This is a genomic window from Tatumella sp. JGM130 (genome assembly GCF_018257525.1).
Taxonomy (GTDB): Bacteria; Pseudomonadota; Gammaproteobacteria; order Enterobacterales; family Enterobacteriaceae; genus Tatumella; species Tatumella punctata.
On the sequence record NZ_JAERJS010000021.1, the window covers coordinates 1 to 57,671 of the forward strand.

The window sequence follows — 57,671 nt, forward strand, 5'->3', positions numbered from 1 at the left end:
GTTAGTGTTTTGGCGAATACAAAACTAACCACTTTTACCGCCGTTTTCTATTAATTCACGCTAAGGTGCGATGAACCAAAATAAAGGCACCCGGTCGGGTGCCTGCTGACGAGGGAGCAGAGACTAATGTTTTAACGGATGGAGGGGCCGGTCTTCGGCTGACTCTATTTTGGCAATACCGGCTTCCAGAATCGATATAAACTGCCGCGCCACATCAGTGGTCAGCCAGTAGGTCGGTCCTATATCCGCTTCTTCTTCTTTCTGTTGCATCGACGATAATGAATGCAGGCGGATCATCATTGCATCATAGACATCAACGGTGCTGATATCCCAGCCGACCAGTGAATGGGTCTGAATGACATCTTTCTCTCTATCCATAAAACCCCCTGATTACTCGTGAAACGACGTGTATATTGAGGTTTAGCTCCAGCCTGTGTAAAAAATTGCAAGGCAATATAATTATAACATGTATCCTGAAAACTGGCAGAAACGCAATAAAATATTGCGGGGGATGGCAGAAAAACAGCCCGTTCAAACCGGGCTGTGTCCCCTGACAGGGCTCTCGCGGCAAGAGTACAGGGTTGACCTGCACCATATTGTTTCCGGGCCGGGTCGCAGGCGATTACTACAGGCTACGGGTCAGTAAAGCCGAATAAAAAAACCGGATGGCGACACCCGGTGGCGTATCAACGCTTAACCACCGTTTCACTGCCACCTTGTGTGGCAGTGAAACATGACTGACTGTCCACAGTAAGGGGGCTGCAGGCAGATATTACTGTATATGTATACAGTAATATCTCTGCTAAGGCAACGGCTGATCAGGGCGCTACCGTCCAGTTCAGTGTCTGGCCGGCGAGGAAGGGAACAATAACATCATCTCCGGCAGCTATCGTTTCAGGAACCGTCCATGGCTGGCGTAGCAGGGTCACTGTATCTTCGTTGACCGGTAACCCATAAAACTGCGGCCCGTTGACGGAGCAGAAAGCTTCGAGATGTTGCAGTGCATCCAGTTCTTCAAATACGGTAGCGTAGGCCGACAGTGCACTCGGGGCATTAAAGACTCCCGCACATCCGCAACTGCTTTCTTTACGGTGGCGCAGGTGTGGTGCCGTATCAGTGCCGAGGAAAAAGCGCGGATGACCACTGGCAACCACCTGACGCAACGCTTCCTGATGAATATTACGTTTCAGGATCGGCAGACAGTACAGGTGCGGGCGAATGCCGCCACTCAGCATATGGTTACGGTTAAACATCAGATGTTGCGGAGTAATCGTTGCTGCCAGGTGTTGATCACCGGCACTGACATAGTCAGCCGCATCTTTGGTGGTAATGTGTTCCAGCACCACCCGCAGGGCCGGGAACTGGCTGCGCAGCGGGATTAATACCTGTTCAATAAAACGTGCTTCACGGTCGAAAATATCCACATGTGAGTCGGTCACTTCGCCGTGGATTAACAGCGGCATCCCCAGCGACTGCATACGATCCAGCACGGAGGCAATATGTCCGATACTGGTGACCCCGTGGCTGGAGTTGGTGGTGGCATGTGCCGGATACAGCTTGGCAGCAGTGAATACTTTATTGCGAAAACCGGTTTCGATTTCGTCCGGATCCAGCGAGTCGGTCAGGTAGCAGGTCATCAGTGGCTGAAAACTATGCCCGGCAGGGCGGGCCGCCATGATACGGTCACGGTAAGCAATGGCTGCGCTGACGGTGGTTACCGGCGGGACAAGGTTTGGCATGACTATTGCGCGGCCATACACCTCGCTGGTATATGGCAGGACGGTGTTCAGCATTTCATCGTCACGTAAATGGATATGCCAGTCATCGGGACGGCGTAAAGTGATCTTATCTGGGTGAACAGTCATGCATCAGGCTCCGGCGTAAAAGAGTAAACGTTTGCGGGGGTTTTTACCGGGGACTAAGGATAAAGCCCCCGCGGCCGGATTGCACTTGTTTTTTGCGCTGATTTTTGGCAGTCAGTCGCCGGTTAGCGGGTCAGGGAAATCACCAGTTCGCCGGGTTTCACTTCCAGACCTTTGGCCAGTTTTTTTGCCAGCCCTTCGGCAGTACTGCGGTCCGCACTTAGCACATAGGCCGGATGATTCTTAAAATACTCCTGCAATGACTGGTTCAGAACCGGCATCAGGGCAGTGACAACAGAACGGAGCTTATCCGGGCTGACCTGTGAGTCGGTGATTTGCAGATCCTGCAGGTAGATAGCTGACTGTTGTGGATCAAAGACCGGCTGTGCTTTCATTTTCAGGCTCACCCGGGCGTCCTGCTGACCAAACAGTGATTGTAACTGTATATCGGCAGTGCCGGAGAGCGTCATTTTATTCGGTTCTTCCCTGCCGATAGCTGATTGTAAGTCAGTCAGGACAATATGCGCGCTGGCCAGCCCGTTAACCCCGATATCTTTCTGATAGTTATCGTGTTTTTTCAGCGCGTTGTTCACCTGTTGCTCGCTGATGGTGTATTGTGTCAGGTGGTCACAGCCTGTGAGCAGCAGGGCAGTGAATAAAAGTGACAGGCAGATAAACAATTTACGCATATATTCCTCAACTTACCGGTAAGATCCTTGCGGGCCGGGGAGTATTCTGCCTGAGTTACTGCCGGGTGTCATCCCGTGTCCCTGTCTCCTTCTCTGCCAGTTACTTCCGGCAACAGTGGCTGAAAATTACCCGTGTGCGACAGCGATTTCGCGACAGTCAGCAGAAAATAAGTGTGTTTTTAATGGGATAAATAAGCCGCTGGTATTAACATAATCAGCAGTCCGTCCGGAGCAAACCGGACACGGAACAATCTGTTCATTAGTCAGGGAGTCTTTATGTTTGGATACCGTACAGCATCTTCCCGCGTGAGTCTGACGACTGACCGGATGGTGGTCCGGCTGGTGAATGATCGCGATGCATGGCGAATGGCAGACTATTATGCCGGTAACCGTGCCTACTTAATGCCGTGGGAACCTATCCGTGATCAAAGCTATTTCCAGGCGTCCGGCTGGCAGGCCCGGTTATCGGTGATGACAGAGCAGCAGCGTCAGGGGGCGGCCTATTACTTTATTCTGCTGGATCCCTCGGAACAGGAAGTAATGGGCGTGGCCAATTTCAGTAATGTGGTACGTGGCTGTTTTTATGCCTGCTATCTCGGTTATTCGCTGGGGGAAAAATGGCAGGGGCAAGGGCTGATGCAGGAAGCGTTACAGGCGGCCATTCGTTATATGCAGCGGCAACATAAGATCCACCGGATAATGGCCAATTATATGCCGCGGAATCAGCGCAGCGGAAATCTGCTGGCACGGCTGGGTTTTGAGAAAGAAGGGTATGCACGGCAATATCTGCTGATTAATGGTGTCTGGGAAGATCATGTTCTGACGGCACTGACTCGTGAGGATGGCAGTGCTGATAAGTATTGCTGAATTACGCCTTGTAACAAACACTGCTGGTGATTTTTACCAGCGCCGATAGACTATGCCCGCCTACAGAAACTGTGTGCCAATGGCCGGGGAGCAGATCACCGTTCCGGGCTATAAATGTCGAAATTGCAGGATGTCTGAACACTTATGAATTTGCTTAAATCACTGGCTGCGGTCAGTTCAATGACCTTGTTTTCCCGCGTGCTGGGTTTTGCCCGCGATGCCATTGTGGCGCGGGTATTTGGTGCCGGGATGGCGACCGATGCTTTTTTTGTGGCGTTTAAACTTCCCAATCTGTTGCGCCGTATATTTGCCGAAGGTGCATTTTCACAGGCCTTTGTGCCTATTCTGGCCGAGTATAAAAATACTCAGGGTGAAGAGGCCTCACGTATTTTTGTGTCGTATGTCGCGGGTTTACTGACACTGGTGCTGGCGGTAGTGACAATCCTGGGGATGCTGGCAGCCCCGTGGGTCATTTATATTACGGCCCCCGGTTTTGCTGATACGGCGGATAAATTTGCGTTAACCACCGCGTTACTGCGGGTAACCTTTCCATATATCTTACTGATCTCTCTGGCATCGCTGATTGGTGCGGTACTCAATACCTGGAACCGTTTTTCGGTACCGGCCTTTGCCCCGACCTTGCTGAATGTCAGCATGATCGGCTTTGCGCTGTTTGCTGCCCCCTGGTTTCACCCTCATGTGATGGCACTGGCCTGGGCGGTTGTAGTCGGCGGGGTACTGCAACTGGGTTATCAGCTGCCCCATTTACGTAAGATAGGTATGCTGGTATTACCGCGCATCAATCTGCACGATGCCGGGGTATGGCGGGTATTACGTCAGATGGGGCCGGCGATCCTCGGAGTCTCCGTCAGCCAGATCTCTCTGATTATCAATACTATTTTTGCTTCATTTCTGGTATCCGGCTCCGTGTCCTGGATGTATTACGCTGACCGGCTGATGGAGTTTCCTTCGGGAGTGCTGGGGGTTGCCCTGGGGACGATTCTGTTACCGTCACTGTCCCGCAGTTTTGCCAGCGGTAATCACCAGGAATATTCCAACCTGATGGACTGGGGGCTGCGCCTGTGCCTGTTGCTGGCGATCCCCAGTTCAGTGGCAATAGGTATCCTTGCCGGGCCATTGACTTCAGCTCTGTTCCAGTATGGTAAGTTTACGGCATTTGATGCCCTGATGACTCAGCATGCGCTGGTTGCTTATGCGGTCGGGCTGGTAGGACTGATCGTGGTGAAGGTGCTGGCTCCGGGCTTCTATTCCCGGCAGGATATTAAAACACCGGTAAAAATTGCTATTTTCACCCTGTTATCGACTCAGGTGATGAATCTGGCATTTATTGGTCCCCTGAAACATGCCGGTTTATCCTTATCCATCGGGCTGGCGGCCTGTCTGAATGCCGGACTGTTATTCTGGCAATTACGCAAAAAGAAAATTTTTCATCCACAGCCGGGCTGGGCCGGTTTTCTTTCCCGACTGATTTTATCGGTGGTTATTATGGGGGCAGTCCTCTATACCCTGCTGCAATACATGCCATCGTGGGGGGAAGGCGAAATGGTGTGGCGGATCCTGCGGCTGACCGGAGTCTGTGCCGTCGGCGGGCTGGTGTACTTTGGCAGCCTCGCGATAATGGGATTCCGTGTCAAAGACTTCGCCCGGCGCAGTGTGACCTGATCAGCGGGCCACGGCCGGACTCTCAGGAAAGCAGTGATCACTGACAGGGTAACTTTTATCGGAAGTTACCCTGTCTCCGGCAGAGCCGGCATCTGCGTTTATATATCACTCAGCATAGCCATCCGGTCCGTAAAAGGGCCGCTGACTCAGGGGAGACAAGACGGATAAAGCCTGTTGTGTCCAGCGAAGTTGTTGTTGCAGCAGCAAGCCCGTATGCTGGTTGGCCTGCTGTAGCACACAAAGTTGCCGGCAAACCGCCTGCCACAAGTCGGCTAACGGTCCGCAGTCCGTATAGGGGGCCTGTAAACTGTGCTGCTGACCGGCCTCCGCCAGCCGTAAATCGAGATAACTTAAAGTATTCAGGGCTGCCTGCTTATCTTCTGTCAGGCTCTGCAGCCGGTAACTGTCAGGATGTGCTGCCATCAGTTCCTGTTGCTCTGTTTCCATCATCAGTTGCAGTGACGATAAAACCTGCTGCATGTTCTGCACGATTATCAATAACGCTTGCTGCGGATTAGTCTGCGTCATCATGCTCCACCCTCAGGCTGTCAGCGATCCCGTTAGCAATTATCCGGCTATCAGTGTGGTAATGTCCGTCGGCAATTGCCTGCCGGAGGTCATTAACCTTTGACTGACGGATATCCCCCTGACTGGTGTTATGCAGTAATTGTGGTACCCGGCTCAGGTTTACCCTGGCAGCGGGGGCCGCAGTACCGGACAGTGACAGTTTGTCCTGAAGACGTATGCCGGCTGATGGCTGTTGTTCTGCCTGAGGGATAAGCCCGCTGACCCGTGTTTTGTCGATGCTCATAAACGTGACTCCGCTGCTGGATTATTCTGTTCGCCTGACAACTCAGGCAGGATATCCGGATTATCGGCATTTGCCCCTGAAACCTTATGGCCTGCTTTGTGTTAGTTGATTTTTACGGATAACAGCCCGTGACTATCAACAGTTGCGATAATGATCTGACCATTCAGCGTTCTGACTCTGACTTCATTGCCTGCGGTTGCGTTGTTCAGTGCTGTACCGGCAGTGCCGACACTGAATCCGTTGCCATACAGGCTCACCTGTACCTGATCACCGCTTGTTACCTGCCAGGGCTGACGTAACTGTGTCCGGATAATCACTTTCCCGGGTTGCAGAGTTTGTAAGGCAATGGCAGGTAATGTCTGCGACGGTACCAGCAGCGACCGTGCTGGCAGGGTATCCAGCCTTCCGTAGCAGCGGGATAACAGTTGTTGCGTGACCAGACCCCCACGGGGAATTTGTTGTGCTGCAACATAATAATTGCCGGTAATCTGTAATTCAGTTTGCAGAAAATTCTTTCGCGGGCCACAGCGGGCTGCCACGGTCATTTTCCCCCAGCGGCGGCTGTTACCGGGTAAACTGAATACCGGCCGGGAACAGACCGGCCAGCCCTGGCGGGGGGTAATAATGACCGCCTGCATCTGCCCGGCATATTGCGGTTCCCGTTGCCGGAAAAACTGCGTCAGCTGCTGTTGCAGGGGACTTGCCAGGCTGAACAGTGGGGTAATAAGCAGTAATAAAAACAGCATTTTTTTAGACATATTATTTCTAATTGTTTGTAATTTCAGTTAATTTTACATCTCCCCGGTGATTCTCAAACGCTAAACTGGTGACATTTTTTTCGGCTATTCTGTCGATTTCCCGCCACTGCATTCCCGTATTCTGCATGTCATACCTTCCTGACCGGAGACACTTATGTCCGACAGACTGGATACGGAACTTGGTTTTGCCCGCCAGGTGCTCAGCCTGCGTCAGCAGCGACAAACAATACTGGCCGCAAACATTGCTAATGCAGATACCCCGGGTTATCAGGCACGGGATATCGATTTTTCTGCACAGCTGAAAAAAGCAGTTTCCCGCGGGCAGCAAGGCGACCAGCCACTGGCCCTCACCCTGACCTCCGGGCGGCACATTGCTGCACAGGGCCATCCGCCCGCCGACTCCCGGCTGTTGTATCGGGTGCCCGATCAGCCAGCGGCTGACGGCAACACGGTAGATATGGATCGGGAACGGGTTCAGTTTGCGGATAACAGTGTCAAATATCAGACCGATCTGACGATGCTGTCAGGCCGGATTAAACAAATGATCAGCGTATTACAGGGATAAGCGGATTGTATGAGCCTGTTCAGTATTTTTGATATTTCCGGGTCGGCACTGAGTGCCCAGTCCCAGCGGCTGAATGTCAGTGCCAGTAACCTGGCCAATGCGGATAGCCGCACAGGGCCTGACGGACAGCCATACCGTGCCAAACAGGTGATCTTCCGCACCGATGGCGGCTACCCGTCCGGTATCGGCGGGGTACATGTGGCCGGGGTGATGAATGATCCTTCACCATTCAGGCTGGTGTATGCGCCGGGTGATCCGCTGGCCGATCAGCAAGGCTATATCCGTATGCCGAACGTCGATGTGGTGGCAGAAACGGTGAACACTATTTCTGCATCGCGCAGCTATCAGGCCAATATCGAAGTGATGAATACGGTCAAAAGCCTGATGATGAAAACACTGACCCTCGGTCAGTAACCGGAGAGAGTGTTATGAGCATAACTGCAACAGTCGGAGATATGCGCAGCAGACCCCCTTTACTGCGTGACAGTAACAGCAGCACAGATAACGGTAACAGCGCGGCTGATCTGCAAAATCAGTTTATGACGTTACTGATTGCCCAGCTGAAAAATCAGGATCCGACCAACCCGATGGATAACAGTCAGCTGACCTCCCAGCTGGCACAAATCAATACCCTCAGTGGTATAGAGCAACTTAACAGCACTCTGGGGGCGATTTCAGGACAGATCAACACCAGCCAGTCGATGGAAAATACGTTACTGATCGGTCATGGCGTGATGCTGCCAGGCAGTGCGGTACTGGCAGGTAAAGATACCTCTTCCGGAGACGGCAGTATCACAACCACACCGTTTGGCGTCGATGCGCCAGCCAGTGTCAGCGATGCAGTCGCCACCATTACTGACAGCAGTGGTAATGCTATCGCCACTCTGGACCTTGGCAGTATGGATCCCGGAGTACATACCTTCCAGTGGGATGGTAATCGTGACGATGGCAGTCCGGCAGAAGAAGGGAAGTATCAGGTCACCATCAGTGCCAGTAACGATAATGCGCCGGTGGATGTGACCAGCCTTAATTATGCCCGTGTTTACGGGGTTACCCCGGCAGGAAACGGTAATGCAGCGGTATTGAATCTGGGGGCCTATGGCACCGCGACCCTCGATCAGATACGGCAGATCCTTTAACTCAGTCAGGAGTCATTATGTCATTTTCACAGGCTGTCAGCGGTCTCAATGCCGCGTCGGCAAATCTGGATGTTATTGGTAATAATATTGCTAATTCTGCGACATCCGGTTTTAAATCGTCTGCCACGGCATTTGCCGATATGTTCGCAGCGTCACAGGTCGGGCTGGGGACTAAAGTGGCAAAAGTCATTCAGGACTTTGGTGACGGCGCGACGACCTCTACCGGCCGGGCCCTGGATGTCGCTCTGAGCGGTAACGGTTTTTTTCGCCTTACGGATCAGAACGGTAATGTTTATTATTCGCGTAACGGCCAGTTCGCGCTGGACGCCAATCGTAATCTGGTCAATACCGCCGGGCTGAATGTCAGCGGGTACCCGGCCAGTGGTATTCCGGCGGTGATCCAGACCGGTGCGAATCCTGGTCCGCTGTCGATCCCTGATACCCAGATGCAGGCCAATGCCACCAGTAAAGCAGCACTGGTGGCTAATCTTAACTCGACGGATGCTGTACCGACTGTAACGCCGTTCGATCCGACCAACGTCGACAGTTTTAATGCCAAAAGTACCGTCACAGTTTTTGACTCGCAGGGGAATCAGCATCAGCTGGATCTTTATTTTGTTAAAGACGCGGATAACCAGTGGACAGTGAATCCTCTCGATTCCTCGACCGGTCAGGCATCGGCATCTTTCGCTATGTCATTCGATGAAAATGGTATGCTGACCAGCAACCCTCAGCAAACCCTGGTGATCCAGGGCAGTAACGGGGCGGCGGCTAACCAGTCGATCACCCTGAATATGCAGAACAGTATGCAACAGAATACGGGGGCCAGTACGTTCGGCAGTCCGGTACAGGACGGGTTCGCCCCCGGTGATCTGACCGGCTATAAGGTGAATGATGATGGCACCATTACCGGGACCTATTCTAACCAGAAAACACAGTTACTCGGGCAAATTGTCTTGTCCGGATTTGCTAATCCGGAAGGCTTGCAGCCGGACGGTGATAATGTCTGGTCAGAGACCAGTGCTTCCGGTCAGCCGATGATTGGTGTGCCGGGGACCGGTAACCTCGTGTCAATGACCGCCGGAGCCCTTGAAGCCTCAAACGTCGATATGAGTAAAGAACTGGTAAATATGATTGTTGCGCAACGTAACTATCAGTCTAACGCTCAGACGATCAAAACCCAGGATCAGATCCTGAACACCCTGGTGAACCTGCGATAGCCGGAGGACTGCATTATGGATCATGCCATTTATACGGCGATGGGCGGGGCCAGCCAGACACTGGCCATGCAGGCGGTCACCACGGCGAACCTGGCCAATGTTTCCACCCCCGGTTTCAGGGCCCAGCTCAGTGCTTTTCGTGCCGTTCCGGTGAACGGGCCGTCATTGCCGACCCGCATCCTGGTGACCGCGTCTACCCCGGGGGCAGATATGTCTGCCGGGAAGCTGGATTATACGGAACGTCCGCTGGATGTCGCCACAGAGCCGGATGCCTGGCTGGCCATCCGTATGGCCGATGGCAGTGAGGCCTATACCCGCAACGGCAATATGCAACTGGATCCTCAGGGAATGCTCACTATCGCCGGGCATCCGGTGATGGGGGAGGACGGACCGATCGCCCTGCCGCAAAATGCAAAACTGACGATTGCCGCCGATGGATCTATTACCGCCTTAAATCCCGGTGATCAACCCAATGCGACGGTTCAGGTTGCCAGACTGAAGCTGGTTTCCGGCGGGCCGGCCACCCTGGTACGTTCTGATGACGGTTTTTTCCGGCCTTCGCGACAGGTGCAGCAGCAGTCAGGGCCGGTATTAGCGGAGGATCCGAATCTGCGGGTCATGCCCGGGGTACTGGAAGGCAGTAATGTGAATCCGGCAGAAGCGATGGTGTCGCTGATCGGTCAGGCAAGGCAGTTCGAAATGCAGATGAAAGAGATTAGCAGCGTTGATCAGAATGAACAGAAAGCGAATCAGCTACTGTCATTAAACAGTTAAGGGAAACGACAGCATGATACGTTCTTTATGGATTGCAAAAACCGGGCTGGATGCACAGCAGACCAATATGGATGTTATTTCCAATAACCTGGCCAATGTCAGTACTAACGGCTTCAAACGCTCCCGTGCTGTTTTTGAGGATCTTCTCTATCAAACGTTACGTCAGCCGGGAACCCAGTCTTCTGAACAGGATACTTTACCCTCAGGCCTGCAAATCGGTACCGGGGTCCGGCCGGTAACCACCGAGCGTCTGCATTCACAGGGAAACTTGTCCAAAACGGATAATGCCAAGGATATTGCGATCAACGGGCAAGGCTATTTTCAGGTACTGCTGCCCGACGGGAGTTCGGCTTATACCCGTGATGGTTCCTTTCAGGTCGATCAGAACGGACAACTGGTCAACAATGCCGGTTTCCAGGTGCAGCCGGGGATTACGATCCCGGCCAATGCCCTGAGTATTACTATCTCCCGTGACGGAGTGGTGAGTGTTACCCAGCCGGGCCAGACGCAGGCGACACAGGTGGGGCAGCTGACGCTGAATACCTTTGTAAATGATGCCGGTCTGGAGAGTAAAGGCGAAAACCTGTATCAGGAAACCCAGGCATCAGGCGCTCCCACAGAAAGTACCCCCGGGCAGAACGGGGCGGGGTTGTTGTATCAGGGCTATGTGGAAACCTCAAACGTCAATGTCGCTGAAGAACTGGTATCGATGATCCAGACACAGCGAGCCTACGAAATTAACAGTAAAGCTATCAGTACTTCTGACCAGATGTTACAGCGTCTGACTCAGCTGTAAATGTATCCGGCAGACCGGCGGATCGTTCCGGTCAGAATTGCGTCTGAAAAGGTAGTGACATGGTAGTGAAGTCTGTTCTGTACCCCGCGGGGCTGGCCGCGCTGTTGCTGCTAATGGCTGGCTGTGCGCTGATCCCTCAGACCCCGCTGGTGAAAGGGAGTACCAGTGCTGAACCACCGGATACGGGGAGTCCGCTGGCCGATGGTTCAATTTTTCAGGGGGTTGCTCCCCTCAGCTACGGCTACCAGCCATTATTTGAAGACCGGCGGCCACGCAATATTGGCGATACCCTGACCATTGTGTTGCAGGAAAACGTCAGTGCCAGCAAAAGTTCGTCCAGCAATGCCAGCCGTAAAGCGAGCAGTAACTTTGGTCTGGCGACCACTCCGCGTTTTCTTAACGGATTACTGGGCGGCGATAAAACCAGCTTTGATGGCAGCGGTGGCAATGATTTTAACGGTAAAGGCGGAGCCAGCGCGAATAACACCTTTACGGGCACCATCACTGTGACGGTGGATAAGGTGCTGACCAATGGCAACCTTAAAGTGGTGGGTGAAAAACAAATTGCGATTAATCAGGGGACCGAATTTATCCGTTTCTCCGGAGTGGTTAATCCCCGCACAATCAATGCCAGTAACTCCGTTATCTCCACCTCGGTGGCTGATGCCCGTATTGAGTATGTCGGAAACGGTTATATCAACGAAACACAGCAAATGGGCTGGTTACAACGGTTCTTTCTGAATATTTCCCCTATGTAAGAGGCAAGACAAATGTCAGTCATATTTCGCTGGATCAGCGGCGGGTTAATTCTGGTCGCGCTTTGCCTGCCCGCCAGTGCGGAAAGGATACGTGACCTGACCTCAGTGCAGGGTGTGCGGGCGAACCAGCTGATTGGTTACGGGCTGGCCGTCGGACTGGATGGCACAGGGGACCAGACCACGCAGACGCCGTTTACCACCCAGACCATGAGCAATATGTTGTCACAGCTGGGGATCACTGTGCCCGGCGGAACCAATATTCAGCTAAAAAATGTCGCGGCGGTAATGGTGACCGCGACCCTGCCGCCTTTTGCCCGCCAGGGGAAAACCATTGATGTGGTGGTTTCGTCAATGGGGAATGCCAAAAGCCTGCGGGGCGGAACCTTATTACTGACCCCGCTGAAAGGCGCTGACAATCAGGTGTATGCCCTGGCCCAGGGGAATATTCTGGTCGGCGGCGCGGGGGCCCAGGCCGGGGGCAGCAGTGTACAGGTCAATCAGCTGAACGGCGGGCGCATCAGTGGCGGGGGGATTGTCGAACGTGAGTTACCGGATGATTTTGGTACCCGCAATCAGCTGGTATTGCAGCTTAATCAGCAGGACTTTACCACCGCTCAGCGTATTGCCGATGCGATTAACCGCTTTACGGGTTACCCGGCCGCCGCACCTCAGGACAGCAGCTCGGTCCGGATAAAAGTTTCCCCGTCCCAGACATCACAGGTACAGCTGCTGGCGGCGATCCAGAATCTGGATGTGACCGTGCCTGTCGAAGATGCGCGGGTAATTATTAATTCGCGTACCGGTTCGGTAGTGATGAACCGTGAAGTTGAACTGAGTACCTGTGCAGTGGCTCAGGGGAGTTTGTCGGTCACTATTAATCAACAGCAACAGGTCAGTCAGCCAAATACGCCACTGACTGGCGGACAAACGGTGGTTACTAACCAGACACAGATTGATATGCGGCAACAGGGGGGGGCACTACAGCATGTACAGGCCAGTGCCAGCCTGAACAGTGTGATCCACGCACTGAACACCCTCGGGGCGAGGCCCACCGAACTGATGTCGATACTGCAGGCGATGCAGTCTGCCGGTTGTTTACGGGCACGGCTGGAGATTATCTGATGCGGGTCAGGGATCCTCTGAACGAACTGGCCTATGACAGCAATGCGCTGGATAAGCTAAAACGTGCCGCCGCCGCCCACCCCCGCCAGCAGGCGATGGCGGTTGCCCGCCAGGTGGAAAGTCTGTTTATGCAACTGATGCTGAAAAGCATGCGTGAGGCTTTACCAAAAGATCCGTTATTTGGCAGTGAACAGAGCCGGTTATTTACGTCTTTATACGATCAGCAAATCGCCCAAATGGCGGGAAACCGTGGTCTGGGCATGGCTGAACTTATCGCACAACAAATACAGCCAGCACCTGCGGTGGATCAGCGGGCGGGAACAGTCCCTATGCCTCTGGGGAGCGAACGGGTGGCTGCGCTGCTCCGGGGGACGGCACTCCGGCAGCAGGCAGGTCAGGCACTTGCCGTATTGCCTGCACCTTCGGCATCGATGGGGGCGTTTTTACAACGCTTATCACAGCCTGCCAGTCAGGTGAGCCTGCGCAGCGGTATACCACATCATCTGATTCTTGCCCAGGCGGCTCTGGAAACCGGCTGGGGACGGCGAGAGATACTGCGCAGTAACGGGCTGCCGAGTTTTAATCTGTTCGGTATTAAAGCGGGGGCTGACTGGGGCGGTGAAACGACGCCGGTGGTGACCACCGAATACCAGCAGGGACGTGCCGAAAGGCGCACTGATAACTTCAGGGTATATCACTCTTACCGGGAAGCCCTGGAAGACTATGCACGGTTACTGACGGAAAACCCGCGTTATCGCCAGGTCACGGCCGCGCCTTCGGCAGAATCAGGCGCACAGGCTTTACAGACAGCGGGTTATGCCACAGACCCGGCTTATGCCGCGAAACTGATTACCGTAATCCGTCAGTTGAAAGAGATTGCTGATAAAACAGCCGCTCACGATCTGAGTCATTTATTTTAAATCATCGTCAAGTTCCCCGCCGGATAACCGATAACTCAGACAGATACTCACAGATAAGGCCGGTTAACGGCCTGAGACGAAACCAGCTTGCGGAGAGAAATATGTCAGCTCTGATTAATTCAGCCATGAGCGGACTGAGTGCTGCTCAGTCTGCGCTCAATATAACCAGTGTCAATATCAGTAACTACACGGTACCCGGCTATAACCGGCAACAGGTGTTACTGGCGCAGGCAAACAGTACGCTGAGTGGTAATGGCTGGTATGGGAATGGTGTCAGGGTGGATGGTGTGCAACGACAATATGATGAGCTGGTCAGCCGGCAGTTACGTCAGGCCAGTGCGCAAAACAGTGCGGCTAACAGCCAGTTTACTCAGATCTCCGGGATCGATAATTTAATGACGATGGATGGTAACGATCTGTCTGACTCATTTCAGGCTTTTTTTAAAAACGTCCAGAATGTTATCGACAGTGCCGAAGATCCTGCGGCACGCCAGGCAATGTTCAGCGGTGCACAGTCACTGGCCGGACAACTGAGAACCCTGCAACAATATCTGGATAATCTGCAATCGGCGACCAATAACCAGATCAGTGATTCGATCAGTGCCATTAACAATGATGCCCGCCAGATTGCGGCACTGAATAAACAAATTGGCCGCCTTTCTGCCAGCGGAGAAGCACCGAATAATTTACTTGATCAGCGCGATCAACTGGTCAGTGATCTGAATAATATCACTGCGGTAAATGTATCAATCCAGGACGGCAATATGGTGGTCTCGCTGCCGAACGGACTGAGTCTGGTGAATGGTGATCAGTCCACGGAGATGAAAGCCATAGCTTCGGCCGCCGATCCTACACTGCGGGTGCCGGGATATACGGATAAAATGGCGGGAGATGTTGAACTGCCGGATAAACTTTTTACCGGCGGGTCGCTGGCCGGGCTGCTGAAATTTCGCAGTGAAGACCTGGAAACAGTTAAGAACCGGTTAGGACAGATCAGTGTCACCTTTGCCAGCCGAATGAATCAGGTACAGCATCAGGGATTCGATAGTGAAGGTAATGAAGGCGGTGACTTTTTTTCCGTCGGTTCACCGGTGGTATTCAGTAACAGTAAAAATACGTCACAGGCGACACTCAGCGCCAGCTATTCGGACACTACTGCGCTGCAGGCCTCCGATTATCGTGTCGCTTATTCGCGGGGACAATGGACCGTCACCCGGTTGTCGGACAACCAGGTCATAACGCCGAAAGTCAGCACTGACAACGGGACGCAGCATCTGTCATTCGACGGGCTAGATGTTGCGGTCAGCGGCTCTCCGGCAGAAAAAGACAGTTTTTTGCTCAAACCGGTCAGTGAAGCGACCCATGACTTTGCGGTGGCTATTGATGACGGTTCGCAGATAGCGGCAGCCTCAGAGCCCGGAGGGGCCAGTGATAACCGGAATGCCAGTGCCATGCTGGCACTGCAGGATGAACAAATGGTCGGAGGCAGAGAAACGCTGACCCGGGCGTACGCATCGATGGTCAGCTATGTGGGCAATAAAACCGGCAGCCTGCAGAGCAGCTGTACAACCCGGCAGCTGGTGGTTGATCAACTGACTCAGCGACAGCAGTCGGTTTCCGGGGTCAATCTTGATGAAGAATACGCCATGCTGACCCAGTACCAGCAATACTACATTGCTAATACCAAAGTACTGCAAACGGCCGATACCTTATTTAATTCATTAATGAGTATTACTAACTGATAGCGAATTCAGCGGCGGGGGAGACAGAATATGAGGCTGAGTACCGGTTTAATTTTTTCTCAACAAATTAATGGGATCAGTAATGCTCAGAACCGCTGGCTGGCCAGCGGAATGCGGGTATCCAGCGGAAAACGGGTCACAAGACCGTCTGACGATCCGATTGCAGCAGCACAGGCTGTTAATCTGTCCCAGACACAGAATAAAGATGCCCAGTACGGTCTGGCCCAGTCATTTGCCAGCCAGTCTCTGACGTATGAAGATAATATCCTCGGCAGTGTCAGCAGCAGCATTCAGTCGGCTCTGACTCAGGTGGTGTACGGGTCAACCGGCACCCTGAATGATGATGACCGCGCATCAATTGCCACCCAGTTACAGGGGATTCGTGACCAACTGGTGAATCTGGCGAACAGCCAGGACAGTAACGGGCGTTATATTTTTGCCGGATATAAAACCGGGCAGCCTCCGTTTATCAGTGGCAGTAACGGGGTGCTGTATCAGGGGGGAGAACAGGCAATCAGCCAGCAGGTCAGTGGTCAGCGCACAATGACAATCGCCCATACGGGGGACAGTGTATTTATGTCTCTGACAGATAATGCGACACCGGAACCAGACGGTTCGGCCAGTGAAACCAGTGTGTTCGCTATGCTGGATTCAGCGATCAGTGCACTGAAAGTCCCGCAAAAAGGGGCGGATGACAGCACCATGCAGCAGTTCTCTGACAGTATGGAAAAAGCCAATCGCGGGTTAAATAATGCTCTGAATAATGTCCTGAAGGTACGTTCAGAAACCGGCACAGAACTGGCAGAACTGGATACCCTCAATAACCAGGGACAGGACCGGCAGGTAATACTGAGTGACCAGATGAGCCAGTTAACTGATGCTGATATTACCCGTTCGATTTCTGATTATGTGATGCAGGAAACGGCACTACAGGCCAGTTATAAAGTGTTCAGTGAAATGTCGCAGCTTTCTCTGTTCCGGATGAACAGTTAATCAGCGTCGTGCGGGTATAAAAAAACCTGACCAGAAACGGTCAGGTTTTTTTATGGAGTCTGGTATTGCGGACTATTTCTCCGGGCAATTTATTGCCCGGAAGCAAATGTCAGCTCACAGTTCTGAGGTTTTAGTCACCGGTGCGGTGGCCTGGTGAGTGGCTGTGTGTCCTCCGGCCGCACCTTTACCTGCAAAGACGTAAACATTACGTACCCAGTCACTGTGTCTCACAGGCTCAGAAACCCACTCCGGTGCCGGTGCCCGGGTCATGGGCGCGGTTGCATGGAAGCGCTGGTACGCGGAAGCGGTAGTCACGTTCTCTGCACTGTCTTTAGCCGGGGGTACTGATTCCGTGTCAGACAGAGTGTCTGTTGCAGCCTCAGTTTCCGCGACCGCAGCAACCGGCGCTTCGGCGATGATTTCAGCCGGTGCAACAGCTTCACTGCCCGCAGTCTCTTCTGCAGCGTTGACCGGTTCGGCTGGCTGTGCTTCTGCAACCGTGTCGGTGGTGTCAGCTACTGCTTCTGCAACCGCTTCGGTGGTGTCAGCCACGGTAGTTTGTGGCTCTGCGACAACCGGGGTGTCTGTCGCTACCGACCCGGCGATAGCCTGCTGAACATGGGTACTCAGAGCGTTTTCGGCCAGCAGTGTATTTTCCGGCTGAGACGGGACTTCCGCAACCGGGGTAACTTCCCGGTGCTCAGCTGGTTCAGCTACAGTCTGTGGCTGCTGTTCGTGGAACTCAGGTTGCTGATATCCGTCTTCCGCACGGGTGACCGGCGCAGGGTAACGGACCCATACTTTACCGGAAGCCATCTCCGGCGAAGCAGCTGCGGTTTCCAGAGGCATCGAGGACTGCTGCGGATAACGTTCGTCACGATAACGACGACGACGCTGTCCACTAACCCGCAGGTGGCGAGGTGAACGGCGTGAACGGCGCGGGATATTACCGTTACTGTCACGGTTATCCTGATATTCTTCACGGGTTGTTTCACTGACCACCGCTTCATCACGGGCCACCGGAGCTTCTGTAATCGCAGGTTCAGCAGTGATCTGCTCAGCCACAGCCTCTTCACCATAGCGGATTTTTTGTGTCAGAGTCCGCTGTTTACGGCGCACACTGGTGCGGGTCTGTTCTTCTTCTGCTGCAACACTACTGGCTGGTGCTTCCTGTAGCGCGACAGGTTGTTCAGCAACAGTTTCTTCCTGTTGCTGACGACGCTCCTCCTGACGGCGACGCTGACGCTCAGCCCGTTGTTCGCGGCGTTGCTGTTCACGTTGCTGACGAGCTTCCTCGGTCAGAGGCGTATGCTGACGTGTTGCCCGGGTCTCTTCACGGTTTTCCGCACCGGCAGAATTACGGCGATTATTGCGACGATTTTCCTGTGCATTACCATTTTCGGTATTACGCTCGTTACGGTCATTACGCTCGTTACGGTCATTACGCTCGTTGCGGTTATTACGCTCGTTACGATTATTCCGGCGGTTATTGGAACGTTCATTACGGTTACCCGCCGTCCCGTTTTCCCGTGAACGGGCTGGTGCTTCGGTCTTTTCTGCGGTCTCAGTAACAGCCTGCTGGCTGTTGCTGCCGAACAGATTCTTAATACCGCTGACTAAACGGCTAAAGAAGCAGTTGCCTTTGGCGGCCGGGGCTGTCGCGTCCGCCGGAGTGACAGAAACTGCAGTGGCAGTGGCTTCACTGGTCGCTGGCGGTGCTTCAGCAATCGCAAATGCTGCCAGTGCCGGCTGTTCCGGACGGCGGCGTTCTGCCGGTTCTTCGTCAGAAATCGTCGCCATTTCAATCTCATGCATCTTCGGCAGATGATAGCTGAGTGTCTTGGTTTCTTCGCCTTTGCGCACACGTAATACCGAGTAGTGTGGTGTCTCCATACGATCATCAGGAACGATGATGGCACGCACGCCGCCCTGGCGTGTTTCGATGGCGTTGACGGCTTCACGTTTCTCGTTCAGAAGGTACGAGGCAATCTGCACCGGAACAATGGCATGTACTTCTTTGGTATTTTCTTTCAGCGCTTCTTCTTCAATCAGACGCAGAATCGATAGCGACAGTGATTCATTATCACGGATTGTGCCTGTGCCGCTGCAACGCGGGCAGACATGATGGCTTGACTCGCCAAGGGAAGGGCTGAGGCGCTGACGGGACATTTCCAACAGGCCAAACCGTGAAATATGGCTGATTTGTATCCGCGCACGGTCCTGACGGACGGCTTCACGCAGACGGTTTTCCACCGCACGCTGGTGACGTACCGGAGTCATATCGATAAAGTCGATAACAATCAGGCCACCGAGGTCACGCAGACGTAACTGGCGGGCTATCTCATCGGCCGCTTCCAGGTTGGTATTAAAGGCTGTTTCTTCGATATCACCGCCACGGGTGGCCCGTGCGGAGTTAATATCAATGGCTGTCAGGGCTTCGGTGCTGTCAATAACAATCGAGCCGCCGGATGGCAAACGCACTTCACGCTGGAAGGCAGACTCAATCTGTGACTCAATCTGATAATGGCTGAACAGCGGGATTTCACCGGTGTACAGTTTAATCTTACTGGTAAAGTCAGGGCGTCCCAGGGCAGCAATATGCTGGCGGGCCAGTTCCAGAACTTTCGGGTTATCAATCAGAATTTCGCCAATGTCCTGACGCAGGTAATCGCGGAAAGCGCGGACAATCACATTACTTTCCTGATGGATCAGGAAAGGGGCAGGGCGGTTTTCAGCCGCTTTGCGGATAGCTTCCCAGTGTTTCAGGCGAAAGCTAAGATCCCATTGTAAAGCTTCGGCAGATTTACCTACCCCGGCGGTACGGACAATCAGCCCCATACCTTCCGGTAACTGCAGGGAAGAGAGTGCTTCTTTCAGCTCTGTGCGGTCATCCCCTTCGATGCGGCGTGAAATACCGCCTGCCCGAGGGTTGTTTGGCATTAATACCAGATAGCTGCCGGCCAGGCTGATAAACGTGGTCAGTGCTGCACCTTTATTTCCGCGCTCTTCTTTATCTATCTGTACGATAACTTCCTGACCTTCACGTAATACCTCTTTGATATTAGGGCGGCCATGCATGGAATAATTAGCAGGGAAGTATTCGCGGGAGATTTCTTTCAGAGGGAGGAAACCGTGTCTTTCGGCACCGTAATCAACAAAAGCAGCTTCGAGGCTTGGTTCAATACGGGTGATTTTACCTTTATAAATATTTGCTTTTTTCTGTTCATGACCGGGACTTTCAATATCCAAATCATACAGACGCTGTCCATCTACAAGGGCGACGCGCAACTCTTCCTGCTGAGTTGCGTTAATTAACATTCTTTTCATTTATAGGTACTCGTCATTTTTTCATAAGTGACTCAGCTGCGGGCATCATTGCCCTGGACGACGATTAACCGATGGCTCCGTGGCTTATTGCAATCACGTCAGCCTCACGGCTGTCGATCGCTAAAGGAGCGCAAAAAATGTCGGAGGTGAGATTTCAAAACGAAACCGCGACCAGATGAGGAGAAACCCACTATAAAGGCAGTGATATGAACACCCCACTACGTCCAGGCTACAACCCGCAGCCCGCTATGTGCCTGATATAACATTACGTCTTATGCCATTGCTGCGTGTCTGTTTAATCCGGCAAAAATTCTTGTTACACGATCTTGTCCCGGGCGTTCCCGGCAAAGATACCCGAGCATTATTCCATTGCTCGCCTTAATATAGCAAGGTGACTTTCACTGCTACGATCACTTTATTTGTTATTTATTTGATCTTCCGGATGACCACCACCAGAGATTGTTTAAAAAGACTGCGCTTTGCTGGCTTCGCCACCAGTAAGAGGCAGGGGAAATGACAAATAGGTGGCACCGGGTGATAACTCTCTATTACAATCAGCGCCATGAAAAATGAGAATCCCGGCGTACAGTTTGTCGCCATCACGGCGGAAAACGCCGGACAACGTATTGATAACTTTTTGCGCACCTTCCTGAAAGGTGTGCCGAAGAGCATGATTTACCGTATTTTGCGTAAGGGCGAGGTGCGGGTAAATAAGAAACGCATTAAACCCGAATATAAACTGCTGGACGGCGATGAAATCCGTGTCCCGCCGGTGCGTGTTTCTGAACGTGAAGCGGCAGAAGTTTCACCGAAACTGGACAAAGTGGCTGAACTGGAACGGGCGGTTATCTATGAAGATGATGCCATCCTGGTGCTTAACAAGCCTTCCGGTACCGCGGTGCATGGTGGCAGCGGCCTGAGCTTTGGTGTTATTGAGGGGCTGAGAGCATTACGACCTGAAGCCCGCTTTCTCGAACTGGTACACCGTCTGGACAGGGACACTTCGGGAGTCTTGCTGGTTGCCAAAAAGCGGTCTGCTCTGCGCTCACTGCATGAACAGTTACGTGAAAAAGGGATGCAGAAAGACTATCTGGCTCTGGTCCGGGGCCAGTGGCCATCGCACGTTAAATCAGTCAAAGCACCATTACTGAAAAATATTTTACAAAGCGGTGAGCGGGTAGTGCGGGTCAGTGCCGAGGGTAAGCCATCAGAAACCCGCTTCAAAGTTGAAGAACGCTATGCCTTTGCCAGCCTGGTCAAAGCCAGTCCTGTCACGGGCCGCACCCATCAGATACGTGTGCACACCCTGCATGCCGACCATCCGATTGCTTTTGATGACCGTTATGGTGACAGGGCGTTTGATCAGCAACTGACCGGCAGCGGACTGGACCGGTTATTTCTGCATGCTGCGGCGATCACCTTTACCCATCCCGGTACCGGAGAAACGCTGCGTCTGGAGGCACCGATGGATGAGAAACTGCGTCGTTGCCTGACCCGTCTTCGTCAGCAAAAAAGCTGATCCTGGCGGCTGACAGAAACAGCGCCGGGGGGGAGTGCCGCAGCGACTCCCCCTTTATCCGCGCCTGGCCGGTGATTCAGTCGTCGGTCAGCGGGTCAGCGCCGGCTTCCCGCAGGAAATCACACAGAGCAATTAACGGCAGGCCAACCAGTGTATTCGGGTCACGTCCCTGCAATGATTCAAACAGCGTAATGCCCAGCCCCTCAGATTTAAAGCTGCCGGCGCAATTGAGAGGCTGCTCTTTTTCCAGGTATGCGTTGATTTCCTGGTCCGATAAGTGACGAAAGCTGACGTCGAACGTTTCGCAGCAGGACCAGAATTTCTGACGGCGGGCACAGTACAGCGCCAGACCGGTATAAAACACCACCCGGTTGCCACTGGCCGCACGTAACTGCTGTCGCGCGCGCGCCATCGTATGAGGCTTACCTGTTAAGCAGTTGTTCAGTACACATACCTGATCCGAACCGATAATTAAGCTGTGCGGGTACTGTCCGGCCAGTGCCAGTGCTTTCTGTTTTGCCAGTCTGACCACCAGTTGCGCCGCGGTTTCGGCGGGCAGGGCCGATTCATCAATTTCCGGGGCAACCGCATCGAAGGGCAGCTTCAGTCTGGCAAGCAGTGACTGGCGAAACGGAGAAGATGATGCAAGCAGTAAATGTTGTTTCATATTTTTTTCATAATCTATAGCGAATTGAACGCAGTCATTTTAAACTATCCTCCGCTACAGATGCGAATATTGGGTGAAAGATGCCGTAATCCGGCCTTTTTCTTTGACTCTCTGAGATTACAAAGTTAATATGCGCGCCCTATGCAAAAGGTAAAATTACCCCTGACACTGGATCTGCTTCGTTCTGCCCAGAAACGCCTTGATTATCATGGTGTGTATACTCCTGAGCTTACAGAACGGATTGCGGCCTCAGTTGTGAGTGTGGACAGTGATGTAGAATGTGAAATGTCGTTTGCAATTGACAGTCAGCGCCTTGCGGTGCTGAAGGGGACGGCCAGTGTTCAGGTCACCCTGCGCTGTCAGCGTTGCAATCAGCCTTTCCCGCATGCTGTACACGTAAGCTATATCTTCAGTCCTGTGCGTAATGACGAGCAGGCGGAGGCGCTACCGGAAGGTTACGAGCCAGTTGAAGTCGATGAGTATGGCGAAGTTGATTTGCTTGCAGTAATTGAGGATGAAATTATCCTCGCGTTACCTGTCGTTCCGGTGCATGATTCTGAACACTGTGAAGTGTCCGACGCGGATATGGTGTTTGGTGAACTGCCTGCAGAGGCCGAGAAACCAAACCCGTTTGCCGTATTAGCCAGTTTAAAGCGTAAGTAATAGGAGTAAGGTCCATGGCCGTACAACAGAATAAACCCACCCGTTCTAAGCGTGGTATGCGCCGTTCTCACGATGCGCTGACCACGACCACCCTGTCAGTAGATAAAGTTTCTGGTGAAACTCATCTGCGTCACCACATGACTGCCGACGGTTACTACCGTGGTCGTAAGGTCATTACTAAGTAATTTCTTGCTGCGACGCAAGGCGTTACTTTGACACGTTTGACCCTGGCAGTTGATGCTATGGGCGGGGATTTCGGTCCCTCCGTGACGGTGCCTGCTGCATTGCAGGCACTGGCCTCACATTCGCAACTTGAACTTCTTTTAGTCGGCTATCCCGACGAAATTCAGCCATTACTAGCCAGAGCGGACTCCTCATTATATAAGCGGGTAACCATTATTCCTGCTGAGTCAGTTATTGCCAGTGATGCAGTGCCTTCCGGGGCGATTCGTCATAGCCAGGGTTCTTCGATGCGGATTGCCCTCGAACTGTTAAAAGAAGGCCGCGCATCGGCCTGTGTGAGCGCCGGTAATACCGGTGTGCTGATGGGGCTGGCGACATTATTGTTACGACCGCTGGACGGTATTAAACGTCCGGCACTGGTTTCAGCGGTACCCCATATTCATCGCGGGCATACTTTGTTACTTGATTTAGGTGCAAATGCCAGCGCTGACACTACAATGTTAGTGCAGTTTGCGTTAATGGGTGCGGTGATGGCGGAAGAAGTGCTGGGAATATCCGCCCCCCGTGTTGCTTTACTCAACATTGGTCAGGAAGCCTGTAAAGGCCCGGAACATGTTCGTGATGCTGCAAAAATATTGCAATCCACTGAACAGATAAATTACACGGGGTTCCTTGAAGGCAGTGACTTACTGACCGGTAAGACAGATGTATTAGTCTGTGATGGCTTCGCAGGAAATGTCTCATTAAAAACCATGGAAGGCGTTATAAACACATTTCTGAACCTGATGACAGGGCCGGAAAAGACAATGAAGCGATCATGGTGGCGTCACCTGGTTGTTCGCAGTATGAAAGGACGTCTGATGAAGCGTTTTGGCGAAATCGACCCCGATCAGTATAACGGTGCATCCCTGCTGGGATTGCCGGGAATTGTCATTAAGAGTCATGGTGCCGCAAGTGAGCGAGCCTTCGCAGTTGCCATCGAACACGCGATTCAGGCGGTAGTCCGTAATATCCCTGAAAAAATTTCGGTTCGGCTTGATACAGTACTAGCCAGGAGTGACATAGCCTAGATGTTTAGCAAAATAATTGGTACCGGCAGCTATCTGCCTGAACAGATCCGCAGTAATGCCGATCTGGAAAAAATGGTAGACACCTCCGACGAGTGGATTGTCACTCGGACAGGCATTCATCAGCGTCGTATTGCGGCAGCGGATGAAACAGTTGCCACCATGGGATTCACTGCGGCGAAAAATGCACTGGAGATGGCAGGTATTGCGGCGACAGACATCGGTCTGATTATTGTCGCAACGACGTCTTCCTCACATGCGTTCCCAAGCTCAGCCTGTATGATCCAGCAACAGCTGGGTATTAAAGACTGTGCTGCATTTGATCTGGCTGCGGCTTGTGCGGGGTTTACCTACGCACTGAGCGTTGCTGATCAATATGTTAAAAGTGGAGCGGTCAGACATGCGCTGGTGATCGGGTCTGATACCTTGTCTCGCACCCTTGATCCGGAAGACCGCGGCACACTGATTTTATTCGGTGACGGCGCGGGGGCAGTGGTTATCGGACAAAGCGAGCAACCGGGGATTATTTCCACCCATCTGCATGCCGACGGAAGTTATGGACAGTTGCTGAGCCTGCCTTACCAGGATCGTGCTCATCAGGAAAGTGCAGCTTATCTCACCATGGCCGGTAACGAAGTTTTTAAAGTGGCAGTGACTGAACTGGCCCATATTGTTGATGAAACGCTGACGGCGAATAATATTGACCGTCAGGAACTTGACTGGCTGGTGCCACATCAGGCGAATTTACGGATCATCAATGCCACCGCCAGAAAGCTGGGGATGGGTATGGATAAAGTGGTTGTTACGCTGGATCGTCACGGAAATACCTCAGCGGCATCAGTACCGACAGCCCTGGATGAAGCAGTACGTGATGGCCGTATTCAGCCAGGACACTTAGTGCTGCTGGAAGCTTTTGGTGGTGGTTTCACCTGGGGTTCGGCGTTAGTTCGTTTTTGATTGACAGGAACTGGAAATGACACAATTTGCAATTGTATTCCCTGGTCAGGGTTCACAGACCGTTGGCATGCTGGCTGACCTGGCGGAACACTTTCCGTTAGTGCAGGAGACGTTTGCTGAGGCCTCCGCTGCACTGGGTTATGACTTATGGCAATTGGTCCAGCAGGGACCTGCTGAGGAACTGAATAAAACCTGGCAGACACAGCCGGCATTGCTGGCCGCGTCAGTGGCTATTTATCGTGTCTGGATACAGCAGGGCGGTAAAACACCTGAACTGCTGGCAGGACACAGCCTGGGTGAGTATTCCGCACTGGTCTGTGCCGGCGTGCTGGATTTTGCTGACGCCGTACGTCTGGTCGAATTACGCGGTAAACTGATGCAGGAAGCCGTTCCTGAGGGAACCGGCGCCATGCAGGCGATCATTGGCCTGGATGATGATGCTATCCGTAAAGTCTGTGAAGAAAGTGCTCAGGGCCAGGTTGTTTCTCCGGTAAACTTTAATTCACCCGGCCAGGTAGTTATTGCCGGTAATAAAGAAGCGGTTGAACGTGCCGGTGTTGCCTGTAAAGCTGCCGGTGCAAAACGTGCACTGCCCCTGCCGGTCAGCGTACCGTCACACTGTGCTCTAATGAAGCCGGCCGCCGATAAACTGGCAGTTGCGCTGGAAGAACTGACATTTAATACCCCGCAACTGCCGGTAGTTAATAATGTCGATGTACAATGTGAACAACAACCAGCGGCTATCCGTGATGCGCTGGTTCGTCAGCTTTACAGCCCGGTCCGCTGGACCGAGAGCGTGCAATTTATTGCTTCCCGTGGCGTCAGCCAGTTGGTGGAAGCGGGGCCTGGTAAAGTACTGACCGGGCTGACTAAGCGCATTGCCGACTCATTGACTGCGGTAGCAGTGAATGATGCAGCGTCGTTAAATGCGGCCCTGACACAAGAATAAGAGGATAATCATGGACTTCAATGGTAAAATTGCGCTGGTCACCGGTGCGAGCCGTGGAATTGGTAAAGCAATCGCTGAGAAACTGGCTGCCCATGGTGCAACAGTTATCGGTACCGCCACCAGTGATAAAGGTGCTGCTGATATCAGTGCTTATCTCGGAACCCACGGTAAGGGTATGGCCCTGAACGTGACTGATGTCGATTCTGTCGAGTCAGTATTAAAAAACATCCGTGCAGAATTTGGCGAAATTGATATTTTGGTGAATAATGCCGGGGTTACCCGTGATAATCTGTTAATGCGTATGAAAGATGACGAATGGCAGGATATCATGGAGACTAATCTGACCTCTGTGTTCAGACTGTCTAAAGCCGTATTGCGTGCTATGATGAAAAAACGCAGCGGAAGGATCATTACCATTGGTTCAGTTGTTGGAACAATGGGTAATGCGGGCCAGGCAAACTACGCGGCAGCAAAAGCGGGTTTGATTGGTTTTAGCAAATCACTGGCGCGCGAAGTTGCGTCACGTGGTATTACGGTAAACGTTGTGGCTCCGGGCTTTATTGAGACGGACATGACGCGAGCACTAAATGAAGAGCAGCGTGCCGGTATATTAGCAGAAGTTCCTGCGGGCCGTCTGGGTGGCCCCGGGGATATTGCTAATGCGGTTGCATTTTTGTCCTCTGATGAGGCGGGTTACATCACTGGTGAAACCCTCCATGTCAATGGCGGAATGTACATGGTCTGATAACTGCGAAATTTATTTGCTTTTTTTGTGCAATAAAATGCAAAATATAGCAAATCGTGGTTAGACCAGACTGGTTTTAGTTGCATCTTTTTCAACATTTTATACACTACGAAAACCGTCGCGAAAGCGAGTTTTGATAGGAAATTAAATAGTATGAGCGATATCGAACAACGCGTTAAGAAAATCATTGCTGAGCAGCTGGGTGTTAAAGAAGATGAAGTGATCAACTCTGCTTCTTTCGTAGAAGACCTGGGTGCCGATTCTCTTGACACCGTTGAGCTGGTGATGGCTCTGGAAGAAGAGTTTGATACTGAGATTCCAGACGAAGAAGCTGAAAAAATCACTACCGTTCAGGCAGCGATCGACTACATCAATAGCCACCAGGGCTAATGAATATTATCAGGCGGTCATTCGACCGCCTGAGTTTTATGTCCGCCCCACTTAGTGTTGTTTTTATCCCCCTCCCTGGAGGAGTAACGTGTCTAAGCGTCGTGTAGTTGTGACTGGTCTTGGCATGCTGTCTCCTGTCGGCAATACCGTAGAGTCTACCTGGAGTGCTCTCCTTGCCGGTCAGAGCGGCATCAGCATGATTGACCACTTTGATGCCAGTGCCTATGCAACACAGTTTGCCGGTCTGGTCAAAGATTTTAATTGTGACGATATCATCTCGCGTAAAGAACAACGCAAAATGGATATCTTCATTCAGTATGGAATAGCGGCGGGCGCTCAGGCGATGCAGGACTCAGGTCTGGTTGTCACTGAAGAAAATGCCCCGCGTATCGGCGCAGCTATCGGTTCCGGTATTGGCGGTCTGGGCTTAATTGAAGACAACTATGCTTCGTTAGCCAAAGGCGGTCCGCGTAAAATTAGTCCTTTTTTCGTCCCGTCGACCATTGTAAATATGGTGGCCGGACATCTGACCATTATGTATGGCCTGAAAGGTCCGAGTATCAGTATTGCCACTGCCTGTACTTCAGGGGTGCACAATATTGGTCATGCGGCCCGAATGATTGCCTATGATGATGCAGATGTCATGCTGGCGGGCGGCGCAGAAAAAGCCAGTACCCCGCTGGGTGTCGGTGGCTTTGGTGCTGCCAGGGCGCTTTCGACCCGTAACGATGACCCGCAGGGTGCAAGCCGCCCGTGGGATAAAGGTCGTGACGGTTTTGTACTGGGTGATGGCGCCGGGATCGTGGTGCTTGAAGAGTACGAACATGCGAAAAAGCGTGGCGCAAAAATCTATGCTGAATTAGTTGGTTTTGGTATGAGCAGCGATGCCTACCACATGACTTCACCACCGGAAAACGGTGCCGGGGCTGCTCAGGCAATGGTTAATGCCTTGCGTGATGCCGGACTGGCAGCAGAGCAGATTAGTTATATCAATGCACACGGTACTTCTACCCCGGCAGGTGATAAAGCTGAAGCTCAGGCTGTGAAGTCAGTGTTTGGTTCCGTGGCTGACAATGTGATGGTAAGTTCCACTAAGTCGATGACTGGTCACCTGTTGGGTGCCGCCGGGGCTGTGGAATCAATTTTCTCGGTCCTTGCTTTGCGGGATCAGGCAATACCACCGACCATCAATCTGGATAATCCGGATGAAGGCTGCGATCTGGACTTCGTGCCTCATACTGCCCGCCAGGTGAAGGGAATGGAATACGTATTATGTAATTCATTCGGTTTCGGTGGCACCAACGGCTCGGTGATTTTCCGTAAAATCTGATCCGTCGGTTATTCAGTCAGGCCCGCTAAGCGGGCCTTTTTTTTACCCGTGTGGGACGGGGTAATCTGTTCAGTCATCCCCCGGCGGCTGCTAAGCATAAGGAGAGGAAGATGATGCTGATTAATGGTACGCAATCTGACAGCGTACCGGCAAATGACCGCGGGCTACAGTTCGGTGACGGCTGTTTTACTACGGCACTGATCAGCCATGGTCAGGTGCTGCGCCTCGGGGATCACCTGCAAAGACTGCGTGAGGCCTGTGAACGGCTGGATATTCCCTGCACAGACTGGCAGCAAATGGCACAGGAAATGTCGGTGCTGGCGCGGGATAAAAAACGCGCTGTGCTGAAAGTTGTTATCAGCCGGGGGTCGGGCGGGCGGGGATATTCTGCTGCCGGCTGTCAGCAGCCACGACGTATTATTTCTGTGACTGATTACCCGCTGCATTATGACGACTGGCGTATTAATGGCATTACGCTGGCGACTTCGCCGTTACGTTTAGGACTTAATCCGGCACTGGCTGGTATTAAACATCTTAACCGTCTGGAGCAGGTAATGATCCGCCAGTTTATTGACCGTGCCGGTGTCGATGAAGCACTGGTGCTGGATTATCAGGGAAGGATTGTTGAATGCTGTACGGCCAATATTTTCTGGCGCTGTGGCGAAGAATTATTTACCCCGCGGGTGGACGCTGCCGGTGTGGACGGTACAATGCGGCGTTATCTTATTCGTATTCTGGCAGAGCAGGGATATGCTTGTCAGACGGTAGCCGAAGATGCCAGCATATTGCAGGCTGCTGACGAAATATTTATCTGTAATTCGTTAATGCCGGTGGTTCCGGTTATCAGGATTGATGACCGTACTTATCATGCCGGGGCACTGACGCGCAGACTTTCAGACATCTGTAACACACCAGGTTAAGCATGCAGAAAAAAATAAAATTTATACTGTCTTTAGCGGTTATCAGCGCTGCTGTCATTGGCGGAGGGCTCTGGAAGATCCGGCAACTGGCAGAATCACCGCTGCTGATTTCACAGCAAACGATTTATACCCTGCCTGCGGGTACCGGACGGCTGGGGCTGGAACAGCAGTTACAGCAACAACATATTATGCGTGACAGCGTCTGGTTTAGCTGGTTACTGAAAGCCGAACCGCAGCTGGCCAGCTTTAAAGCCGGTACCTACCGGCTGGAACCGGGAATGACGGTCCGCGGATTACTCGAGCTACTGGCCAGCGGTAAGGAAGCACAATTTCCGGTTCGTTTTATTGATGGTCAGCGGCTGAGTGAATGGCTGAACGTGCTGCGCAATGCCCCTTACCTGCGCCATGAACTGACTGATGACCAGCTTTCCAGCGTGGCTGCAGCCCTGAAATTGCCGGAGAAAGATCCTGAAGGCTGGTTTTATCCGGATACTTACCTGTATACCGCCCATATGAGCGATGTTTCTTTACTGACCCGTGCTCATCAGCGGATGGTAAAACTGGTTGATCAGGTATGGGAAGGCCGTGCGACGGATCTGCCTTACAAGGACAAGAATCAGCTGCTGACGATGGCTTCAATTATCGAAAAAGAGACAGCATTAAGCGATGAGCGGGAAAAAATCGCGTCTGTGTTCGTTAACCGCCTACGGCTGGGAATGAAATTACAGACTGACCCGACGGTGATTTATGGTATGGGTGATCTTTATCGCGGAACACTGACTCGCAAGGATCTTGAAACCCCCACGGCTTATAATACATATGTGATCCCGGCACTGCCGCCGGGGCCGATTGCTATCCCCGGTAAAGCATCATTACTGGCTGCCGCGCATCCGGTTACCAGTAACTATTTGTATTTTGTAGCCAATGGCAGTGGCGGGCATACCTTCAGTAGTACGCTGGCTGCCCATAACCGTGCAGTACAGGCGTGGCGCACCCTGCAAGATAAAGCGCCAGACAGCCGTCAGGCCAGGGAAGTACAGGAAAAGAAAACGACCAATGAAAAGTAAATTTATTGTTATTGAAGGGCTGGAAGGAGCGGGGAAAACCACCGCCCGTGAACGACTGCTGGAGGTCCTGCAACAACAGGGGATTACTGATGTCGTATTTACCCGAGAGCCGGGCGGTACGCCGCTGGCTGAAAAACTGCGGACCCTGATAAAACAGGGCGTCAGTGGTGAGCAGGTCACGGACAAAGCCGAATTACTGATGCTGTACGCCGCCAGAGTTCAGTTAGTCGACACAGTGATCAAACCGGCACTCAGCCGCGGGGCATGGGTGATAGGCGACCGGCATGATCTCTCTTCACGCGCTTATCAGGGCGGCGGGCGCGGCTTTGATGACCAGCTGATGAATACGTTACGTCAGGCGGTACTGGGTGATTTTAAACCTGATCTTACCCTGTATCTTGATGTTGCGCCGGAGACGGGTCTGGCCCGTGCCCGCAGTCGTGGCGAGCTTGATCGTATTGAACAGGAGTCACTGGATTTTTTCCATCGTACCCGTGCCCGTTATCTGCAAATTGCCGCTGAAGATTCGACAATCCTGACGATTGATGCCAACGGCACACCACAACAGGTCAGTGCGGCGCTGACGGAAACTCTCGGTCGCTGGCTGGCGGAAAACCGCTGATGGAATGGTATCCGTGGCTGAACAGCACTTATAAAAATATCATCAGTCAGCACCAGGCTGGCCGCGGACATCATGCGCTGCTGATTCAGGCCTTGCCGGGAATGGGTGACAGCGCGCTGGTATGGGGCGTTTCTCGCTGGCTGATGTGCAGCCAGCCGGCAGGTGTAAAAAGCTGTGGTCAGTGCCACGGCTGTCAGTTAATGACTGCTCATAATCACCCTGACTGGTATTCGTTAACTGCCGAGAAAGGTAAGTCTTCCCTGGGGGTGGACGCTATCCGCCAGGTGACGGATAAGCTTTATCATTTTGCTCAGCAGGGAGGCGCAAAGGTTATTTATATTCCGTATGCCGAACAACTGACCGAAGCCGCAGCCAATGCCCTGTTGAAAACACTGGAAGAGCCGCCGGCGGATTGCTGGTTTTTCCTGTGTTCCCGGCAGCCTTCAGCATTACCGGCCACGCTGCGCAGCCGATGTATGACCCTGACGCTACCGGTGCCCGCTGAACAGCACAGTCTGCAATGGCTGGCTGCGCAAACTTCACAACCGCAGGATAATTTGCTGACAGCCTTACGGTTGGCGGGGGGTGCCCCTGCGGCGGCTCTGGAGATGTTTACCGGAAATCAGTGGGAGCAACGCAGTAAATTGTGCCAGGGGCTGGGGACTTCACTGCCGGATAACTGCCTGGCATTACTGCCGCTGCTAAACCATGAGGACGTGGCGTTACGGATCCACTGGCTGATGGCACTGTTGCTGGACAGTGTGAAATATCACCAACAGAACCTGCGCTGGATAACCAATATTGATCAACAGCCACTGGTCGCCAGGCTGGCAGAAATAATCAGCTTACCGGCCTTACATCAAAGCCTTTCACGGTGGATGCAGTGCCGTCACCATCTCCTGGAAACCCCCGCCGTAAATCATGAATTGTTAGTCACCGAAGCTTTGCTCGACTGGGAACAGATGTTCCGGGCGGGCTGACTGAGTTTTGAATAAGCAGAGAGTAAATTATGTTTTTAGTCGATTCCCATTGTCACCTTGATTGTCTGGATTATGAAAATGAGCACCGTAATCTGGACGATGTTATCAATAAAGCCGCCGGGCGTGATGTCCGGTTTATGCTGGCCGTGGCAACGACTCTGCAGGGTTTTAGCGGGCTAAAAGCACTGGTCAGTGATCGCCCGGAGATAGCGCTGTCATGCGGCGTACATCCGTTAAATATGGAACAGCCTTATGAACAGGCAACGTTGCTGGAACTGGCATCTGACCCGCGTGTTGTGGCACTCGGGGAAACCGGACTGGACTATTTTTACCAGAAAGAAGCTGCACAGCAGCAGCAACAGCAGCAGTCTTTCCGGCAGCATATCCGCGTTGGCCGGCAGTTAAATAAACCGGTTATCGTTCATACCCGTGATGCGCGGGAAGATACCCTGGCGCTGTTACGTGAAGAAAAAGTCGAAGAGTGTGGCGGTGTGCTGCATTGCTTCACGGAAGACAAAGAAACTGCAGCCAGATTACTGGATATGGGCTTCTTTATTTCATTTTCCGGGATTGTGACTTTCCGCAATGCGGAACAGTTACGTGAAGCTGCGCGTTATGTGCCACTGGACCGGATTCTGGTTGAGACGGATTCGCCTTACCTTGCCCCTGTACCGCACCGCGGCAAACAAAATCAGCCGGCATTTACCCGCGATGTCGCCGATTTTATTGCGGAACTGAAAGGGGTCGATATTGAAACCCTGGCACAACAGACCACCGCTAACTTCTGTCAACTATTTCATATTCCGATGGAACAACTGGGTGCCTGATGTTTAAGCGCGGCCGGAAACCGCAGGGATGCTGTGTGCGGAAATAATCCGGCGGTTCAGGGGGGGAAATCGTCGCCCGCACAGGCCGGGCCGAAGATAACATCCCCCGTGACCCGGGATAAAGCACCAGAAAAGCCCGGGCCGGCAGTCAGGTCATCACATTTTGATGGCCTTCTGCTGAATGAATAATGTAAAGTCACACAATTACTTATCCCGGATTCTGTGGCACCTTATGGTTAAGCCGCGAACCCGCAGTCTGATACGGCACCAAAAACAATCAGGAATTTAGCGTATGGCCGAAGAAACTATTTTCAGTAAAATCATCCGTCGGGAAATCCCTGCAGATATCGTCTACCAGGACGAACTGGTCACAGCATTTCGTGATATTTCGCCACAGGCACCTGCCCATATTCTGATTATCCCTAACCAGTTAATCCCCACGGTTAACGACCTGAGTGCCGAACATGAACCGGCACTGGGCAGGATGATGACAGTGGCAGCGAAGATTGCCAAGCAGGAAGGTATTGATGAAGACGGTTATCGTTTAATCATTAACTGCAACCGGCATGGCGGGCAGGAAGTTTATCATATCCATATGCATCTGGTCGGTGGCCGTGCGCTGGGGCCGATGTTATCCCGGTAATGTTGCGGAGAGCTCAGATGCGCCTTGCTGTATTGTCTATTCCTTTGTTGTTGTTACTGTCCGCCTGTAGCAGCAGCCAGCCACAGATCAGTATTTCACAGCCTCTGGTCATGGAATCCGATGTGTTGTCTGCCGGTATTACTACCGACGGACCGGTGGTCAGAAGTGACAGTGGTCAGCAAAAAGCCACCGTTATTTTGTATAATGATCGTGACGTCCCGGTAACGCTGCACTATCGTTATTTTTGGTATGATGACAAAGGACTGGAAATTCTGCCGGAACAGACAGCTGAAACCGTGGTTGTGCCTGCACACCAGAGCCGTGAGGCAGTGTCCTGGTCAGGAAATCTGAGTGCAAGTCAGGTACGTGTGTCCCTTTATCTCTGAGGATGTTCAAGTGATTCGCAGCATAAAATTCAGTATTCCGTTGTTTTTTGCGTTTGTTTTATCGGGTTGTATGGTTAATCAGTCACAGAAACCGGCTCCGGTGGAACAGGCTCCGCAACCGGTACAACCTGCGCCGATCGGAGCTCCTCAGCAGACAACGCCGCCGCCGATGAGCCAGCCTCAGCCGGTCCCTGAACCACCGAAACTCAAAACGATTGACTGGCAGGGCAGTATTCCGCCGCTGGTAAATAAAATGATGAATACTCCCGGAATCACCCCGGGCAGTGTTTTACTGGTGGACCGCCTGAAAAACAATACCAACGGCGCTATTCAGAGCGCTAATGCCGACCTTGCTATTCATAATGCATTGCAGAGCAACAGCAAGTTTACCCTGATTACAGCCGAACAACTCAGCCAGGCCAAACAGGCACTGGGGCTGTCCCCGCAAGACAGCCTTAATTCACGGGGTAAAGCGATAGGCCTGGCGCGTAATCTGAATGCACAGTATGTGTTGTACAGTACTGCCCGCGGAGATGCCAAAGCACCACAGTTACAAATGCAACTGATGCTGGTGCAGACCGGCGAAATCGTCTGGACCGGCAGTGCCAGCGTCACTGACTGATCCCTCGCTGTTACAGCTTGTCCGACAATACCAACCGGCAGAATTTTCTGCCGGTTGTTTTTTTCCGTTGCCCGGGCTGAGTGGCCATTCAGTAAAGGTGATTCTGCCTTCGGCAACGCTGGTGGCTCGTCAGCAGCCGTTACAGCCGCTGCCTTTCGTCAATCGCCGGCGTGAATACCGGATCCTTAAAAAACTGTCAGCCTCGGGGCTGGTGGCGGCCCCGCTGGGGGTGAATTCCCGCTGGTTATTATCAGCCTGGCAGCCGGGGGAAGTGTTCAGCCCGCAGCAGTTTTCGCAGCAATACCGGCAAATCTGCCGGACGCTGTTACATCTGCACCGGCAGCCACTGACCGGCTACCCGGTATCGGTATCTGTATTACTGGAGCAGTACTGGCAGCTGTGCCGGCAGCGGACCCACCACTGGCTGAAACACTGGCAGCGTTTACAGTTGCGGGGTGAGCCGGCACCATTACGGCTGGCACCGCTGCATATGGATATCCATGCGGGTAACCTGCTTTCGGACCGTGAAGGCTGCCATTTTATTGACTGGGAATATGCTGCAGATGGCGATATAGCCATTGATCTGGCAATTATTTGTCTGAATGATCCACAATATGAAATGCGCTGGATAACCGCCTATGCACAGGCTGCGGCTGTGGATCGGCAGCTGCTGCAACGTCAGGTACAGCGCTGGAAACCATGGCTGAAGTTACTGATGGCCTGCTGGTATCAGTTGCGTGCAGAACAAACGGCCAGCCCGCAGATGAACACACTTGCCCGTCAGAGCTGGCAAGATTTATAACTTTCTAACCCCTGCTGTCGAGCAGGGATACAGGGACTGCACTATGACAACATCTCTCCCCGGCCCGCTGATGCTGGATGTGGAAGGCTATGAGCTGGACAGCGAAGAACGCGAATTACTGCACCACCCTCTGACCGGTGGTGTGATCCTGTTCAGCCGTAACTATCATGATCCTTCACAACTGGCGGAACTGGTACGCCAGATTCGGGCTGCATCTCATACGCGGCTGGTGGTGGCAGTGGATCAGGAAGGGGGCAGGGTACAGCGCTTCAGGGACGGATTTACTGAACTGCCGGCGATGCAGTCATTTGCGGCACTGGCTGACAGCCTGCAGCAAGCCGGAGAATGGGCCAGAGAAGCTGGCTGGCAGATGGCTGCTGAAATGACCGCACTGGATATTGATATCAGTTTTGCCCCGGTACTGGATATCGGACATATCAGTGCAGCTATCGGTGATCGTTCTTTTCATGATAATCCGGGAATTGCCCTGCCGGTTGCCGCGCAGTTTATTGCCGGCATGCATGAAGCAGGGATGAAAACCACCGGCAAGCACTTCCCGGGACACGGTGCGGTTCAGGCTGATTCCCATAAAGAAACACCGATAGATTTACGTGATGCTGAAACCTTACGCGAACAGGATATGGCGATTTTCAGTCAGCTGATCCGCGAACAACAGCTGGATGCGGTAATGCCTGCCCATGTGGTCTATCCGGCACTGGATCCGTTACCCGCCAGCGGCTCTCCCTACTGGCTGAAAACTGTTTTACGTCAGGAACTGGGGTTCGGCGGGGTTATTTTTTCAGATGACCTGTCGATGGAAGGTGCAGCGATCATGGGCAGCTATACTGAACGTGCACAGCAGTCGTTATCTGCCGGGTGCGATGTCATTCTGGCATGTAACAACCGTGCAGGGGTGATCAGTATTCTGGATAATCTTCCGTTGTCGCAGGCAGAACGCCTGACCCGGCTGTATCATCATGGGCAGAAGGGATATTCCCGCCTGCAACAACATCGCCGCTGGAAAGACAATCAGCGTCAGTTACCGCAATTACAACAGTCCTGGCTGGAGAAAAAACGGGCAGGTTAATCACGCTCCCCTCTGCCAGAGCGTTCCGGCAGAGGGGCAGTAAATATTTAAATATCTTATTGGTTATAGTTTTTATACCACTCCACTGCTTATGGGTATTATGCCCGTATTGTTGATCGGAAATTTTCCCCGCCTGCTGCCAGTTTGATCCGGATCATTTTAATAGGAACAGATTACCCTGACGTGTTATTCTCAAATCAGTGACTCTTTATCGAGTATAACCCTATGTTAGCAAAGGTTATATTAACCTTTTGTTAACTATCAGCTCATAAATCAGGGGGTTTGGTTGACTACTTCTGTGCAAAAAATAATCATAGTGGGTGGCGGTGCTGGCGGTCTGGAACTGGCAACTCAACTGGGCAACAAACTTGGCAAACATAAGAAAGCTGAGATTACACTGGTGGATCGTAATCAGACTCACTTATGGAAGCCATTACTGCATGAAATTGCTGCCGGTTCGATGGATGAAGGTATTGATGCACTGAGTTATCTGGCTCATGCCCGCAATCACCATTTCCGGTTCCAGCTGGGGACCCTGACGGATATCGATCGTGATACCAAAACCCTGCGGCTGGCCGAAATCCGCGATGAACAGGGTAATCTGTTAGTCCCGGAACGCAGCCTTGGCTATGATACCCTGGTGATGGCGCTGGGCAGTTCTTCTAACGATTTCGGGACGCCTGGCGTAAAAGATAACTGTATTTTCCTCGATAATCCCCATCAGGCGCGGCGTTTCCATAACGAAATGCTCAATCTGTTCCTCAAATATACTTCCGGCCAGCAGCCACAGCAGAAAGTGAATATCGCGATTGTCGGTGGTGGCGCAACCGGGGTCGAATTGTCGGCAGAGCTGTATAATGCCGTAAAAGAATTGCACAGTTATGGCTACGAATCACTGAATAATGATGCCCTGAATGTGACACTGGTGGAAGCCGGGGAACGTATCCTGCCGGCGTTACCGGCCCGTATTTCAGCGGCTGCCGAGCTGGAGCTGACCAAACTGGGTGTCAGGGTTCTGACCCGCACCATGGTGACCAGTGCTGATCCTGAAGGGTTACACACTAAATCCGGTGAACTGATCAATGCCGACCTGATGGTATGGGCTGCAGGTATCAAAGCCCCGGACTTTATCAAAGATATTGGCGGGCTGGAAACCAACCGGATTAACCAGCTGGTGGTAACCCCTGAACTGCAGACCACCCGCGATCAGGATATTTATGCGATCGGTGACTGTGCATCCTGCGCGTTACCGGAAGGCGGTTTTGTGCCTCCGCGCGCCCAGTCAGCCCATCAGATGGCTTCCTGTGTACTGCACAATATTCTGGCCCGCCGTAAAGGTAAAGCACAGCAAGCTTATATCTATAAAGATCACGGTTCTCTGGTTTCTCTGTCACGTTTTTCCACGGTCGGCAGCCTGATGGGGAACCTGATGCGTGGCTCGATGATGGTGGAAGGGCGGATTGCGCGGATGGTGTATATTTCACTGTATCGTATGCACCAGATTGCCCTGCATGGCTATTTCAAAACCTTACTGATGATGCTGTCCGGCAGTATTAATCGTGTTATCAGACCAAAACTGAAACTGCACTGAGTTTTTGTCCCCATCCCCGGCGATGATCCTGCCGGGGATTTCTAAGAAGCTTCTCAAAATACCCTTCAGGATCATGTTCAGTGTTTTTTTTCCATTTGTCTGATAGTCCCTGAAACCGGCTTTTGCGACACTGCCGCCACCAAACGAGGCACGCATGCCATCAGTCAGTCACTGGCAGGCAATGGCTGGTGCGTGGTTATCAGATCAATCAGGAGGAAACCTGTGAATAAATCATTAGTAGCAGGCGTAGGTATAGGGATTGTTGCGGCACTGGGTATTGCGTCAGTGGCAGGGGTGAATGTATTGCACCGCGGGCCGGAATACGCGCAAGTGCTTTCTGCTACGCCGATCCGTGAAGTGACTAAAAATCCGCGTCAGGAGTGTCATGATGTCAGTGTGGTCCATCGCCGTGCGGTTCAGGATGAAAACCGGCTGACAGGTTCATTACTCGGCGCTGTCGCCGGTGGTGTGCTGGGGCATCAGTTTGGTGGCGGACGCGGGCGCAGCGTGGCTACGGTCGCCGGGGCGCTGGCGGGGGGCTATGCCGGCAACCAGGCACAGGAAGGGTTACAGAACCGTGATACTTACACCACCACTCATCAGCAGTGTAAAACGGTGTATGACAAACAGGAAAAAACGCTCGGTTATGATGTTACCTATAAAATAGGCGATCAACAGGGGAAAATCCGGATGGATAAAGCCCCCGGCGAACGTATTCCGCTGGATAATAATGGTCAGCTGGTTATCGGTACTGCCGGCAGCTGATATTCAGCAGACCTCCCCCGCATCTGCGAGGGAGGTCTGGTTCAGACCCGGTGCTCCTGCATCTGTTGCAGCAGCCGGGTGACCCATTCAATACGCTGTTTCCTTTCTGCCAAATCCACACTGAAGCGCAGTTTTACCGGGCCTTCCAGCTTCCAGTGCTGAGGATCACTCTGTAATAAGCCGATCAGCCACAGGGGATCGACGTGATTCTTTTCGGCAAACTCAATATAGCCGCCTTTCTCACTGGCTTCGATTTTCCGGATACCGATACTGCCGGCCTGCAGACGCAGCAGGGCGATATCCAGTAAATTTCGGGCCGGATCCGGCAACAGTCCGAAACGGTCGATTAACTCCACCCTGAGTTCCTCGATTTCGCTTTCGCTGGCAGCACTGGCGATCCTTTTATAGAAAGAGAGGCGCGTATTGACGTCCGGCATATAATCATCCGGCAGCAATGACGGCATACGTAATTCGACCTCCGTTTGCTGGCTGGTTAAATCTTCCAGAGAAGGTTCACGGCCTGCTTTTAATGCTTCGACGGCATTTTCCAGCAGTTCCATATACAGGGTAAAACCAAGGGTCTCCATCTGACCGCTCTGACCTTCACCCAGCAGCTCCCCGGCACCGCGAATTTCCAGATCATGGGTTGCCAGTGCAAATCCGGCTCCCAGATCTTCCAGAGAAGCGATGGCCTCCAGCCGCTTAGCGGCGTCGGTCGTCATGGCTTTCGGGTGCGGGGTCAGTAACCAGGCATAGGCCTGATGATGGGAGCGTCCGACACGTCCGCGTAACTGATGCAACTGTGCCAGACCAAAATGGTCAGCGCGTTCAATAATAATAGTATTGGCACTTGGGATGTCGATTCCGGTTTCAATGATGGTGGTACAGACCAGCACATTAAAACGCTGATGATGGAAATCATTCATCACCCGTTCCAGTTCCCGCTCGCGCATTTGTCCGTGGCCTATGCCGATTCTGGCCTCAGGGACCAGGGTTGCCAGACGTTCTGCGGCTTTGCTGATATTCTCGACGTCGTTATAGAGATAATAGACCTGTCCGCCCCGCAGAGTTTCCCTGAGAATGGCCTCACGAACCACCAGCTCATCATATTCACGGACAAAGGTTTTCACCGCCAGCCGCCGGGCGGGCGGGGTGGCAATAATGGACAAATCACGCATGCCGCTCATCGCCATATTCAGCGTTCGCGGGATCGGGGTAGCGGTTAATGTCAGAATATCAACATCGGCCCGCATTGATTTGATCCGTTCTTTATGCCGTACCCCGAAGCGGTGTTCTTCATCAACGATCAGCAGCCCCAGGTCATGCCATTGCAGGTCACTCATCAGTAACTTATGGGTACCGATCAGAATATCCACTTTGCCCTCTGCGGCGTCGCGCAGGACCTGATTTTGCTCTTTGGTGGTACGGAACCGGGACAGCATTTCAATACGAACAGGCCAGTCGGCAAAGCGGTCACGGAAATTATCGAAATGCTGTTGTGCCAGCAGAGTGGTCGGCACTAGCACGGCGACTTGTTTGTGGTTTTCTACCGCCAGAAAAGCCGCACGCATTGCCACTTCAGTTTTACCGAAGCCGACATCACCACACACCAGACGATCCATGGCTAACGGCTGGCACATATCACTCAGCACAGCATTAATTGCCTGTGCCTGGTCCGGGGTCGTATCGTAGGGGAAACTCTCACAAAACTTCTGATACATATCACGGTTATGCTGAAAGGCGTAACCGTGTTTTGCCGCCCGCTGGGCATAGATATCCAGCAACTCTGCGGCGACATCACGTACTTTTCCTGCGGCTTTTTGTCGTGCCCGGTTCCAGCTGTCGCTGCCCAGACGGTGCAGCGGCGCATTTTCTTCGGCTCCGCCGGCATAACGGCTGATCAGGTGCAGAGAAGACACCGGGACATACAGGCTGGCGTCACCGGCGTAGGTGAGCATCAGATATTCGGCTTTGACACCGCCGGTTTCCAGGGTGGTCAGCCCGGCATACCGGCCAACACCGTGTTCCAGGTGCACTACCGGCTGGCCCGGGTGCAGTTCGGCAAGGTTGCGGATCAGTACGTCCGGGTTGATCGTTTTACGGTTATCCTGACGTCGACGGGCCACCCGTTCGCCGAGTAAGTCCGTTTCACAAATCAGTGCCAGCCCGCGGGCATGGTCGATAAAACCGTGTTCGGCAGGGCCGGTCATCAGAAAGTAGCCACTCTCCCCGGCCTGACTGAGTTTGGTGATTTCTGCCGGACGGATTTTAATTTTACTCAGCTGTTCCTGCAGTCGTTCGCGACGGCCCTGGCTTTCCACGGAGAAGACAATCGCCCCCTCGAATGTTTCGCAAAACTTGCGCAATGCCTCCAGCGGATTTTTCGCCTGTGACTGCAGCCGGATATCCGGTAACGGGCGGTAACTGAGATTAGTATTCGCCGCTTTTTCGGGTAATTCCGTGGCAGATAAACGGATCAGCGGCCAGTTTTTCAGTGCAGACATCAGGGGGTCCGGTGCCAGCCACAGGCTGTCCGGAGGCAGCAGGGGCCGCAAAGGGTCGACCCGCCGGTTTTGATAGCGTTGCTGTGTATCCTGCCAGAAACGATCACCGGCAGTTTTGATATCACAGCTGCTCAGCAGCAGGGTATTGACCGGAAGATAGTCGAACAGTGGCTGTAGCGGCGTCGAAAAAAACAGTGGCTGCCAGTATTCAATACCCGTCGGTAACGACCCTTTACTGACCTGCTGGTAGATATGGCCGGGGTCACGTAACACATCAAAATGTTCACGCCACTGGCTGCGGAACAGTTCAATCGACTGTTTATCGGTGGGGAATTCATGGGCCGGCAACAGACTGATGGCCGCGACAGCATCCAGTGTCCGCTGGCTGTCAACATCAAACAAACGCAGGCTGTCAATTTCGTCATCAAAAAAGTCTATCCGGTAAGGCTGCTCACTGCCCATCGGGAACAGGTCAAGTAAGGCACCGCGGATAGCATATTCCCCGTGCTCCATCACCTGATCAACATGACGGTAGCCTGCCTGGTCAAGCTGTTCACGTAACAGGTCGCGGGATACTTTCTGACCACGTTTCATTAACAACGCGTGGCCTTGCAGAAACGGATGAGGGCAGACCCGTTGCATCAGTGTATTGACCGGCAGGATCAGTATCCCGCGCTCCATTGATGGCAAGTGGTACAGGGTTGATAACCTGGCCGAAATAATATCCTGATGAGGAGAGAAACTGTCATAGGGAAGGGTTTCCCAGTCAGGCAAATGACTGACAGGCAGGGCCGTAAACTGGCGGATTTCATCCTGTAAATGCAGAGCTGACTGCATATCACTGGTAATTAAAAGTAACGGACCTGAATGGCGTTCTGCAATCTCTGCGCATCCGGCAGCCATCGCGGCACCTGTCAGCTGGCCCAGTTGGCGGTGGTCGCCGGCATTGACTGGCAGGGAGTAATTTGTCTTATCTGACATGGGGGATGATCATTCTCTCCGAATTTTCCAGACGGCTATGATTTCACATAAATACTTATGGATCATCTGCCGTGACGAATTTTCCTTTTTATTAAAGGATTAAAGCAAATTATGTTCATGGCGGCCTTTTTTCAACCCGGCGCGGCGAAAAAACAGGCACTGCCGGCTGTTTTTTCGCCATTACCTGCTGTTATCAGATAACTTTACCCGTCAATCATCTGCGCAAAGGTTTCCTTCACCGGCTGGCTCCTTTATCATCCGGTTACTGAATTTCAGGCAACCGTCCGGGACCGATTTCATGTACCAACCCGTAGCTCTGTTTATTGGTCTGCGTTATATGCGTGGCCGTGCATCTGACCGTTTTGGTCGTTTTGTTTCCTGGCTCTCTGCGATTGGCATTACGCTGGGGGTACTGGCATTAGTGACTGTACTGTCGGTAATGAATGGTTTTGAGCGGCAACTGGAGGGAAATATTCTCGGGCTTATGCCTCAGGCGCTGGTGACCAGTGACAGCGGCAGTATTAACCCGCAACAAATACCGGCAGACAGCCTTGATCTGCAAGGGGTAGCACGGATAGCCCCTCTGACCACCGCGGATGTCGTGCTGCAAAGTGCCCGCAGTGTATCGGTGGCCGTTATGCTGGGAATTAATCCTGATGAAAAAGATCCGCTGTTGCCTTATCTGATTAACGGATCCGCCAGCAAGCTTCAGCCCGGCAGTTACCGCGTTATCCTGGGCGAACAACTGGCCAGCCAGCTGGGGGTGCATACGGGGGATACCCTGCGTCTGATGGTACCCTCCGTCAGCCAGTTTACCCCGGTTGGCCGTGTGCCGAGTGAACGTATTTTCACCGTGGCCGGAACCTATGCGGCAGACAGTGAAGTGGACAGTTATCAGATTCTGGTCAACCAGCAGGATGCATCCCGCGTGATGCATTATCCGCAGGGCAATATTACCGGCTGGCGTTTATGGCTGGATCACCCGCTGGATGTTGACAGCCTCAGCCAGCAAACCCTCGCCCCGGGGTTACAGTGGAAAGACTGGCGTGAACGCAAAGGCGACTTATTCCAGGCCGTCCGGATGGAAAAAAATATGATGGGTCTGTTGCTGAGCCTGATCGTTGCCGTTGCTGCATTTAATATCGTGACGTCTCTCGGGCTGCTGATTATGGAAAAACAGGGCGAAGTCGCGATTCTGCAAACCCTGGGACTGACCCATGGTCAGATTATGGCCGTATTTATGGTTCAGGGAGCCAGTGCCGGTATGGCCGGTGCTTTACTGGGGACTTTGGGCGGTGTAGTACTGGCCAGCCAGCTGAACCATTTGTTGCCGGTGCTGGGTCTGTTTCTGGACGGGGCCGCATTGCCGGTAGATATTAATCCGCTGCAGGTGGTGTCAATTGCGGTTATCGCAATGATTGTTGCATTACTGGCGACCCTCTATCCTTCATGGCGCGCTGCCGCCGTTCAACCCGCCGAGGCATTACGTTATGAATAATCCGTTACTTCTGCAATGTGAGCAGCTATGCAAACGCTATCAGGAAGGCAGCGTACAGACCGATGTATTGAAAAATGTCTCTTTCACCCTGCAACCCGGCGAAATGACGGCAATTGTCGGCAGTTCCGGTTCAGGAAAGAGTACTCTGCTGCATTTACTGGGCGGTCTGGACTCGCCAACTTCCGGTGATGTGCTGTTTAAAGGGCAGTCACTGAATCAGATGTCATCGGCGGCGAAAGCTGAACTGCGTAACCGTGAACTGGGTTTTATTTACCAGTTTCACCATCTGTTACCGGACTTCTCCGCCCTGGAGAATGTGGCGATGCCGTTGCTGATTGGCAAAAGAAATAGCCGTGAAGCGTTACAACAGGCCGGCGAAATGCTTGATGCTGTTGGTCTGAAGGCCAGAGCGGCCCACCGTCCTGCTGAATTATCCGGTGGTGAACGTCAGCGGGTCGCTATTGCACGGGCACTGGTTAACCGGCCCAGTCTGGTGATGGCCGATGAACCGACAGGAAATCTGGATGCACGGAATGCTGATGCGATTTTTAAACTGCTGGGAGAGCTGAATCAGATGCAGGGCACGGCGTTTCTGGTGGTCACCCACGACCTGGCACTGGCAAAACGTCTGAACCGGCAGATGGAAATGCGTGACGGACAGTTAACGGCGGAAGTGACACTGACAGGAGCGTTGTGATGATGGGTCCGTTATCCCTGCAGCTGGCGTTGCGTTTTAGCCGCGGGCGTCGTCGTGGTGGTATGGTGTCGCTGATTTCGGTGATTTCGACGGTGGGTATTGCGCTCGGGGTCGCGGTACTGATCATCGGACTGAGTGCGATGAACGGTTTTGAGCGTCAGCTGAATGAGCGGATCCTCAGTGTTGTCCCCCACGGGGAGATTGAACCGGTTAACCAGCCGTTCAGCCAGTGGCAACAGCTGATCACTCCGATAGAAAAAGTCCCCGGAGTAGCCGCCGCCGCACCTTATATCAATTTCACCGGGCTGGTGGAAAGTGCCAGCAAACTGCAGGCACTGACAGTTAAAGGGGTCGACCCGCAGCAGGAGCCCCGTCTGAGTGCACTGCCACACTTTGTACAGGATAATGCCTGGGCTGAGTTTGGTGCCGGAAAACAACAGATTATCCTCGGCGGCGGCATTGCTAAAAGCCTGTCGGTGAAAAAGGGCGACTGGATAACCATCATGATCCCGAACAATGATGGTCAGAACCGGCTGCTGCAACCGCGGCGTATTCGTCTGCAGGTTGAGGGAATCCTGCAACTCAGCGGTATGCTTGATCATAGTCTGGCGCTGGTACCGCTGGCCGATGCACAGCAGTATCTGGGTATGGGAAGCAGTGTGACAGGGATTGCGCTGAAAATGACAGACCCGTTCCGCGCCGTAAAAGTTGTCAGGGCGGCCGGGGAAGTGACCCACAGTTATGTCTATATTCGTAACTGGATCAGTACTTATGGCTATATGTATCACGATATTCAGATGATCCGTGCCATTATGTATCTGGCGATGATCCTGGTGATAGGTGTAGCCTGCTTCAATATTGTTTCAACCCTAGTGATGGCGGTGAAAGACAAGAGCAGTGATATTGCAGTGCTGCGAACCCTCGGTGCGGACGATAAACTGATCCGCACTGTTTTTGTCTGGTATGGCCTGCTGGCGGGTATGGCGGGCAGTATTCTCGGCGTGATTGCGGGGGTGCTGGGGGCTCTTAATCTGACCGCGATTATCCGCAGCATCGAAAAAATGACCGGTCATCATTTTCTGTCGGGAGATATCTATTTTATTGATTTTCTGCCGTCAGAACTGCACTGGCTGGATGTCTGGTCGGTACTGGCTACCGCAATAGTACTCACTCTGCTTGCCAGCTGGTACCCTGCCCGTCGAGCCAGCCGGATAGACCCTGCCCGGGTGCTGAGCGGACAGTAATCTGCTGACACCGGCCGGTCGGAGCTTTCCGGCCTGCCGGTTAATTTCTGCCCCAGACCGGGCGATTGATGTCCTTCTGTTTCATCCGCGATAGCCGTCATTTTCCCTGCGGGGTTATGCTTTCTGCTGCACAGGGCAGAGTTGCCGGCTGCGGATCGCGTCGCTAAAAATCATGCTATGTAAAGCTCTGTCATGGATGGGTGGTTCAGAGTCATAAAGAAAACTGTTATCCTTTCCCCGGTAAGTGAGTAGTGCCGGGCACAGGCAGATCCCGCCCGGCCGGAGTTTTGCCGGCTCATGCTGCGTCTGGTATATGAAATTACCGGCCAGACTGACGCCGTAAATTATCAGTAAAGAGTACCAGAGGGATTTTTATGCGCACACCGCGGCGTCGTGTCCGGATTGCCCGTTACAGGAAACATAAACGCAAACTGCATCAGCGTCACCGGCAGTCTATCTTTGAATGTGATCGGGAGCAGCAGAACATGGCGAAGAACCGCTTGCCTAAAGTGGTTATCCTGACCGGGGCGGGAATTTCCGCCGAGTCAGGGATCCAGACTTTCCGTGCCAGCGACGGTCTGTGGGAAAATCATAAGGTTGAAGATGTGGCGACACCCGAAGGGTTCCGTCGCGCGCCCCGCCAGGTTCAGGAATTTTATAATCAGCGAAGGCAACAATTACATGCCCCGGAAATCGCCCCGAATAATGCCCATCTGGCCCTTGCCAGACTGGAAGCTGTGCTCGGGGATAATCTGCTGCTGGTGACTCAGAACATTGATAATCTGCATGAACGAGCAGGCAGCCAGCGTATTATACATATGCATGGTGAACTGTTGAAAGTACGCTGCCAGGAGAGCGGCCAGGTGGTTACCCGTACCGGTGATATCGGCGCTGACGAACGCTGTACCTGTTGCCAGTTTCCTTCACCCCTGCGTCCGCATATTGTCTGGTTCGGTGAAATGCCTCTCGACATGGAAAGAATTTACCAGGCGATTGCCGAAGCGAATATCTTTATAGCAATAGGCACTTCCGGGCATGTGTATCCGGCGGCCGGTTTTGTCCATGAAGCGACATTACAGGGGGCGCATACGGTTGAACTCAACCTTGAGCCAAGCCAGGTAAATAACGAATTTGCGGAGTGTCATTACGGACCGGCGACCAGACTGGTTCCGGAGTATATCAATGAATTACTGAGTCATCTGCATCAGTAAACAACCCCGGCGGTGGCCGGGGTTATGGTCCGTTACTGACCGGCTTTCAGTTTCTGAAACAGGGTTTCATAAAGCCGGCTGGTATCACCGACATCATCCTGCCATTCTCCCTGTTGCAGTACACTGGCTGGCGGGTACAGGGAGGGGTCATTGGCCACTGCAGCAGGCAACAACTTACGGGCGGCGAGGTTCGGGGTCGGGTAACCGATAGTCGTTGCCACTTTAGCTGCAATATCCGGACGCAGCAGGAAATTAATCAGTTTCATTGCCGCGGCTTTATGTCTGGCATTGACAGGGATAGATAAATTATCCATCCAGAAAATACCGCCTTCTTTTGGCCAGATAACCTGCAACGGGGTACCTGCCTGGCGTGCGACATAGGCAGAACCATTCCATACCATGCCGAGATTAACCTCGCCTTCCATAAACGGGTTACCGGGATTGTCTGAATTAAATGCCAGTACATTGGGCATCAGCTGTCGCAGTTGCTGATAGGCGGCTTCAATCTGCTGCGGGTCACGGCTATTTCCTGAGTATCCCAGCTTACGCAGTGCAATCTGGAACACTTCACGGGCATCATCAGTCAGTAAAAGACTTTGCCGGTACTGAGGCTTCCATAAATCGGCCCATGAAGTCACAGTGGCAGGGTTGATAGCATCAGAATTTACACCGATCGCTGTGGCTCCCCAGATATAGGGAATCGAATACTCGTTCTGCGGGTCGAAAGGTTTATTCAGCAGCGCCGGGTCGAGGTTAACAAAGTTTGACAGCTGCGAGTGGTCTATCTTTGCCAGCATCCCTTCTTTACGCATTTTGGCGACATAATAGGAAGAGGGGACAATCAGATCATAAGCGCCGTCTTTCCAGGTTTTTAGCTTGGCGTACATACTTTCGTTAGAATCGTAGGTCGAATAGATGACTTTAATCCCGGTTTCTTTGGTGAATTGCTCCAGCAAACCCTCCGGCACATATTCGGTCCAGTTATAGAAGTACAGTGTGTTGCTGTCATCGGCGCTGGCGGCTGACAGGCTGAATACTGCGGTGACAGCGGCCAGTAAAAAGGCTGACTTTTTCATATTATTCCCGAAACTGTATTAGTGTTTTTTTCTTGTCAGCCACTGGCTGCAGGCAACCAGAAGAAATGACATTCCAAGCAACAGAGTTGCCAGCGCATTCACTTCCGGAGAGATACCGACTTTAACCATCGAATATATTTTGAGTGGCAGAATTTCGAAGGCAGGGCCGGTGACAAAGGATGAAACCACCACATCGTCCATCGACAGGGTAAAGCTCAGCAGCCAGCCTGCGGCAATCGCCGGAAGAGCGATAGGAAAGATGATGCGCCTTAAGATTGTCAGCTCACTGGCACCCAAATCTTTCGCCGCTTCAAGCATACGAATATCAAAGCCCTGTAACCGTGAAAATACCGTAATCACCACAAACGGCAGACAGAAGGTAATATGTGAGATCAGCAGAGTCCAGAAACCGAGGGAAATTCCCAGCAGCATAAATAAGATCAGCAGAGAAATCGCCATCACAATATCCGGCGACATCATCACTATAAACAGCATACCGTTAACCAGTGGTTTGCCGCGAAACCGGTACTGGTAAAGAGCAACGGCGGTCAGACTGCCGAGCAGTGTGGCACAGGTGGCGGAAATGCCCCCCAGTAATAGTGAGTGCTGTGCTGCCTGCAACAGACTGTCGTTATTCAGCAGAGTCTGATACCAGAGGGTTGTCCATCCCTGCCAGTGAATACCAAACCTGGACTGATTAAAGGAATTGATGACTAAAATGGCAATCGGGATATAAAACCAGGCATAGATCACCGACATAAAGCCGTTACGAAGCCAGCGCATCAGCATATTGCACTCCCGTAACCGGCGTTATCAGCGTGAAAATGGCGGAGGGAAAGCCCCGTTATCAGATATGTTTTAACCACTCGTGTATTGCCTCACCTGCCTTGATACAGTGCGTATATTCATCTGTGTATTTAATAAGGCCGCGAATTCTACACGATTTCAGCGTAAAGCACGATCAGTACCGGCAGATACGCCTGCAAATAAACTTTGCAGGACGTATAGGGGTCAGTGATCGGTTATCCGGGGAACAGGATAGGGAAAACGGGCGGTAAATATAATCACGGCACCTGTTTCTGTCAGAGTGACGTCACGGAACAGTTGTCTGAGCTGACCTTCAAGGACACTGGCAGAATCCTGGTAATTAGTGAAAATACCTTTACGGTTCATTATGTTCATCAGTAACCGGCCAAACAGATTATGTCGCTGGCGTTCACCGCTAATGGTGGTGCCGAACAGAATACCGTCAGCGCTGAGCGCGCGGGTGACATTTTTCAGGGCAGTAAATTTATCGTCAGCTGAGCCGTTAAGACAATGCAGCACGTAGTACAGTGCCACCGAATTAAATTTGTGCTGCAGCTTTTCCGGTAAGGGCAGGAATATATCATGTTGTACTGTCGCCGTGACACGGGCAGGGCCAATACGGCGTTCAGCCTGTTTCAGACATTCAGGATTGAGGTCCAGCAGAGTCAGCTGACTGATGTTCATACAATGACGCGGGTAATAACCGGTGCCGGTACCGATATCGAGATGTCTGGAAGAAAGATGACGACGGTAAAACGGTAATTGTATTTCCGGGGTGGAGCAACGCCAGGCAAAGCGATTGGCGACCGACATTACCCACCAGTTATATAAGCGCAGTGATACGCTGTTATAGACTCGAATTCCGGGCTGGCTATCCATGTTAATCACTCCCTGTGATCCGGTAATAAGATAAATACTGATTTAAATTATATGAAAGGAAAAACAGGCCAGGGTTATCTCCTGACAGCCGTGGCCTGTCAACTTTAGCAGTATTAATCACCAATCCCAATCATTTTCTTGTTTATAATCCGCGCAGAACGCCGGTAAAACAGCAGCATAAGTCCCATCAGTACCGTCATAATCACACTGGTCGCTGCGCCGAATGGCCAGTCACGCAGTGACAGGAACTGGGTTTTAATAATATTACCGATCAGTAAGTTTTTTGCCCCGCCCATCAGGTCTGAAACATAGAACATCCCCATTGCCGGAATAAAAACCAGCAGACAGCCGGCAATAATTCCCGGCAGGGTCAGGGGCAGAATAATCCGCCAGAATCTTTGCCATTTGCCGGCACCCAGATCACGTGCGGCTTCGAGGCAGGGTTTATCCAGTTTCTCCAGACTGGAATACACCGGCATAACCATAAAAGGCAGTAAAATATACACCAGACCGAGGATCACCGCTTCCGGGGTATACATAATACGCAACGGCTTATCGGTGATACCCGACCAGAGCAGCGCATTGTTTAACCAGCCACGGGTACTGAGGAATATCTTCAGGCCATAAATCCTGATAAGTGAATTGGTCCAGAACGGTACAATCAACAGAAATAACATCACCGGCCGCCAGCGCTGTGGCAGAAGAGTCAGACACCAGGCAAACGGATAGCCGAGCAACAGACTGCACAGGGTGGCAATAAACGCCATATTCAGCGAATGCAGTAACACGTCCAGATATAACGGGTCTGCCAGCCGGCGATAGTTATCCAGTGTCAGTACCGCGCTGATAAAATGATTATCATCACGGGTCAGGAAACTGGCGGCGATGATCATCAGGTTAGGGGCCAGCACAAACAGTACCAGCCAGCCGCTGATCAGACCGACCACCAGCGTCTGAAAGGGATTACGCATCAGCTTCATAGGGTAATACTACCTCTCGCTGTGCTATCCAGCGGACAGATACTTTCTGGTTCAGGGCAAAGTCCGTCGCCGGGTCATTACTGTTAAAAAACTCGCTGACAGTGACCGGCTGACCATTCTCCAGTATAACCACCGACTCCAGGGTACTGCCTTTGTAATTCAGCTCACGGATAACCCCCGGCATGACGTCTGCACTGTCATCATTGCCCGGAGTACTGAGCTGCAGGTCTTCCGGACGCAGCAATACATGGACCTGATCGCCTGCTGAAACCGGAAACGGACAGTCCACAGAATAGGGATGTCCGGCGATAGTGACGGTGGTTTTACCGTCAGCCTGTACCGACTGTACATGGCCGTTAAAGATATTAATTTCGCCAATAAACTGTGCCACAAACAGGCTGGCCGGTGCTTCATAGATTTCCCGCGGAGTCCCGTCCTGCGCTATATGACCGTCTTTCAACACCACAATTCTGTCAGACATGGTCAGTGCTTCTTCCTGATCGTGAGTGACAAAAATAAACGTGATGCCCAGTTTACGCTGCAGCGCTTTCAGCTCATTCTGCATTTGTTTACGTAATTTATAGTCAAGGGCAGACAGGGGTTCATCCAGTAGCAGCACGGCAGGCCGGTTGATCACTGCCCGTGCTATGGCGACACGTTGCTGCTGACCTCCTGATAACTGTGCCGGACGACGGGCAGAAAAATCCTGCAACTGCACCATTGCCAGCGCTTCTTCTGTGCGCCGTTTAATTTCAGCGGCGGGTGTTTTTTGCATCCGCAGACCGAAGGCGACGTTATCAAACACGCTCATATGGGGGAATAATGCATAGCTCTGAAACACGGTATTGACCGGGCGTTGTTCGGCTGGCAGAGCAGTAATATTCCGGCCATCGAGGATAATATCGCCGCGGTCTGTCGTTTCGAGACCGGCAATCAGCCGCAGGATGGTCGTTTTTCCGCAGCCTGAAGGTCCCAGCAGGGTAATAAATTCGCCATGACCGAGGGTCAGGTCAAAGCCGGAAATCACCGGCTTCCCGTCAAAAGCTTTACTGATGCCAGAAAGCGTAACCAGCGCCTGTTGCGCGCATGTTTGCGTCATTTTAGTCACTCAGTTAATAAAAAGGGAGGGAAGGTCAGCCGCTGATGCAGGCCAGCCAGTTTACTAAGCGCGGGATGATACCTGAATTATCCCTGATTACCAGAGAAACAGCCGGATCAAAAGCGCTGTCAGCGGAACAACGATTTTTTGCCTGCAGCTATACCGCGCGGCAGAAAATACAGTATCGATTAATTAATTAAATAATATAAACGAATGCTTTATGACTTCGGACAAAATAATGCGCCTTTGATGCGTCAATAATACCAGACGCATGATTGAGGAGCCTGAGATGGAAATGTTACTGGATAGATTTTTAACGTATGTTCAGGTGGATACACAATCCAGGGTGCAATGCCGTAATGCCCGGGTCCCGAGCAGTGAAGGGCAATGGCAACTGGCAAAAATACTGGCGGAAGAGCTGGAAGCGCTGGGGTGTGTTGATATTAGCTTAAGTAATAATTGCTGTCTGATGGCGACGTTACCCGCGACCGTCAGTGAGCCGCTGCCGGTTATCGGTTTTGTTGCGCACCTGGATACTGCACCGGACTATAGCGGTAAAAACGTGCGCCCCCAGCTGGTAGAAAATTACCGTGGCGGGGATATTGCCCTCGGAATAGGTGATGAAATCCTTTCCCCGGTGCTGATTCCGGTACTGCATCAGTTACACGGGCATACACTGATTACCACAGAAGGTAAAACCTTACTGGGCGCAGATGATAAGGCCGGCATTGCTGAAATTATGACCGCCCTGGCAAGATTAAAACAACAGCAACGGCCACACGGTACAATCCGTGTAGCCTTTACGCCGGATGAAGAAACAGGGACGGGTTCTGCTTTGTTTGATATTGAAGCCTTTGGTGCTGACTGGGCTTATACCGTCGACGGCGGCGGCTGTGGTGAATTTGAGTATGAAAATTTTAATGCCGGGAGCGCTGTCGTAAAAATTACCGGTAACAGTGCCCATACGGGGGAGGCAAAAGGGAAACTGGTCAATGCCCTGGAGCTGGCATGGGAATTTCACCGCCAGCTGCCGGCAGATGAAAAACCGGAGAATACAGAAGGCTATCAGGGCTTCTATCATCTTGAGTCACTGAAGGGTAATGCTGCGCGCGCGGAACTGCATTATATGATCCGTGACTTTAACTGGCAGGATTTTCAGTGTCGTCAGCAACAGTTGCAGGCACTGGCAGAGCAAATCAACCAGCAATATGCAGGTAAAGCCATGCTGATGGTTTCTTTCTGCGACAGTTATCGCAATATGCGAGAAAAAATAGAAGCACAGCCACAGGTTATCAGCCTGGCATTACAGGCCATGAAACAGTGCGGTATTGAGCCGAAAATCAAGCCGGTACGCGGAGGAACCGACGGTGCCGTTCTTTCCTGGCGTGGTTTGCCTTGCCCCAATCTGTTTACCGGTGGGTTCAATTTTCATGGAAAACATGAGTTTGCTTCACTGAATATTATGGATCAGAGTGTTCAGGTGATTATGAAAATAGCGGAACTGGCTGCCAGTGGCGGGGAAAGGTAACGTCCGCAGAATTGCCCCGCCACGGGACAACTCTGCGATTATTACTGTAACTGTTACTGCTCGTCGCTGAAATACCAGTAACCACTGTTGATTAGCCCGGCCAGCTGGCTAAGGAAAGCCGGATCCTCCAGTGCATCGGCAAAATCGCTGGCGATAAGCAATGTTTTATTTGCCAGCGCGTGCAGGGCCTGCGGGTGGGCGCAGTGCAGACTTTCACCGTTAATAAACACCCCGTCTCCCGACATCAGCACCCGCAGTCCGCCAAGGCGGCTAAGCGTATCCCCTTGCTGCAGGGCATCCAGAATTTCATCCGGCTGGTAAGGGGGTTCCGGCGGCGCTATATCCAGTTCATGACGTGACTGAGAAATAAACTCACCGAACCATTGATTAAATTGCTGCGGTTCACGGATCAGCGCCAGCATCATGTCGCGGACAGCTTCCGTTTCTGCGGGCAAGATATCCGCCGGGTTTTCACGCATCTGTAGCTGCGGGTCACTGTAACGATGGGTACCGATATCATTAGCCAGTGCATAGTCAGCAAAACTGCTCAGCAGTTCTTTACCCGAAGGAGCGCGAAAACCCACCGAATAGTTCAGGGCGTTTTCCAGCGAATAACCGTCATGGGGGAAGCCGGGCGGAATATAAATAATATCGCCCGGCGCAAGCACCTCATCAATAATGGCGTCGAAGGGTTCCACCTGTAACAGATCAGGATGCGGGCAATGTTGTTTGATATGCACATTATTACCCACCCGCCAGCGACGACGGCCACTGCCCTGGATAATAAAGACATCGTATTGATCGAGATGCGGACCGACACCACCGCCGGGGACCGAAAACGAGACCATCAAATCGTCCATCCGCCAGTCCGGCAAAGCGCGGAAAGGCTGCATCAGTGCGGCTGACGGGGAGTGCCAATGATCAACGGCCTGCACCAGTAAAGACCAGTGTGTTTCACCGAGGTGATCGAAACTTTCAAAAGGTCCGTGGCTGACGTGCCATTTATCGTTATTCTGGCTGACCAGCCGGCTGTCGGTCTCATTTTCCATCGCCAGACCGGCAAGTTCATCGGGAGTAATAGGATCGACAAAATCCGTGAATCCCTGTTTAATGACTACCGGCTTTTTCTGCCAGTAAGTTGCCAGAAATTCCGGCCAGTTGATGGAAAGTTGATAGTCCATAGAAACCTTCAGTTGTACGGGGAGTATTGCCTGAGTATACCAGTCCGGCACCGCACCAGCCTGACAAAATTTACATCTGCTGCTGGCGAAATATTACCTGCATTCTGGTGCCACCCAGTGGCCCTGAATAAGCAATAATGTCTCCCTGGTACAATTCGACAATTTCGCGTGCCACCGCCAGGCCGATCCCCTGACCGGGCCTTAATGTATCCGCCCGCTGTCCGCGGAGAAAAATCAGGTCACGTTTACTCACCGGGATGCCGGGACCATCATCATCAATAAAAATATGTAATTCACTTTCTGTCTGCCGGGCAGTGACTTCAATAAACTCAAGACAGTATTTACAGGCATTATCCAGAATATTACCCATCACTTCCATAAAATCGTTCTGATCGCCACAGAAGGTAATTTCCGGCGAAATATCCAGTGACAGATCAATACCTTTCCGCTGATAGACCTTATTTAATGCCGAACAGAGGCTGTCTGACAGAGCGGATACTGAATGTAAATCACGCTGCAACGGATTATGGTCGGCCTGTAAACTGGCGCGGTGCAGATAATAACCAATCTGTTGTGAAATACGGCTGATCTGCTCCAGCATGACCGGCTCGGCCTGTTCCACGGTTAACGGATTTCCGCCACGCAGGGAGCGCAGGGTACTCTGCAATACAGCCAGTGGTGTTTTCAGGCTATGGGTTAAATCAGACAAGGTGGTGTGATAACGCATACCGCGCTGCCGCTCATTATTCAGCAACAGGTTCAGGTTACGTACCAGACTGCGCAGTTCACGGGGCGGAGTGGGATCCAGACTGTCTCGCTGGCTGGTTTCGAGCTGCTGGACCTGAGCCGCCAGATGACCGATAGGTTTCAGGCTCCAGCGTGCGGCCAGCCACAGCAGAGGGATCACCAGTAATAGATTAGCGGCCAGTACATAACTGAACCACAGCCAGACCACATCAGAATGCTGTAACTCCTGGGGGATAGAGTCTACCACCACAATTGTCAGGGCCGGCAAACTGGGGGTGGCATCATAACGGTTAACCGCGACTGAATGGGTGAAAGTATCATCACTGTCCAGCTGGCTCATTTTTCGCCGCGCTTCACGGTCATCCCCGATAGCTTCAAGGCTGGTATGATTATTGGTATCTATTTCGTAAAAGTCGCTTTTCAGCAGCCAGCTGGGATGGATCTCGGAACGTATTTCCGGGACATCGCGCAGTTGCCATAACAGGCGCCCATGTTCATCATAAATAAACACCAGCGTCGGAAAGTTAAGTTTTATCCGTTCGGGTTCGGCAATCGTCAGTTTATTATCCTGCCACTGGGCAAGGGTGAAAAACAGATTACTTTCACCACGCATCACCCGGTAAGTATTATTATCAAAGCCGATAACATAACCAATAACGGCCACCACCCCGTAAGACAGGGATAAGAATAATACCAGTACCGACGCAGCCAGCAAAAAACGCACCCGTAATGATAGCGGACCCCGCGGGGAGAAAAACCGCCACAGGCGTTTAGTTGTGCTCAAAGCGATATCCCTGACTGCGTACGGTGGTGATCACATCACCGTCATGCAGCTGCAGTATTTTCTTCCTCAGACGGCCCATCAGGACATCAATGGTATGGCTTTCACGCAGTTCTGCATCCGGGTACAATTGCAGCATCAGTGATTCTTTGCTGACCACTTTTCCGGCATTACGGATCAGGGTTTCGACAATGGTATATTCGAACACTGTCAGTTTCACCGCCTGCTGGTGGATGGTTAATTCCTTGCGGGACAAGTCGACCTGAAAAGGCCCGGACTCTATGACCTGTGAGGCATGCCCGCTGTTACGGCGCATCAGGGCCTGTAGTCTGGCAGCCACTTCTTCAATATGAAAAGGTTTAGTGACATAGTCATCGGCACCGGCTTCCAGTGCTTCCACTTTTGCCTGCCAGCCTTCGCGGGCGGTCAGCACCAGAATCGGTTGCTTTACGGCGCGGGCACGCCAGCGGCGGATCAGTGTCATACCATCTTCGCCTGGCAGACCGAGATCAATCAGAGCAACATCCGGTTCATGTTCTGACAGAAAATAATCGGCTTCTTTGGCATCTTCGGCGGCATCTACCTGATGGCCCATATCACGTAACTGGACAGCCAGGTGATGACGTAACAAAGCATTATCTTCAATAACCAGCACACGCATAATTGCAACCTCAGAAATCAGCAGGAGGGACTATCAGGTGATTATACGTGATTTGAGGTAAACAGGGGATTAACGCAGGCCGGAAGATCCGGCCTGCGCTGGCAGGTTATTTCAGTTCATCAACCATAGTGACTGCACGGCCGAGATAATTAGCCGGGGTCATTGCTTTCAGGCGGGTCTTTTCTTCTTCCGGCAAGGGCAGGTTATCAATAAAGGTTTTCATTCCTTCCGCATCGACGCGTTTACCGCGGGTCAGCTCCTTCAGTTTTTCATACGGCTTTTCGATACCGTAACGACGCATAACGGTCTGCACCGGCTCAGCCAGAACTTCCCAGTTGTGATCCAGTTCATCCAGCAGACGTTCGCGGTTCACTTCCAGCTTAGAGATACCTTTCAGGGTAGACTGGTAGGCAATGACGGCATAGCCGATACCGACACCCAGGTTACGCAATACGGTGGAGTCGGTCAGATCACGCTGCCAGCGGGATACCGGCAGTTTGGCTGCCAGATGCTGTAACACGGCGTTAGCCAGTCCCAGGTTACCCTCTGAATTTTCGAAATCAATCGGGTTGACTTTATGGGGCATCGTGGAAGACCCAATCTCACCGGCGATGGTTTTCTGTTTGAAGTGATTCAGGGCAATATAACCCCAGATATCACGGTCAAAGTCGATCAGGATAGTGTTAAACCGGGCAATGCAGTCAAACAGTTCGGCAATATAATCGTGCGGTTCAATCTGCGTGGTGTACGGGTTCCAGCGGATCCCCAGTGAAGTAACAAACTCTTCGCTGATACGGTGCCAGTCGGCTTCCGGATAAGCGGCAATGTGAGCGTTATAGTTACCCACCGCGCCGTTAATTTTACCCAGGATTTCAACCTGTTCTAACTGACGGACCTGGCGTGCCATACGGTAAGCTACGTTTGCCATCTCTTTACCCAGGGTTGACGGCGTGGCCGGTTGTCCATGGGTACGGGACAACAGTGGCAGA

Annotated in this window: 57 protein-coding genes (1 of these 57 running past the window's edge); 39 read left to right on the forward strand and 18 right to left on the reverse strand. The window is 52.4% G+C overall.

Annotated features, from left to right (window positions below):
• Positions 1–123: 123 nt before the first annotated feature.
• The 3 genes from bssS to JK211_RS10910 all read right to left on the reverse strand — a co-directional run bounded on the left by bssS (position 124) and on the right by JK211_RS10910 (position 2,551).
• Entirely contained in the window at positions 124–378 is a 255-nt protein-coding gene (gene bssS / locus JK211_RS10900; RefSeq protein WP_212708706.1) for a biofilm formation regulator BssS, read from the reverse strand.
• A 440-nt stretch (positions 379–818) separates the two neighbouring features.
• Positions 819–1,865, reverse strand: coding sequence for a dihydroorotase (gene pyrC / locus JK211_RS10905; RefSeq protein WP_212708707.1), 1,047 nt, complete (start codon positions 1,863–1,865; stop codon positions 819–821).
• 122 nt (positions 1,866–1,987) lie between these two features.
• Positions 1,988–2,551, reverse strand: coding sequence for a lipoprotein (locus JK211_RS10910; RefSeq protein ID WP_212708708.1), 564 nt, complete (start codon positions 2,549–2,551; stop codon positions 1,988–1,990).
• 276 nt (positions 2,552–2,827) lie between these two features.
• Between JK211_RS10910 and rimJ the strand changes: the two genes are divergently transcribed.
• Together rimJ and murJ are read left to right on the forward strand one after the other, a co-directional pair.
• The gene (gene rimJ / locus JK211_RS10915) at positions 2,828–3,418 is read left to right on the forward strand and encodes a ribosomal protein S5-alanine N-acetyltransferase (RefSeq protein ID WP_212708709.1); all 591 of its coding nucleotides are present in this window, start codon (positions 2,828–2,830) and stop codon (positions 3,416–3,418) included.
• Between the two features lie 144 nt (positions 3,419–3,562).
• Positions 3,563–5,101, forward strand: coding sequence for a murein biosynthesis integral membrane protein MurJ (murJ, locus tag JK211_RS10920; RefSeq protein ID WP_212708710.1), 1,539 nt, complete (start codon positions 3,563–3,565; stop codon positions 5,099–5,101).
• Positions 5,102–5,206: 105 nt separating this feature from the next.
• Here murJ and JK211_RS10925 read toward each other — a convergent pair whose 3' ends face one another.
• From JK211_RS10925 to flgA, 3 genes are all read right to left on the reverse strand, one after another.
• Entirely contained in the window at positions 5,207–5,632 is a 426-nt protein-coding gene (locus tag JK211_RS10925) for a flagella synthesis protein FlgN (RefSeq protein WP_212708711.1), read from the reverse strand.
• Positions 5,616–5,912, reverse strand: a complete 297-nt coding sequence (locus JK211_RS10930; protein WP_212708712.1) for a flagellar biosynthesis anti-sigma factor FlgM — start codon at positions 5,910–5,912, stop codon at positions 5,616–5,618. Before JK211_RS10930 ends, JK211_RS10925 begins: the two co-directional genes overlap by 17 nt.
• Positions 5,913–6,013: 101 nt before the next feature.
• A complete protein-coding gene (flgA, locus tag JK211_RS10935) occupies positions 6,014–6,670 on the reverse strand; it encodes a flagellar basal body P-ring formation chaperone FlgA (protein ID WP_212708713.1) in 657 nt (218 codons plus the stop codon).
• A 154-nt stretch (positions 6,671–6,824) separates the two neighbouring features.
• On the opposite strand from flgA, the gene flgB reads away from it, so the two are divergent.
• The 11 genes from flgB (at position 6,825) to flgL (ending at position 16,699) form a co-directional block, all read left to right on the forward strand.
• Positions 6,825–7,235, forward strand: a complete 411-nt coding sequence (flgB, locus tag JK211_RS10940) for a flagellar basal body rod protein FlgB (protein WP_212708714.1) — start codon at positions 6,825–6,827, stop codon at positions 7,233–7,235.
• Positions 7,236–7,244: 9 nt separating this feature from the next.
• On the forward strand, positions 7,245–7,649 hold the full coding sequence (flgC, locus tag JK211_RS10945; protein WP_212708715.1) for a flagellar basal body rod protein FlgC: 405 nt from the start codon (positions 7,245–7,247) through the stop codon (positions 7,647–7,649).
• Positions 7,650–7,663: 14 nt separating this feature from the next.
• Positions 7,664–8,374, forward strand: a complete 711-nt coding sequence (locus tag JK211_RS10950; protein WP_212708716.1) for a flagellar hook assembly protein FlgD — start codon at positions 7,664–7,666, stop codon at positions 8,372–8,374.
• 17 nt (positions 8,375–8,391) lie between these two features.
• Entirely contained in the window at positions 8,392–9,594 is a 1,203-nt protein-coding gene (gene flgE, locus JK211_RS10955) for a flagellar hook protein FlgE (RefSeq protein ID WP_212708717.1), read from the forward strand.
• A gap of 15 nt (positions 9,595–9,609) precedes the next feature.
• A complete protein-coding gene (locus JK211_RS10960) occupies positions 9,610–10,368 on the forward strand; it encodes a flagellar basal body rod protein FlgF (RefSeq protein WP_212708718.1) in 759 nt (252 codons plus the stop codon).
• A 13-nt stretch (positions 10,369–10,381) separates the two neighbouring features.
• Entirely contained in the window at positions 10,382–11,164 is a 783-nt protein-coding gene (flgG, locus tag JK211_RS10965; protein ID WP_212708719.1) for a flagellar basal-body rod protein FlgG, read from the forward strand.
• A 59-nt stretch (positions 11,165–11,223) separates the two neighbouring features.
• Positions 11,224–11,922 carry a flagellar basal body L-ring protein FlgH gene (locus tag JK211_RS10970; protein WP_212708720.1) on the forward strand — a complete coding sequence of 233 codons (699 nt, stop codon included), beginning with the start codon at positions 11,224–11,226 and terminating at the stop codon, positions 11,920–11,922.
• A gap of 12 nt (positions 11,923–11,934) precedes the next feature.
• Positions 11,935–13,044 (forward strand): flagellar basal body P-ring protein FlgI, encoded by a 1,110-nt coding sequence (locus JK211_RS10975; RefSeq protein ID WP_249213102.1) that lies wholly within the window; start codon positions 11,935–11,937, stop codon positions 13,042–13,044.
• A complete protein-coding gene (flgJ, locus tag JK211_RS10980; RefSeq protein WP_212708721.1) occupies positions 13,044–13,964 on the forward strand; it encodes a flagellar assembly peptidoglycan hydrolase FlgJ in 921 nt (306 codons plus the stop codon). Before JK211_RS10975 ends, flgJ begins: the two co-directional genes overlap by 1 nt.
• Positions 13,965–14,065: 101 nt before the next feature.
• Positions 14,066–15,706 (forward strand): flagellar hook-associated protein FlgK, encoded by a 1,641-nt coding sequence (flgK, locus tag JK211_RS10985; RefSeq protein ID WP_212708722.1) that lies wholly within the window; start codon positions 14,066–14,068, stop codon positions 15,704–15,706.
• A 30-nt stretch (positions 15,707–15,736) separates the two neighbouring features.
• The gene (flgL, locus tag JK211_RS10990) at positions 15,737–16,699 is read left to right on the forward strand and encodes a flagellar hook-associated protein FlgL (RefSeq protein WP_212708723.1); all 963 of its coding nucleotides are present in this window, start codon (positions 15,737–15,739) and stop codon (positions 16,697–16,699) included.
• A 114-nt stretch (positions 16,700–16,813) separates the two neighbouring features.
• Here the strand turns inward: flgL and rne are convergent, their stop codons facing one another.
• Entirely contained in the window at positions 16,814–20,026 is a 3,213-nt protein-coding gene (gene rne, locus JK211_RS10995; RefSeq protein WP_212708724.1) for a ribonuclease E, read from the reverse strand.
• A gap of 562 nt (positions 20,027–20,588) precedes the next feature.
• On the opposite strand from rne, the gene rluC reads away from it, so the two are divergent.
• A complete protein-coding gene (gene rluC / locus JK211_RS11000) occupies positions 20,589–21,545 on the forward strand; it encodes a 23S rRNA pseudouridine(955/2504/2580) synthase RluC (protein WP_212708725.1) in 957 nt (318 codons plus the stop codon).
• A 76-nt stretch (positions 21,546–21,621) separates the two neighbouring features.
• On the opposite strand, the gene JK211_RS11005 is transcribed toward rluC, so the two are convergent.
• Complete coding sequence (locus JK211_RS11005; RefSeq protein WP_212708726.1) at positions 21,622–22,212, reverse strand: nucleoside triphosphate pyrophosphatase; 591 nt, start codon at positions 22,210–22,212, stop codon at positions 21,622–21,624.
• A 141-nt stretch (positions 22,213–22,353) separates the two neighbouring features.
• Here JK211_RS11005 and yceD point away from each other — a divergent pair, with 141 nt between their 5' ends.
• The 20 genes from yceD (at position 22,354) to JK211_RS11105 (ending at position 38,808) form a co-directional block, all read left to right on the forward strand.
• Positions 22,354–22,875: a 23S rRNA accumulation protein YceD gene (gene yceD / locus JK211_RS11010; RefSeq protein ID WP_212708727.1), complete on the forward strand. Its 522-nt coding sequence runs from the start codon at positions 22,354–22,356 to the stop codon at positions 22,873–22,875.
• Positions 22,876–22,889: 14 nt separating this feature from the next.
• Entirely contained in the window at positions 22,890–23,060 is a 171-nt protein-coding gene (gene rpmF / locus JK211_RS11015; protein WP_025901766.1) for a 50S ribosomal protein L32, read from the forward strand.
• A 27-nt stretch (positions 23,061–23,087) separates the two neighbouring features.
• Positions 23,088–24,128 carry a phosphate acyltransferase PlsX gene (gene plsX, locus JK211_RS11020; protein ID WP_212708728.1) on the forward strand — a complete coding sequence of 347 codons (1,041 nt, stop codon included), beginning with the start codon at positions 23,088–23,090 and terminating at the stop codon, positions 24,126–24,128.
• Complete coding sequence (locus JK211_RS11025; RefSeq protein ID WP_212708729.1) at positions 24,129–25,082, forward strand: beta-ketoacyl-ACP synthase III; 954 nt, start codon at positions 24,129–24,131, stop codon at positions 25,080–25,082.
• A gap of 16 nt (positions 25,083–25,098) precedes the next feature.
• Positions 25,099–26,031 (forward strand): ACP S-malonyltransferase, encoded by a 933-nt coding sequence (gene fabD / locus JK211_RS11030; RefSeq protein ID WP_212708730.1) that lies wholly within the window; start codon positions 25,099–25,101, stop codon positions 26,029–26,031.
• Positions 26,032–26,041: 10 nt separating this feature from the next.
• The gene (fabG, locus tag JK211_RS11035) at positions 26,042–26,776 is read left to right on the forward strand and encodes a 3-oxoacyl-ACP reductase FabG (protein ID WP_212708731.1); all 735 of its coding nucleotides are present in this window, start codon (positions 26,042–26,044) and stop codon (positions 26,774–26,776) included.
• Positions 26,777–26,929: 153 nt separating this feature from the next.
• Positions 26,930–27,166, forward strand: coding sequence for an acyl carrier protein (acpP, locus tag JK211_RS11040; RefSeq protein ID WP_028685983.1), 237 nt, complete (start codon positions 26,930–26,932; stop codon positions 27,164–27,166).
• A gap of 88 nt (positions 27,167–27,254) precedes the next feature.
• On the forward strand, positions 27,255–28,496 hold the full coding sequence (gene fabF / locus JK211_RS11045; RefSeq protein ID WP_212708732.1) for a beta-ketoacyl-ACP synthase II: 1,242 nt from the start codon (positions 27,255–27,257) through the stop codon (positions 28,494–28,496).
• Positions 28,497–28,606: 110 nt separating this feature from the next.
• Complete coding sequence (gene pabC, locus JK211_RS11050) at positions 28,607–29,416, forward strand: aminodeoxychorismate lyase (protein WP_212708733.1); 810 nt, start codon at positions 28,607–28,609, stop codon at positions 29,414–29,416.
• Between the two features lie 2 nt (positions 29,417–29,418).
• Positions 29,419–30,483: an endolytic transglycosylase MltG gene (gene mltG, locus JK211_RS11055; protein ID WP_212708734.1), complete on the forward strand. Its 1,065-nt coding sequence runs from the start codon at positions 29,419–29,421 to the stop codon at positions 30,481–30,483.
• Positions 30,473–31,105 (forward strand): dTMP kinase, encoded by a 633-nt coding sequence (gene tmk / locus JK211_RS11060; RefSeq protein ID WP_212708735.1) that lies wholly within the window; start codon positions 30,473–30,475, stop codon positions 31,103–31,105. The genes mltG and tmk overlap by 11 nt, the downstream gene beginning before the upstream one ends.
• Positions 31,105–32,085 (forward strand): DNA polymerase III subunit delta', encoded by a 981-nt coding sequence (gene holB, locus JK211_RS11065; protein ID WP_212708736.1) that lies wholly within the window; start codon positions 31,105–31,107, stop codon positions 32,083–32,085. Before tmk ends, holB begins: the two co-directional genes overlap by 1 nt.
• Positions 32,086–32,114: 29 nt before the next feature.
• Complete coding sequence (locus JK211_RS11070) at positions 32,115–32,912, forward strand: metal-dependent hydrolase (protein ID WP_212708737.1); 798 nt, start codon at positions 32,115–32,117, stop codon at positions 32,910–32,912.
• Between the two features lie 292 nt (positions 32,913–33,204).
• Positions 33,205–33,555 (forward strand): purine nucleoside phosphoramidase, encoded by a 351-nt coding sequence (gene hinT, locus JK211_RS11075; protein WP_212708738.1) that lies wholly within the window; start codon positions 33,205–33,207, stop codon positions 33,553–33,555.
• A 17-nt stretch (positions 33,556–33,572) separates the two neighbouring features.
• The gene (locus tag JK211_RS11080) at positions 33,573–33,941 is read left to right on the forward strand and encodes a YcfL family protein (RefSeq protein ID WP_212708739.1); all 369 of its coding nucleotides are present in this window, start codon (positions 33,573–33,575) and stop codon (positions 33,939–33,941) included.
• A 10-nt stretch (positions 33,942–33,951) separates the two neighbouring features.
• Complete coding sequence (gene lpoB, locus JK211_RS11085; RefSeq protein WP_212708740.1) at positions 33,952–34,563, forward strand: penicillin-binding protein activator LpoB; 612 nt, start codon at positions 33,952–33,954, stop codon at positions 34,561–34,563.
• Positions 34,544–35,365 carry a thiamine kinase gene (gene thiK, locus JK211_RS11090; RefSeq protein ID WP_343876814.1) on the forward strand — a complete coding sequence of 274 codons (822 nt, stop codon included), beginning with the start codon at positions 34,544–34,546 and terminating at the stop codon, positions 35,363–35,365. The genes lpoB and thiK overlap by 20 nt, the downstream gene beginning before the upstream one ends.
• 43 nt (positions 35,366–35,408) lie before the next feature.
• Complete coding sequence (gene nagZ, locus JK211_RS11095) at positions 35,409–36,452, forward strand: beta-N-acetylhexosaminidase (RefSeq protein WP_212708741.1); 1,044 nt, start codon at positions 35,409–35,411, stop codon at positions 36,450–36,452.
• A gap of 286 nt (positions 36,453–36,738) precedes the next feature.
• Positions 36,739–38,043 (forward strand): NAD(P)/FAD-dependent oxidoreductase, encoded by a 1,305-nt coding sequence (locus JK211_RS11100; protein WP_212708742.1) that lies wholly within the window; start codon positions 36,739–36,741, stop codon positions 38,041–38,043.
• Between the two features lie 222 nt (positions 38,044–38,265).
• On the forward strand, positions 38,266–38,808 hold the full coding sequence (locus JK211_RS11105; protein WP_212708743.1) for a glycine zipper 2TM domain-containing protein: 543 nt from the start codon (positions 38,266–38,268) through the stop codon (positions 38,806–38,808).
• Between the two features lie 41 nt (positions 38,809–38,849).
• Here JK211_RS11105 and mfd read toward each other — a convergent pair whose 3' ends face one another.
• A complete protein-coding gene (gene mfd, locus JK211_RS11110) occupies positions 38,850–42,293 on the reverse strand; it encodes a transcription-repair coupling factor (protein WP_212708744.1) in 3,444 nt (1,147 codons plus the stop codon).
• A 298-nt stretch (positions 42,294–42,591) separates the two neighbouring features.
• Here mfd and lolC point away from each other — a divergent pair, with 298 nt between their 5' ends.
• The 4 genes from lolC (at position 42,592) to cobB (ending at position 46,943) form a co-directional block, all read left to right on the forward strand.
• Entirely contained in the window at positions 42,592–43,791 is a 1,200-nt protein-coding gene (lolC, locus tag JK211_RS11115) for a lipoprotein-releasing ABC transporter permease subunit LolC (RefSeq protein ID WP_212708745.1), read from the forward strand.
• A complete protein-coding gene (gene lolD / locus JK211_RS11120) occupies positions 43,784–44,488 on the forward strand; it encodes a lipoprotein-releasing ABC transporter ATP-binding protein LolD (RefSeq protein ID WP_212708746.1) in 705 nt (234 codons plus the stop codon). Before lolC ends, lolD begins: the two co-directional genes overlap by 8 nt.
• The gene (gene lolE, locus JK211_RS11125) at positions 44,488–45,732 is read left to right on the forward strand and encodes a lipoprotein-releasing ABC transporter permease subunit LolE (protein WP_212708747.1); all 1,245 of its coding nucleotides are present in this window, start codon (positions 44,488–44,490) and stop codon (positions 45,730–45,732) included. Before lolD ends, lolE begins: the two co-directional genes overlap by 1 nt.
• Positions 45,733–46,106: 374 nt before the next feature.
• A complete protein-coding gene (cobB, locus tag JK211_RS11130; protein ID WP_212708748.1) occupies positions 46,107–46,943 on the forward strand; it encodes a Sir2 family NAD+-dependent deacetylase in 837 nt (278 codons plus the stop codon).
• 32 nt (positions 46,944–46,975) lie between these two features.
• On the opposite strand, the gene potD is transcribed toward cobB, so the two are convergent.
• The 5 genes from potD to potA all read right to left on the reverse strand — a co-directional run bounded on the left by potD (position 46,976) and on the right by potA (position 51,784).
• Positions 46,976–48,019, reverse strand: a complete 1,044-nt coding sequence (gene potD / locus JK211_RS11135; RefSeq protein ID WP_212708749.1) for a spermidine/putrescine ABC transporter substrate-binding protein PotD — start codon at positions 48,017–48,019, stop codon at positions 46,976–46,978.
• Between the two features lie 18 nt (positions 48,020–48,037).
• A complete protein-coding gene (gene potC, locus JK211_RS11140) occupies positions 48,038–48,808 on the reverse strand; it encodes a spermidine/putrescine ABC transporter permease PotC (protein WP_212708750.1) in 771 nt (256 codons plus the stop codon).
• Positions 48,809–49,030: 222 nt separating this feature from the next.
• Positions 49,031–49,705: a class I SAM-dependent methyltransferase gene (locus JK211_RS11145; protein WP_212708751.1), complete on the reverse strand. Its 675-nt coding sequence runs from the start codon at positions 49,703–49,705 to the stop codon at positions 49,031–49,033.
• A 113-nt stretch (positions 49,706–49,818) separates the two neighbouring features.
• Positions 49,819–50,685: a spermidine/putrescine ABC transporter permease PotB gene (potB, locus tag JK211_RS11150; protein ID WP_212708752.1), complete on the reverse strand. Its 867-nt coding sequence runs from the start codon at positions 50,683–50,685 to the stop codon at positions 49,819–49,821.
• Complete coding sequence (potA, locus tag JK211_RS11155) at positions 50,669–51,784, reverse strand: spermidine/putrescine ABC transporter ATP-binding protein PotA (RefSeq protein WP_212708753.1); 1,116 nt, start codon at positions 51,782–51,784, stop codon at positions 50,669–50,671. Before potA ends, potB begins: the two co-directional genes overlap by 17 nt.
• Positions 51,785–52,073: 289 nt before the next feature.
• Here potA and pepT point away from each other — a divergent pair, with 289 nt between their 5' ends.
• The gene (gene pepT, locus JK211_RS11160) at positions 52,074–53,312 is read left to right on the forward strand and encodes a peptidase T (protein ID WP_212708754.1); all 1,239 of its coding nucleotides are present in this window, start codon (positions 52,074–52,076) and stop codon (positions 53,310–53,312) included.
• Between the two features lie 53 nt (positions 53,313–53,365).
• Here pepT and JK211_RS11165 read toward each other — a convergent pair whose 3' ends face one another.
• The 4 genes from JK211_RS11165 to purB form a co-directional block, all read right to left on the reverse strand.
• On the reverse strand, positions 53,366–54,493 hold the full coding sequence (locus JK211_RS11165) for a cupin domain-containing protein (RefSeq protein ID WP_212708755.1): 1,128 nt from the start codon (positions 54,491–54,493) through the stop codon (positions 53,366–53,368).
• A 70-nt stretch (positions 54,494–54,563) separates the two neighbouring features.
• On the reverse strand, positions 54,564–56,024 hold the full coding sequence (phoQ, locus tag JK211_RS11170) for a two-component system sensor histidine kinase PhoQ (protein ID WP_283092719.1): 1,461 nt from the start codon (positions 56,022–56,024) through the stop codon (positions 54,564–54,566).
• On the reverse strand, positions 56,011–56,682 hold the full coding sequence (phoP, locus tag JK211_RS11175; RefSeq protein WP_212708756.1) for a two-component system response regulator PhoP: 672 nt from the start codon (positions 56,680–56,682) through the stop codon (positions 56,011–56,013). The genes phoQ and phoP overlap by 14 nt, the downstream gene beginning before the upstream one ends.
• A 106-nt stretch (positions 56,683–56,788) precedes the next feature.
• Positions 56,789–57,671, reverse strand: partial view of an adenylosuccinate lyase gene (gene purB, locus JK211_RS11180; protein WP_212708757.1) — the 3' portion only. It continues 488 nt past the right edge of the window; only the last 883 of its 1,371 coding nucleotides appear in the window; its start codon lies off the right edge, out of view — the gene reads right to left on this strand; its stop codon occupies positions 56,789–56,791.

Excerpts from the sequence above, each read along its gene's own strand:
- bssS (WP_212708706.1), bottom strand. The coding sequence starts at position 378 with ATGGATAGAGAGAAAGATGTCATTCAGACCCATTCACTGGTCGGCTGG.
- pyrC (WP_212708707.1), bottom strand. The coding sequence starts at position 1,865 with ATGACTGTTCACCCAGATAAGATCACTTTACGCCGTCCCGATGACTGG.
- JK211_RS10910 (WP_212708708.1), bottom strand. The coding sequence starts at position 2,551 with ATGCGTAAATTGTTTATCTGCCTGTCACTTTTATTCACTGCCCTGCTG.
- rimJ (WP_212708709.1), top strand. The coding sequence starts at position 2,828 with ATGTTTGGATACCGTACAGCATCTTCCCGCGTGAGTCTGACGACTGAC.
- murJ (WP_212708710.1), top strand. The coding sequence starts at position 3,563 with ATGAATTTGCTTAAATCACTGGCTGCGGTCAGTTCAATGACCTTGTTT.
- JK211_RS10925 (WP_212708711.1), bottom strand. The coding sequence starts at position 5,632 with ATGATGACGCAGACTAATCCGCAGCAAGCGTTATTGATAATCGTGCAG.
- JK211_RS10930 (WP_212708712.1), bottom strand. The coding sequence starts at position 5,912 with ATGAGCATCGACAAAACACGGGTCAGCGGGCTTATCCCTCAGGCAGAA.
- flgA (WP_212708713.1), bottom strand. The coding sequence starts at position 6,670 with ATGTCTAAAAAAATGCTGTTTTTATTACTGCTTATTACCCCACTGTTC.
- flgB (WP_212708714.1), top strand. The coding sequence starts at position 6,825 with ATGTCCGACAGACTGGATACGGAACTTGGTTTTGCCCGCCAGGTGCTC.
- flgC (WP_212708715.1), top strand. The coding sequence starts at position 7,245 with ATGAGCCTGTTCAGTATTTTTGATATTTCCGGGTCGGCACTGAGTGCC.
- JK211_RS10950 (WP_212708716.1), top strand. The coding sequence starts at position 7,664 with ATGAGCATAACTGCAACAGTCGGAGATATGCGCAGCAGACCCCCTTTA.
- flgE (WP_212708717.1), top strand. The coding sequence starts at position 8,392 with ATGTCATTTTCACAGGCTGTCAGCGGTCTCAATGCCGCGTCGGCAAAT.
- JK211_RS10960 (WP_212708718.1), top strand. The coding sequence starts at position 9,610 with ATGGATCATGCCATTTATACGGCGATGGGCGGGGCCAGCCAGACACTG.
- flgG (WP_212708719.1), top strand. The coding sequence starts at position 10,382 with ATGATACGTTCTTTATGGATTGCAAAAACCGGGCTGGATGCACAGCAG.
- JK211_RS10970 (WP_212708720.1), top strand. The coding sequence starts at position 11,224 with ATGGTAGTGAAGTCTGTTCTGTACCCCGCGGGGCTGGCCGCGCTGTTG.
- JK211_RS10975 (WP_249213102.1), top strand. The coding sequence starts at position 11,935 with ATGTCAGTCATATTTCGCTGGATCAGCGGCGGGTTAATTCTGGTCGCG.
- flgJ (WP_212708721.1), top strand. The coding sequence starts at position 13,044 with ATGCGGGTCAGGGATCCTCTGAACGAACTGGCCTATGACAGCAATGCG.
- flgK (WP_212708722.1), top strand. The coding sequence starts at position 14,066 with ATGTCAGCTCTGATTAATTCAGCCATGAGCGGACTGAGTGCTGCTCAG.
- flgL (WP_212708723.1), top strand. The coding sequence starts at position 15,737 with ATGAGGCTGAGTACCGGTTTAATTTTTTCTCAACAAATTAATGGGATC.
- rne (WP_212708724.1), bottom strand. The coding sequence starts at position 20,026 with ATGAAAAGAATGTTAATTAACGCAACTCAGCAGGAAGAGTTGCGCGTC.
- rluC (WP_212708725.1), top strand. The coding sequence starts at position 20,589 with ATGAAAAATGAGAATCCCGGCGTACAGTTTGTCGCCATCACGGCGGAA.
- JK211_RS11005 (WP_212708726.1), bottom strand. The coding sequence starts at position 22,212 with ATGAAACAACATTTACTGCTTGCATCATCTTCTCCGTTTCGCCAGTCA.
- yceD (WP_212708727.1), top strand. The coding sequence starts at position 22,354 with ATGCAAAAGGTAAAATTACCCCTGACACTGGATCTGCTTCGTTCTGCC.
- rpmF (WP_025901766.1), top strand. The coding sequence starts at position 22,890 with ATGGCCGTACAACAGAATAAACCCACCCGTTCTAAGCGTGGTATGCGC.
- JK211_RS11025 (WP_212708729.1), top strand. The coding sequence starts at position 24,129 with ATGTTTAGCAAAATAATTGGTACCGGCAGCTATCTGCCTGAACAGATC.
- fabD (WP_212708730.1), top strand. The coding sequence starts at position 25,099 with ATGACACAATTTGCAATTGTATTCCCTGGTCAGGGTTCACAGACCGTT.
- fabG (WP_212708731.1), top strand. The coding sequence starts at position 26,042 with ATGGACTTCAATGGTAAAATTGCGCTGGTCACCGGTGCGAGCCGTGGA.
- acpP (WP_028685983.1), top strand. The coding sequence starts at position 26,930 with ATGAGCGATATCGAACAACGCGTTAAGAAAATCATTGCTGAGCAGCTG.
- pabC (WP_212708733.1), top strand. The coding sequence starts at position 28,607 with ATGATGCTGATTAATGGTACGCAATCTGACAGCGTACCGGCAAATGAC.
- mltG (WP_212708734.1), top strand. The coding sequence starts at position 29,419 with ATGCAGAAAAAAATAAAATTTATACTGTCTTTAGCGGTTATCAGCGCT.
- tmk (WP_212708735.1), top strand. The coding sequence starts at position 30,473 with ATGAAAAGTAAATTTATTGTTATTGAAGGGCTGGAAGGAGCGGGGAAA.
- holB (WP_212708736.1), top strand. The coding sequence starts at position 31,105 with ATGGAATGGTATCCGTGGCTGAACAGCACTTATAAAAATATCATCAGT.
- JK211_RS11070 (WP_212708737.1), top strand. The coding sequence starts at position 32,115 with ATGTTTTTAGTCGATTCCCATTGTCACCTTGATTGTCTGGATTATGAA.
- hinT (WP_212708738.1), top strand. The coding sequence starts at position 33,205 with ATGGCCGAAGAAACTATTTTCAGTAAAATCATCCGTCGGGAAATCCCT.
- JK211_RS11080 (WP_212708739.1), top strand. The coding sequence starts at position 33,573 with ATGCGCCTTGCTGTATTGTCTATTCCTTTGTTGTTGTTACTGTCCGCC.
- nagZ (WP_212708741.1), top strand. The coding sequence starts at position 35,409 with ATGACAACATCTCTCCCCGGCCCGCTGATGCTGGATGTGGAAGGCTAT.
- mfd (WP_212708744.1), bottom strand. The coding sequence starts at position 42,293 with ATGTCAGATAAGACAAATTACTCCCTGCCAGTCAATGCCGGCGACCAC.
- lolC (WP_212708745.1), top strand. The coding sequence starts at position 42,592 with ATGTACCAACCCGTAGCTCTGTTTATTGGTCTGCGTTATATGCGTGGC.
- lolD (WP_212708746.1), top strand. The coding sequence starts at position 43,784 with ATGAATAATCCGTTACTTCTGCAATGTGAGCAGCTATGCAAACGCTAT.
- lolE (WP_212708747.1), top strand. The coding sequence starts at position 44,488 with ATGATGGGTCCGTTATCCCTGCAGCTGGCGTTGCGTTTTAGCCGCGGG.
- cobB (WP_212708748.1), top strand. The coding sequence starts at position 46,107 with ATGCGCACACCGCGGCGTCGTGTCCGGATTGCCCGTTACAGGAAACAT.
- potD (WP_212708749.1), bottom strand. The coding sequence starts at position 48,019 with ATGAAAAAGTCAGCCTTTTTACTGGCCGCTGTCACCGCAGTATTCAGC.
- potC (WP_212708750.1), bottom strand. The coding sequence starts at position 48,808 with ATGCTGATGCGCTGGCTTCGTAACGGCTTTATGTCGGTGATCTATGCC.
- JK211_RS11145 (WP_212708751.1), bottom strand. The coding sequence starts at position 49,705 with ATGGATAGCCAGCCCGGAATTCGAGTCTATAACAGCGTATCACTGCGC.
- potB (WP_212708752.1), bottom strand. The coding sequence starts at position 50,685 with ATGAAGCTGATGCGTAATCCCTTTCAGACGCTGGTGGTCGGTCTGATC.
- potA (WP_212708753.1), bottom strand. The coding sequence starts at position 51,784 with ATGACGCAAACATGCGCGCAACAGGCGCTGGTTACGCTTTCTGGCATC.
- pepT (WP_212708754.1), top strand. The coding sequence starts at position 52,074 with ATGGAAATGTTACTGGATAGATTTTTAACGTATGTTCAGGTGGATACA.
- JK211_RS11165 (WP_212708755.1), bottom strand. The coding sequence starts at position 54,493 with ATGGACTATCAACTTTCCATCAACTGGCCGGAATTTCTGGCAACTTAC.
- phoP (WP_212708756.1), bottom strand. The coding sequence starts at position 56,682 with ATGCGTGTGCTGGTTATTGAAGATAATGCTTTGTTACGTCATCACCTG.